The following is a 57,671-nucleotide window of genomic DNA, read 5'->3' as shown; positions in this document are numbered from 1 at the left end:
CCTGACGGGAGACGGATGCCTCGCCGAGCGAGGAGGCGTCGATGTGCAGCAGGTAGGACATGGGGAAGTCAGCCTTTCGAAACGATCAAGGGTGGGTCGTGGGGTGGCCGGTGGAGGTCAGCTGCTGGCCGGTACGGCGCAGCCGTCGGGGCCGCAGACCGCAGCGTCGCCGCCGGTGCCGAGGGTGAGCGGGTGGGATGCGTCCCAGGCCGTGCGCAGCACGTCGAGAAGGCCGTCGCTGTCCTGCGCGCCGGGGATGCCGTACCTGCCGTCGACGACGATGAAGGGCGCGCCGGTGGCGCCCAGGCGCTGGGCGCGGGCGGCACCGGCGACCACCTGGCGCTGGTAGCGGTGCTCGGTGAGCGCCCGGCGGGTGCCCTCGCGGTCCAGAGCGATCTCCTGGCCCAGGTCGAGCAGGTCGTCCATGCTGAAGACAGGGCGGGCCTGGCCGAAGTAGGCGCGGAAGATCGCGTCCCAGGCTTCGCGGTTCTTGCCCTCGGCGGAGGCGTGGGCGAGGAACTCGTGCGCCAGGTCGGTGTTGCCGACCAGGTTGTCCAGCACCTTGTAGGGGCGGAGTCCCTCGGCCTCGGCCAGCGCCTCGATCCGGCGGGCGGACGCCTCGGCCTGGGAGCCGCCGATGCCGTGCCGTCGCAGCAGCGCGTCACGGACGCTGAACGTCTCCCCCACGGGGAAGGAACTGCCCAGCGGGAACGAGTGGTGGACAACCTCGACCTCATTGCCGTGCTCGAACCGCTCCACGGCCCGGTCCAGACGGTGGCTGCCCAGTCCGCACCAGGGACACGTGACCTCGGCCCAGATCTCGATCTTCATGACGCGACTCCCGTGCCTGCGCTTGATTCCTACGTTTTGTTCGTAGCGCCATGATGGGCCAGTATGGAAGTCGATACAAAAGGCACATCGGTGTTCGTGCCGGAGAGGAATGTGCGTCATGGAGGTCACCGGCAGTTCGGGCGGCGCGGCGGCGGTGGGGCCCTGTGCCGCCATCCCCGCCGAGCACATGGAGTTCATCCGGCAGGTCCTCGACCGCGTCGGCGACAAGTGGAGCCTGCTGCTCATCGCGGTGGTGGAGGCCGGCCCGCTGCGCTACACCGACCTACAGCGCCAGGTCCCCGGAATCTCCCAGCGGATGCTCACCCTCACGCTCCGCCAGCTCCGGGAGGACGGTCTGATCACCCGCACCGCATACGCGGAGGTTCCGCCGCGTGTCGAGTACTCCCTCACCCCGCTGGGGCGCGGCCTCCACGAGATCGTGACATCCCTGATCGGCTGGGCCGCCGACCACCATGACGAGATCCGCGAACACCGGGCCCGCGCCGCGGCACCAGCAGCCCGGTCCTGACCGCAGGATCAGCCCCGTCCGTACGTTCTCCCGCGGCCGTCGCACCAACGGGCCCGAGTTCGCGACCGATCCGGACGCCGACTGGTACGTACGCGAGGGCGACCACCGCGATCCGGACGCGCTGGTGCCCGACGCCATGCGCCGGCCGCCGCCGCCCGCCAGGAAGGGCAAAGCCAAGCCGCCTCCGGGCAAGAAGAAGACCTCGCTCAAGTAGAAGTACCGTCCTGCCCGTCGTCGCCCTCGACAAGCCCGGCCGGCGCGCCGCTTACAACGGTCTGAAGCTCCTCGACCGGCTCCAGGAACGGGGATACAAACCCGGCTGCCTTGCCAGGGCGCCATCCTCGTCGAGGGCCGCCGGTGCTGCCCGTCCATGCCGAAGCACCTCATCAACGCCACCATCGACCTGCATGCCGAGCGCATCGACCGGGAGACGTGGGTCCGGCTGATCGCCGCACGCCGTGGCTACCGGCTCATGCCGAAACAGCACGCCGACGCCGACGGCTACCAGCGGATGACGTGCCCCGCCGAAGCGGGCAGGCCCAGTGCTCTCTCAAGCCCCACACCATGGGCGGCGGCATCCAACTCCCCCTCGTCGACCCGGAACCCAGCCCAATGGGACCGGCCAAGGGCTGCCGTCTGAACACCATCACCGTCGGCCCGGAAGCCGGCGCCAAGCAGTGGCAGGCCCTGGAGTACGGCGGCCCGGAATGGCAGAAGATCTGCTCCGAGGGCATCGAAGCCGCCGGCTCCCGACGCATCCGCGGCATCGCGGCCCAGACGATCCTTCTGGCCTTCCAGCTCGCCCACGCGAACCGTCGCAAGATCGCCAAGTGGCTTGAGACCCTCGCGCTCGGGGGCGAGCGTCCCCGCCGCCGCACCCACCACAGGCGGAAGATCAAAAAACGCGGGGCCTGGACACCGACCGGCCATCTGCCGTCGGCCGCCTGAGCCGACCGACCCCCAGCACCACCCGGAGAAACAACCACCACAAAAAGCAGGGCCCCGGCCGTGAGATACCTCACCGCCGGGGCCCTGCCACGTCCCTGTCCGGGCCAGGTGCGACCCGACAACGAGGAACGGGCCCCCACCGGTGACTTCCGTCACTGGTGAAGACCCGTTCCGTCGGTTCTTCGTGGTGCGCGAGGGGGGAGTTGAACCCCCACGCCCTTGCGGGCACTGGAACCTGAATCCAGCGCGTCTGCCTATTCCGCCACCCGCGCATTGGGTGTGTCCTCTGGCCCCTCGCCTTGCGGTCCGGCGCCTTCCGACACGCAGAACATTAGCACGCTGGAGGGGGTGGGTTCACATCGCTTTCCCGCGGGCAGCCGCCCACCAGCGGGTACGCACGCAGCCGCCGGACCCGGGGTGCCGACGGCCACGTAACAACCCGCGCCGGATCACGTACCAACCTCGTACCGGAGGCCCCGTCCGGCCAGGAGCCGGTCGGGGTCCACAGTCAGGTGCGGGACACTTGTCTGCGGCCGCCTCTACGATCCTTGACGAAGGAGTTCGACAGCGGAGTTCGAAGGGGAGCTCCACAGGGAACTTCGGAGGCGTCGACACCCGTCGACCGTGCCGACAGGGGGAACCAGCCGATTCACCGGCGCGTGGATACGATCAGTAAGCAGTACCAGCCAAGCAGCCGGCGCAGTACCCAGGACGGCAAGGACGGAGGAGGTGCCTCATGGGAGTCCTGAAGAAGTTCGAGCAGCGCCTCGAAGGTCTGGTCAACGGCACCTTCGCCAAGGTGTTCAAGTCCGAGGTCCAGCCCGTGGAGATCGCGGGAGCACTCCAGCGGGAGTGCGACAACAACGCCACCATCTGGAACCGCGACCGCACGGTCGTCCCCAACGACTTCATCGTGGAACTGAGCACGCCCGACTTCGAGCGGCTCAGCCCCTACTCGGGCCAGCTCGGCGACGAGCTCGCCGGCATGGTCCGCGACTACGCCAAGCAGCAGCGCTACACCTTCATGGGCCCGATCAAGGTCAACCTGGAGAAGGCGGACGACCTCGACACCGGCCTGTACCGGGTGCGCAGCCGCACGCTCGCCGGATCCACCGACCAGCAGGCCCCCGGCACCGCCGCCCCGGCCGGCCGCCCCGGAGCCGGCGGCTACGGCTACCCGCCGCCCGCCCCGGCCGGCGCCCCGCCCATGCCCGCCGCCCCGCCGCCCGGCGGCCGCGGCGGCTACGGCTACCCGCCGGCCGCCCAGGCCCAGCGCCCCGGCGCCGGCGGCCCGGTCGGCGCACCCGCCCCCGGGTCCCGCACCCGCCACTGGATCGAGATCAACGGCACCCGCCACCAGATCTCCCGCGCCACGCTGGTGCTGGGCCGCAGCACCGAAGCCGACGTGCGGATCGACGACCCCGGCGTCTCCCGCCGGCACTGCGAGATCCGGACCGGAACGCCCTCGACGATCCAGGATCTCGGATCCACCAACGGCATCGTGGTGGACGGGCAGCACACCACCCGCGCTACGCTCCGCGACGGCTCGCGGATCGTCGTGGGCAGCACCACCATCATTTACCGGCAAGCCGAAGGGTGAAGCGGGGGCAATGTCAGAGCTGACCCTCACGGTCATGCGGCTGGGTTTCCTGGCCGTACTGTGGCTGTTCGTGATCGTGGCCGTGCAGGTCATCCGCAGCGACCTGTTCGGTACGCGCGTCACCCAGCGCGGCTCGCGCCGGGAAGCCGGCCGGGCCCAGCAGGCCCAGCGCCAGGCGCCCCCGCAGCAGCGCCAGCAGCCGGCCTCCGGGGGCCGCCAGCGCCGTAACGCCCCCACCAAGCTCGTCGTGTCCGAGGGCACCCTCACGGGCACCACCGTCGCGCTCCAGGGCCAGACCATCACCCTGGGCCGGGCGCACGACAGCACCATCGTGCTGGACGACGACTACGCCTCCAGCCGGCATGCCAGGATCTACCCGGACCGCGACGGCAACTGGATCGTCGAGGACCTGGGCTCGACCAACGGCACGTACCTCGACCGGAGCCGGCTGACGACTCCCACACCGATTCCGCTGGGCGCGCCGATCCGTATCGGCAAGACCGTCATCGAGCTGCGGAAGTAGTGCTACATCATGAATAGGCGCGAGCGGAGCGAGCACGCGGCGTGGGCCCCCACCCCGGGCCCCGGCGCGCTCCCGACCGGAGGGTGGGCACCGTGCGGATGTATCCGGAGCCGACGGGCGAGGTGCGCATGAGTCTGTCACTGCGCTTCGCCGCCGGATCGCACAAAGGCATGATCCGGGAGGGCAACGAGGACTCCGGATACGCCGGGCCCCGCCTGCTCGCGATCGCGGACGGCATGGGCGGCGCCGCCGCCGGCGAGGTCGCCTCCTCCGAGGCCATCTCCACTATCGTCGCCCTCGACGACGACGTCCCCGGCTCCGACGTCCTCACCTCCCTCGGCCACGCCGTCCAGCGCGCCAACGACCAGCTGCGCTCCATGGTCGAGGAGGACCCCCAGCTCGAAGGCATGGGCACCACGCTCACCGCCCTGCTGTGGACCGGCCAGCGCCTCGGCCTCGTCCATGTCGGCGACTCGCGCGCCTACCTGCTGCGCGACGGCGTCCTCACCCAGATCACCCAGGACCACACCTGGGTGCAGCGTCTGGTCGACGAGGGCCGCATCACCGAGGAAGAAGCCACCACCCACCCCCAACGCTCCCTGCTGATGCGGGCGTTGGGCAGCGGTGAACACGTCGAGCCCGACCTGTCCATCCGCGAGGTCCGGGCCGGCGACCGCTACCTCATCTGCTCCGACGGCCTGTCCGGCGTGGTCTCCCACCAGACCCTCGAGGACACCCTCGCCAGCTACCAGGGCCCCCAGGAGACCGTGCAGCAGCTCATCGAGCTCGCACTGCGCGGCGGCGGCCCCGACAACATCACCGTCATCGTCGCCGACGTGCTCGACCTCGACACCGGTGACACCCTCGCCGGGCAGCTCTCCGACCAGCCCGTCGTGGTCGGCGCGGTCGCCGAGAACCAGAACCACCTGCACGACAACGGCATCATGCAGACCCCCGCCGGCCGCGCCTCCGGCCTCGGCCGCCAGGTGCCCGGACAGGGCGGCGGCGGATACGGCGGCCATCCCGACTCCGGCGACACCACCGGCTACGTCCAGGCTGGCAGCTTCGGCGACTACGGCGACGACGACTTCGTCAAGCCCCGCAAGGGCGGCCGCTGGCTGAAGAGATCCTTCTACACCGTCCTCGCGCTCGCCGTCATCGGCGGTGGCCTGTACGGCGGCTGGCGCTGGACCCAGACCCAGTACTACGTCGGCGTCAACGGCGAACACGTGGCGCTGTACCGGGGCATCAGCCAGGACCTGGCATGGGTGTCGCTCTCGAAGGTGTCCAAGGACCACCCCGAGATCGAACTCAAGTACCTGCCCCCGTACCAGCAGAAGTCCGTCCAGGGCACCATCGCCGAGGGCGACCTGAAGACCGCCCAGAAGAAGATCGACGAACTGGGCGTCCAGGCCTCCGCGTGCAAGAAGGAAGCCGCGGCCGAGGCCACGGAGCGCGGGAAGAACTCCAAGGCAGGTCAGGGCCAGGCCGGCGGCACGACGGGAACCACTCGGTCCTCCCTGACGTCAAAGGCCACACCGACCCCGACGACCACGTCCTCCCCGTCCCCCAACGCTTCCGCATCCCCGACCTCGCCCACTCCCACCCCCGGCCCCACCCTCTCGGACGAGGAGAAGCAGGTCGTCGGGAACTGCGGTACGCAGTAGGCAAGCCGTGAGAGGCCCTGTTACACGATGAGCGGTACTTCAGCCACGAACACGTCGACGCACCACACGTCCACGATCGGCGCGATCGGCGCACCGAGCCGCCGCAACACCGAACTGGCACTGCTGGTGTTCGCCGTGCTCATCCCGGTCTTCGCGTACGCCAACGTGGGCCTGGCCATCAACGACCAGGTCCCGGCCGGGCTGCTGAGCTACGGCCTGGGCCTCGGTCTGCTGGCCGGCGTCGCCCACCTCGTCGTGCGCAAGTTCGCCCCCTACGCGGACCCGCTGATGCTGCCCCTGGCCACCCTGCTCAACGGCCTCGGGCTCGTCGCGATCTGGCGCCTCGACCAGTCCAAACTGCTCCAGTCCATCGGCCAGGCCGGCGGCAAGGCGACCAACCAGCTGATCTACACCGCGATGGGCATCGCCCTCTTCGCGGTCGTCCTGATCTTCCTCAAGGACCACCGCACGCTCCAGCGCTACACCTACATCTCCATGGCCGGCGCGCTGGTCCTGCTGCTTCTCCCGCTCGTCCCCGGTCTCGGCGCCGAACTCACGTACGGAGCCAAGATCTGGATCCAGGTCGGCAGCTTCACCATCCAGCCCGGCGAGTTCGCCAAGATCGTCCTCGCGGTGTTCTTCGCCGGCTACCTCATGGTCAAGCGCGACGCCCTCGCCCTCGCCAGCCGCCGCTTCATGGGCCTGTACCTGCCGCGCGGCCGCGACCTCGGGCCGATCATCGTCGTCTGGATGATCTCGATCCTCATCCTGGTCTTCGAGACCGACCTCGGTACCTCGCTGCTGTTCTTCGGAATGTTCGTCATCATGCTGTACGTCGCCACCGAGCGGACCAGCTGGATCGTCTTCGGTCTGCTGATGTCCGGGGCCGGCGCCGTCGGCGTGGCCAGCTTCGAACCGCACGTCCAGACGCGTGTCCAGGCCTGGCTCAACCCGATGCACGAGTACACGCTCAGCCGCACCCCGGGCGCCACGGGCGTGCACTCCGAGCAGGCCATGCAGGCTCTGTGGGCCTTCGGCTCCGGCGGCACGCTCGGCACCGGCTGGGGCCAGGGCCACTCCGAGCTGATCCGCTTCGCCGCCAACTCCGACTTCATCTTCGCCACCTTCGGCGAGGAACTGGGCCTCGCCGGCATCATGGCCATCCTGCTGATCTACGGCCTGGTCGTGGAACGCGGCGTGCGCACCGCCCTCGCCGCCCGCGACCCGTTCGGCAAGCTCCTCGCCGTCGGCCTGTCCGGCGCCTTCGCGCTCCAGGTCTTCGTCGTCGCCGGCGGTGTGATGGGCCTCATCCCGCTCACCGGTATGACGATGCCCTTCCTGGCCTACGGCGGTTCCTCCGTCATCGCCAACTGGGCCCTGATCGGCATCCTGATCAGAATCAGCGACACCGCACGCCGCCCGGCGCCCGCCCCCGCCCCCAGCCCCGACGCCGAGATGACCCAGGTGGTCCGCCCGTCATGAACAAGCCCCTGCGCCGGATCGCGATCTTCTGTGGCCTCCTGGTCCTCGCCCTGCTCATCCGCGACAACTGGCTCCAGTACGTCAAGGCCGACGCGCTCCGTGAGGACCCGGACAACCGCCGGGTGCTGATCGCCCGGTACGCGACCCCCCGCGGCGACATCATCGTCGACGGCAAGTCCATCACCGGGCACGCCGAGACCACCTCCGGCGACTTCAAGTTCAAGCGCACCTACAAGGACGGCGCCATGTGGGCGCCGGTCACCGGCTTCGTGTCGCAGTCCTACGGCGCCACCCAGCTGGAGTCCATCGAGGACGGCATCCTCACCGGCAACGACGACCGGCTCTTCTTCCGCAACACCCTCGACATGCTCACCGGCAAGCCGAAGGAGGGCGGCAACGTCGTCACCACCCTCAACGCCGCCGCTCAGAAGGCCGCCTACGACGGTCTGAAGAAGCAGGGCGGCAAGGGTGCCGTCGCCGCCATCGAGCCGTCCACCGGCAAGATCCTCGCGCTCGCCTCCTACCCGTCGTACGACCCCTCGACGATCGCCGGCGGCAGCAACGCCGACGCCGAGGCCTGGAAGAAGATCGACAAGAAGAACAACCCCGACGACCCCGCCCTCAACCGGGCCCTGCGCGAGGTCTACCCGCCCGGCTCCACCTTCAAGGTCGTCACCGCGGCTGCCGCCCTGGAGAACGGCCTCTACACCGACGCGGACGAGAAGACCGACTCGCCCCTGCCGTGGACCATGCCGGGCACCACGACCCAGCTGAAGAACGAGGGCAACATCCCCTGCAAGAACGCCACCATGCGCGTCGCCCTCCAGTACTCCTGCAACACCGTCTTCGGCAAGATCGGCTCCCAGCTCGGCAACGACAAGATGCTGGAGGAAGCCAAGAAGTTCGGCTTCGACGAGCAGCAGTTCGTGCCCGTCCGCTCCAGCGCCTCCGTCTTCTCCGACGACATGAACCCCTCGGAGACCGCGCTGTCCTCGATCGGCCAGTTCAACACCGCCGCGACCCCGCTCCAGATGGCCATGGTCGCCTCGGCCGTCGCCAACAACGGCACCCTGATGAAGCCGTACATGGTCGACTCCCTCCAGGCCCCGAACCTCGACACCCTCGAGAAGACCGAGCCGGAGAAGATGAGCGAGCCGCTGTCCGCCGAGAACGCGCAGATCCTCCAGTCGATGATGGAGACCGTCGTCAAGGACGGCACCGGCAAGACCGCCCAGATCCAGGGCGTCACCGTCGGCGGCAAGACCGGTACCGCCCAGCACGGCGAGAACAACAGCAAGAACCCGTACGCCTGGTTCATCTCGTACGCCAAGGTCGGGGACAGCGCGCCGGTCGCCGTGGCCGTGGTCGTCCAGGACGACAACGCGGTCCGCGAGAACATCTCCGGCAGCGGTCTCGCGGCCCCCATCGCCAAGAGCGTCATGGAGGCGGTCATCGACTCCAAGAAGTGACCCCGCTCACGTCCCCTTCACATCGGTGCACGTTGCGATACCGGTCCTGTATCGGGTGACGCACTTGGCCAGGTCACACAAAGCAAGCCGGGTACGGTAGGCCCGGAGTGCAGCCTCCGACGGCACACACGTGCCGGTCGGGACCGACGGAGAGGGCTGGTAGGAAGCTATGGAAGAGCCGCGTCGCCTCGGCGGCCGGTACGAGCTGGGCCAGGTGCTCGGCCGTGGTGGCATGGCGGAGGTCTACCTCGCCATGGACACGCGCCTCGGCCGCACGGTGGCGGTGAAGACGCTGCGCGCGGACCTCGCGCGCGACCCGTCCTTCCAGGCCCGGTTCCGCCGGGAGGCCCAGTCGGCCGCCTCGCTCAACCATCCCGCGATCGTGGCGGTCTACGACACGGGCGAGGACTACATCGACGGGGTCTCGATCCCGTACATCGTCATGGAGTACGTCGACGGCTCCACGCTCCGTGAGCTGCTGCACTCCGGCCGCAAGCTGCTGCCGGAGCGCTCCCTGGAGATGACCATCGGGATCCTCCAGGCGCTGGAGTACTCGCACCGCAGCGGGATCGTCCACCGGGACATCAAGCCCGCCAACGTGATGCTCACGCGCAACGGCCAGGTCAAGGTCATGGACTTCGGCATCGCCCGCGCCATGGGCGACTCCGGCATGACCATGACGCAGACCTCCGCGGTCATCGGCACCGCCCAGTACCTCTCCCCGGAGCAGGCCAAGGGCGAACAGGTCGACGCACGGTCCGACCTCTACTCCACCGGCTGTCTCCTCTACGAGCTGCTGACGGTACGGCCGCCCTTCGTGGGCGACTCCCCGGTGGCCGTCGCGTACCAGCACGTACGCGAGGAGGCCCAGCCGCCGTCGGTCTTCGACCCCGAGATCACGCCCGAGATGGACGCGATCGTGCTGCGGGCCCTGGTCAAGGACCCCAACTACCGCTACCAGTCCGCCGACGAGATGCGCCTCGACATCGAGGCCTGCCTCGACGGCCAGCCGGTCGCGGCCACCGCGGCCATGGGCTCGGTGGGCTACGGCGGCTACCCCGACGACCAGGCGACCACCGCCCTGCGCTCCGACGCGGGCGCGACGACCATGCTGCCGCCGATGAATCCGGACGACGGCGGCTACGGCTACGACGACCGCCCCGACCGGCGCCGCCAGAAGAAGTCGAACACCTCGACGATCCTGCTGGTCGTGGCGGGCATCCTGGTGCTCGTCGGCGCGATCCTGATCGGCAAGTGGATCTTCAGCGGCGGCGGGGGCGCCGGCAACGACCAGGTGGACGTGCCCAACATCGTCAACCAGTCGCAGAGCGATGCCACCAGACAGCTGTCCAACGTCGACCTGAAGATCGGCCAGGTCACGGAGAAGCCCTGCGAGAACACGTCCAAGGGCAACATCTGCCAGCAGGACCCGACGGCCGGCACCAAGGTCGACAAGAACACCGCCGTCAACATCGTGGTGTCCACCGGGGCCCCGAAGGTGGCCGTCCCCAGCGTCCTCGGCCTGGACGTCGACAAGGCCACGGAAACGCTGGAGGACGACAAGTACGGGTTCGTCGTCAAGACCAAGCAGCAGGAGTCCGCCGAGAAGCCGGGCACCGTCCTGGCCCAGGACCCGAAACTGGGCGCAGAGGTGGAGAAGGGCTCCACCGTCACCCTCACCATCGCCAAGGCCGAGGAGAAGTCCACGGTCCCGGACGTGACAGGCCAGTCCTGTGACGACGCCAAGGCGCAGATGCAGGCGAACAACCTCGTCGGCAACTGCACCGAGGTCGAGACCGAGGACACCAACCAGATCGGCAAGGTCATCTCGACCGCCCCGCAGGCCGGCACCCAGGCCGACAAGGGCTCGTCGGTCAACATCCAGATCGGCAAGGCGGCGGAGAAGACCGAGGTCCCGCAGGTCGTCGGCCAGACGGTCGGTCAGGCCAAGCAGACCCTCAAGAACGCCGGCTTCAACAACATCCAGTTCGCGAACGGCAGCGACCAGAGCGACAACGCCTTCGTCGTCCAGCAGAACCCGGGCGGCGGCACCGAGGTCAACGACCCGGGAAGCACCCAGATCACCCTGGCCACCGTGGGCGCCGGAGGCGGCAACAACGGCGGCAACAACGGCGGCGGAGGCTTCTTCGGAGGCGGCAACGGCTAGCCGTACGGCACTGAACGGAAGAGCCCCCGCCCCCTCAGAGGGGGCGGGGGCTCTTCCGTTCAGTGGTTACCGCAGTTCCTTCGGCAGCGTCCGCTCGCTGTCCACCTTCTGCGTCCGCACCAGTTCCCCCCACACCACGTACCGGTACCGCGACGTGTACACCGGCGTGCACGTCGTCAGGGTGATGTAGTGGCCGGCCTTCTTCTTGCCGGACTCCTTGGGGATCTGGCCGAGGACGTCGACGTTGTACTTCGAGGTCTCCGAGAGGATGGCGTAGACCTTGTAGACGTACCACTCGTCCTTGGTCTCGAAGACGACCGGATCGCCTTCTTTGAGCTTGTCGATGTTGTGGAACTTCGCCCCGTGACCGTCCCGGTGCGCGGCGAGGGAGAAGTTGCCGGTCTTGCCGGTGGTGGGCAGCGTGGCCTTCACCGGGTCGGTGTAGTAGCCGGCCACACCGTCGTTGAGGATCTTCGTCGAGGTGCCCTTCTCGACCAGGACCTCGCCGTTCCTCATCGCGGGCACATGCAGGAACCCGATGCCGTTCTTGGTGTCCAGCGCGCCCGGACCCGTGTCCCGGCCCTCCATCCAGCTGTCGCGCACCTTGTCGGCCTGTTTGTCGGCCTGCCGGTCGGCGACGACGTTCGTCCACCACAGCGAGTAGACGACGAACAGACCCAGCACCAGGCCCGCCGTGATGAGGAGTTCACCGAAGAAGCTCACCGCCATGGCGATCCGCCCGGTGCCACGACGGCGCGGCGCGGACGGGCCGGTGTGCTGGTCTTGCTGCTCCGTGGTCGCTGCCACTAGTCATCTGCCCTTACTGGACGAGCGCATTCGGCTTGCCCTTGCTGCGCGGCCGTTCCTCGACCATCTTGCCCCAGACGATCAACCGGTACTTGCTGGTGAACTCCGGCGTGCACGTGGTGAGGGTGATGTACCGGCCGGGCTCGGTGAAGCCGGACCCCTTCGGGACGGGATCGATCACGCTCGTGTTGCTCGGCGACGTCACCGGCAGCGTCGACGTCATCTTGTAGACGTAGTACTCGTCCTGCGTCTCGACGATGATCGGGTCGCCGGGGCTGAGCCTGTTGATGTAACGGAAGGGCTCACCATGCGTGTTGCGGTGCCCGGCGAGCGCGAAGTTGCCGGTCTTGGCGTCCGGCATCGCCGTCTTCAGCTGACCCTCGCCGTAATGCCCGACCATGCCCTTGTCGAGCACTTTCTTGTTGCTGACGCCCTCCGCGATCGGCACGACCACGTCCAGCTTGGGGATGTGCAGCAGGGCGAAGCCCTGACCCGGCTCGAACGTGCCCGGGGCACCCTTCCCGCTCGCCCAGTCGTTCTGGAGGCTGCTCGCCTCCTTGTCCGCCGCTGCGTGCGCCCGCACGTTCGTCCACCACAACTGGTAGCTGACGAACAGCAGCATCAGCACACCGGTGGTGATGAACACCTCGCCGATCGCCCGGCTCGCGACGACCGCCGCGCCCGGTTTGCGCGCCTTCGCCTGCCGACGGGCCTCCACTCGTGAGAGCGGTCTCCCGCCCGAAGCCTCGGGCTCCGGCTGCACATCGGAGGCAGCGACCCCGCCATGACGCCCACGACGGCCCTTGGCGGCCTTTCTGCGGGCCGCACGGCCGCCCTGTGGGGATCCAGTGGCGGATGTGACGGAAGAGGCCCCAGAAGCGGGTATGGGAGGCGGCGGATCCGGTATCCGCAACGCCACCGTCTCGTCGTCAGCCGGCGGCACATACGGCAACGGGTCACTCTCGTAGGCATCACCGCCGTAGGACGTGTACGACGCGTCGCCGTACACGTCCTCGCGCTCGGGGCGCAGCGCCGTCACGCCGTGGCCCTGCCCACCACCGGGGCGAGCCCCGCCGACCTCGCCACCGCGCCCTGATCCCCGCACTCCACCAGCCAGTTGGCCAGCATCAGATGCCCGTGCTCCGTCAGCACCGACTCCGGGTGGAACTGCACACCCTCGACCGCCAGTTCACGGTGCCGCAGCCCCATGACGATCCCGTCCTGCGTCCGCGCGGTGACCTCCAGCTCGGCCGGCACCGTCGTCGGCTCAGCCGCCAGCGAGTGGTACCGGGTCGCCGTGAACGGGGTCGGAAGGCCCGCGAAGACCCCCCGCCCCTCGTGCTCGACCAGAGACGTCTTGCCGTGCAGCAGCTCGGGGGCACGGTTCACGACCCCGCCGTACGCCACCTGCATCGACTGCATGCCCAGACACACACCGAACACCGGCACCCCCGTCGAGGCGCAGTGACGGACCATGTCCACGCACACGCCCGCCTCCTCCGGCGTCCCGGGCCCCGGCGACAGCAGCACTCCGTCGAACCCGTCCTGGGCGTGCGCCGTCGACACCTCGTCGTTGCGCAGCACCTCACACTCGGCGCCCAGCTGGTACAGGTACTGGACCAGATTGAAGACAAAGCTGTCGTAGTTGTCGACGACGAGAATGCGCGCGCTCACTGGTTGTCCACCGTCACATCGTTGAAGGGCAGCAGCGGTTCGGCCCACGGAAAGACGTACTGGAACAGGACATAGACCACAGCAACGACCAGCACGAGTGAGAGCAGCGCCTTCACCCATGCGTTCCCCGGCAGATGCCGCCAGATCCAGCCGTACATGCCGTCCCTTCCGTCGCACCACGGCACCACACTCACGCCGTACCGCACCAGACTAACGGCGCAGGGCAACAGGCTTGCCGTCCTCCACAGGCTGTGTGGAGTCCAGATGTGCCCAGACGATCAGCCGGTGACTGTGTCCCCATTCCGGATCGCACGTGGTCAGCGTGAGATAGCGGCCGGGCCGCGTGTACCCGGAAGTACGTGGCACAGGATCGATCACCTCAATGTCAGTGGGAACTGTTTTGTAAGGCCCTTTGTCGATCCGATACGTGAACCAGGTCGTCCCGTCCGTCAGCACGACGGCGTCCCCGCGCCGCAGCCTCGGGAAGTCCTTGAACGGATCCCCGTACGTCCGCCGATGCCCGGCAACCGCGAAGTTGCCCTCCTGGCCCAGCCGCGCGGTGTTCGCGTAGTGCCCCAGCCCCTTCTTCAGGGTGCCGACCTCGGTGCCCTCGAGCACGGGCTTGTTCCACGTGAAACCAAGCCGCGGGATGTACATGATCGCGAAAGGCCGGCCCTTGCGATACGGCGCCGGCTCGGCCGGGGCCGCGGACGCACCGGCCGTCACCTGCGGCTGCCGCACGCTCCCCTTGGACCACTGACTCTGCAACTGGTCGATCTGGCGATCCATCACGGTGTCGGCCTTCACACCGGTCCAGAACAGCACATAGGCGACGAACAACACGATCAGGGCACCGACAGTGAGACACAACTCGCTGACGGCCCTGACGAAGACTCGCACCGACAGCCCCCCGGGCACCTACTCCACTGGCTTGGCGTACCGCAGATCCACTGTGCCCGAATAGCCGGGAAGAGTCACCGTGCCGTCGTCCTCGACCTTCCAGCCCAGGCCGTAGACATTGACGTAGACCATGTAGTTCTGGATCGCCTTGGAATCCGCGAGCGCCTGCTTCAGCTTCCCGGGATCACCCACCGCCTGGATCCTGTACGGCGGCGAGTACACCCGCCCCTGAAGGATCAGGGTGTTGCCGACACAGCGCACCGCACTCGTCGAGATCAGCCGCTGGTCCATGACCTTGATCCCCTGGGCGCCCCCCTTCCACAGGGCGTTGACCACGGCCTGAAGGTCCTGCTGGTGGATGACCAGGTAGTCCGGCTGCGGCTCGGGATAACCCGGCAGCTTCGCAGTGGCGTTCGGCGGGGCGTCGTCGAGCGTGACCGTGACCGCCTTGCCCTTGATCCGCTGGGTGCCCGCCCTGTGCTCCAGAGCCGTCAGCTTCTCGTCCTCGGCCTTCGTGCTGCCGTCGTCCCGCTCCGCCAGCGATTCGACGTCCCGGCGCAGCGAGCCGTTGGCCTCGTCCAGCAGACCGTTCTTGTGACTGCGCTCCTGGATCAGGTCCGACAGCTTCAGCAAGGAGGCGTCCGTACGGATGTCGGTGCCCTTGGCCGTATTGAAACTCGTGAAGAAGATCAGCCCCGCGAGAGCGAAGACGGCCACCGTGAGCACTCTCACCGGCCGGAAACCCCGCCTGCGGACAGGACTGGATCCGGACTGGGGGGAGTCGGCAGAATTGCTCAACGTACCCTTATCTCCTTCGGCGCCGCGGAAGCACTACGCTAACGGACGCCCGGGGGAGCGCTAAGAGTCCCCTTGTACGCTGCCCGGAGCCCGACCAGTTACCTGCGCGGCCACGCAGCGCATCGACAGGAGAGACCCTCGTGCCGAAGTCACGTATCCGCAAGAAGGCCGACTACACGCCGCCCCCGGCGAAGCAGGCGACCGCCATCAAGCTGAACAGCCGCGCCTGGGTCGCCCCCGTGATGCTGGCCATGTTCCTCATCGGGCTTGCGTGGATCGTCGTCTTCTATGTGACCGACGGCTCGCTGCCCATCGACGCCCTGGACAACTGGAACATCGTCGTGGGCTTCGGCTTCATCGCCGCCGGATTCGCCGTCTCCACCCAGTGGAAGTAGCTCTGCCCACGGGTATCCGCTGAGTTATCCACAGACTGGAGCACTTTCCACAGGGCCTGGGGAAAAGACTACGATCTGTGGATAACTCATCGGGCGTTGACGCCGGTGCGACCATCACACCAGCCCCCGCAAGACCCCTCGCCCCCTGCCTGACCTGCGGAAACACGGGTCAGCGACAGGGGGCACAGCTGTTCCCGCACTGTATGCACAAGATCCGCCACTCGCTGTGGACAACGTGCAGCTCAGGTCAGCTGCGCGGTCCTCACCAGGACCATGACCACGAGGACCAGCAGAACCACCGCGCAGGTGCCGTACTGCACCAGCGCCCGCCGTTCGCGCGGGGCGTGGACCATGCCGTAGCCCGTGACGAGCCCGGCGACGAGGCCGCCGATATGGGCCTGCCAGGAGATGCTGCTCCAGCCGAAGGTGAAGATCAGGTTGATCACCAGGAGCGCGATGATCGGCCGCAGGTCGTAGTTGAGCTTGCGCATCAGGACGGCGGTCGCGCCGAAGAGGCCGAAGATGGCTCCGGAGGCGCCGAGGGTCGCTGTGGCCGGGGCGGCCAGCAGGTAGGCGAGGGCGCTGCCCGCGAGCCCTGAGACGAAGTAGACGGCGAGGTACCGGGCGCGGCCGAGGGCGGCTTCGAGGGGACCGCCGAGCCACCAGAGGCTCAGCATGTTGAAGCCGATGTGCCAGATCTCCTGGTGCGCGAACATCGAGGTGACCAGGCGGTAGTACTGTCCGTCGGCGACGCCCTCGCGGAGCGGGAAGGGCGGCGGCGGATAGGCGCCCACGAGGCTGAGGTCGGCCGCGAGGGACGGGTTGGCCTGGATGGCGATGAAGACCGCGAGGTTGATCCCGATGAGGATCTTGGTGAACAGCCTGGGGTCGGCGGTGACGCTGCCGCCGGCGATGGTGCGGGGTCTGGCCGCGGCGGGTGCGGGTCCGGTGCCGCCCCCGTCGCGTACGCACTCGGGGCACTGGAAGCCGACGGAGGCACTGACCATGCATTCGGGGCAGATGGGGCGTTCGCAGCGGGTGCAGCGGATGCCGGTCTCGCGGCCCGGGTGCCGGTAGCAGCTGGGCAGGCTGTGGGCCTGCGGTGAGCTGTCCGCCTCCTGGTTCATGACATCCCCTCGTCGCCCTGTGCGGTCGTGGCGCGTGCGCCGCCCCGCTCGTCCTTACGGTTGAGCGGGGCGTTTGGTTCCCTGCGCTGGGGTACTCCGGTGGCTCAGCGGGTTTCGACGACGACCGATTCGATGACGACGTCGTCGACCGGCCGGTCGTTGGGGCGGCTGGTCTTGACGGCGGCGATGGCGTCGACGACCTTCTGGCTGGCGGGGTCGGTGACCTCGCCGAAGATGGTGTGCTTGCGGTTCAGCCAGGCCGTCGGGGAGACGGTGATGAAGAACTGCGAGCCGTTGGTGCCGGGACCCGCGTTCGCCATGGCGAGGAGGTAGGGCTTGTTGAAGCCGAGGTCGGGGTGGAACTCGTCCTCGAACTCGTAGCCGGGGCCGCCGATGCCGGTGCCGAGGGGGTCGCCGCCCTGAATCATGAAGCCGCTGATGACACGGTGGAAGATCGTGCCGTCGTACAGCTTCTTGGTGGACTTCTCGCCGGTGCCGGGGTGCGTCCACTCGCGCTCGCCCTGGGCGAGTTCGACGAAGTTCTTGACGGTCTTCGGGGCGTGGTTCGGCAGGAGCCGGACTTCGATGTCGCCGTGGTTCGTCTTGAGGGTGGCGTAGAGCTGCTCGGCCACGATCTGCCTTCCGTTGTCTTCCTGTGCCCGACCGATCCTCGCACGGATCCGGTCGAGGAGGGTCCGGGCGGGGGCGCTGGGCGGCGATCCGTGGCATTGTCGTCGACAAGCTCCTGTTGCCACGTATTCATCCGCTATTGATCCGGATGCCCGCCCTCAGGTGCCGGGCTGAGTTCCGGCAGGCATGATCCGTAAAAGGGTGGAAAGTCGAATTACCGTACGCCACCGAGGAGGAGGATCCCGTGACCCGCATCGACAGCGTGCGCGCCGCGACCGGCTCGGCGAAGGACAGCGTGCTGCACGCCGCGGAAGTGGTGGCGCCCTACGCCGACACGGCCAAGGACAAGGCTTCGCAGTATGCGACCGAGGCGCGTGTACGGCTCGCGCCGAAGGTCTCCCAGGCCGCCGAGCAGGCTCGTGTCCAGTACGGCGCCCATGTCGCGCCACGTCTGGAGCAGGCCCGTACGCATGTTCCACCGAAGGTCGACCAGGCGGCCCACGAGGCTGCCGTTCGTACGCGTAAGGCGGCTCGTCAGGCCGCCGACTATTCCCGTCCGAAGATCGAGCAGGCCGTCGCGGTGGCCGTTCCGGTCGCCGGTGAGGCCACGGCACGGAGTGCGGCGGCGCTGGCCGCTCTGCGTGGCCAGGTCTCGCCCAAGGAGGTCCGCAAGCTGGTCCGCAAGCACGAGCGGCGGGCTCGCGCCGGCCGGCTCGCCAAGGCGCTTGCGGTCGCGGGCCTGGTGGCGGGGGGTGCTTACGCCGCGTGGAAGTGGTGGGACAAGCAGGCCAATCCTGACTGGCTGGTCGAGCCTCCCGCTGCGACCGAGGTGCCCGAGTCGGGTCGGCTGACGTCCGTCGACGGCACCGGCCAGTCGGTTCTGGACCCGGAGGTCCAGGCGAAGGAGGCCGAGGAGGACGCGGCGAAGAAGGACGAGCGCTGACGAACGGCGAAGGGCGCTGAGGAACGAGGAAGGGCGCTGACGCCGTTTCGGCGGCGTGTATCAGGGGTGGGGCGGAGAGTTCTCCGCCCCACCCTCATGTTCACCCGACGGGGTGGCGGGAGCGGTGGGGTGGCTCCGGCGGTGCCGGGGTGCGCCACAGTCGCGGGGTCATGTCCTGCGACCGTCTCGTGGCGGTCTCCCGACCGGATGGACCGCCGCCGTCATGAAGTCCGCCGCTGTGCCGAAGTCCGCGCGTCGCGGGCTGCTCGCCCTGGCCGTCGTTTTGCTGCTTCTGGTGTCGGCGTGCACCGAGCGCGCCCCGGCCCCTGAGCCCGCCGCCGTCCCGGCGTACGGCGCGTACGTCGGTTACGAGCCTTCGGACACGGCGCGACTGATGGCGCTCGGTGCCTGGCTGGGCGGGCCCGCGCCCCGGGTGGGGCATGTGTACCTGCCTGGTGACCGCTGGAGCAACATCGAGGGCGCTCCGGGTTATCTGGAGTCCTGGGCGACGTGGCGGCGGGCTGATCCGCGGCGGATGTTCGTCCTGAACGTGCCGATGCTGGAGCGCAGCGAGGCTCATCTCCCGGACAGCACGGTCGCGGCTGAGCTCCGGCGTGGGGCGAGGGGCGCGTACGACGCGCATTTCCGTGTCCTGGCCGGCCGGCTGGTGGCGTTGGGTGTCCCGGACACGGTGGTCGTGCTGGGCTGGGAGATGAACGGCACGACCTATACGCATCGCTGCGGGCCGGACCCGGCGGCGTGGAGGGCGTACTGGGCGCGGATCTCACGGGTGATGCGGTCGGTGCCCGGTCAGCACTTCCGTTTCGAGTTCACGCCGACCCGGGGCCGCGACGCGATCCCGTGGCCGCGCTGTTATCCGGGCGACGAGGTCGTGGACATCGTCGGCATGGACGCCTACGACGCCCCGCGGGGCCTGGGTTTCTCCGGCCAGCTGGACGAGCCGTACGGTTTGCGAGCGCATGTCCGTTTCGCCCGTGCTCATGGGAAGCCGTTCTCGTATCAGGAGTGGGGCCTGTTCGAGAACGGGGACAACCCGGCGTACATGCGCGGCATGCTCACGTGGTTCGCGGAGCAGCGCCCTCTGTACCAGTCGATCAGCGACTACTGCCCGCACGGCGTGTGGTCCTGCCGGTCCCATCCGAGGTCGACGGCGGTGTACCGCGCGTTGATGGGCGCGCAGGGGTCGTAGGTGCCCTGCGGGAACGCAAATCCCCTCCGCCCGCGTTTCCGCAGGTCGGAGGGGATTTGGGGAGTGGAGCCTAGGGGAGTCGAACCCCTGACATCTGCCATGCAAAGACAGCGCTCTACCAACTGAGCTAAGGCCCCGGGAAGAGGGACGTCCGCCGGATGTACCGCTGCCGGTGGGCGCCGCAGACCAGAGTACCGGGTCATCCCCGGTATTCCGCAAAAAGATTGGGGGTCCCCGCGAACGACCACTCTCCGTAAGATGCTCGGCGTGGTTCGCTGTCGCGAACCGCGGTTTTTTGGGGAAGCGATGGGGAGACGCACATGGACGCCGCACAGCAGGAAGCGACCGCAAGAGCGCGGGAGCTTCAGCGGAACTGGTACGGGGAGCCGCTGGGGGCGCTGTTCCGTAAGCTCATAGAGGACTTGGGCCTCAACCAGGCTCGTCTCGCGGGGGTACTGGGACTGTCCGCGCCGATGCTGTCCCAGCTGATGAGCGGTCAGCGGGCGAAGATCGGGAATCCCGCCGTGGTCCAGCGGGTGCAGTTGCTCCAGGACCTGGCGGGGCAGGTCGCCGACGGCAGCGTGAGCGCGGCCGAGGCGACCGAGCGGATGGACGAGATCAAGAAGTCGCAGGGGGGCTCGGTGCTCAGCAACACCACGACCACGACCAGCAGTTCGGGTGCGCCGACGGTCAAGCGGGTGGTCCGTGAGATCCAGTCGCTGCTGCGCTCGGTGGCCGCGGCCGGAGACATTATCGATGCGGCCGACACTCTCGCCCCGACCCACCCGGAGCTGGCAGAGTTCCTCCGGGTCTACGGTGCCGGCCGTACCTCGGACGCCGTCACGCACTATCAGTCCCACCAGAACTGAGCCGTCCGCCCGGCCGTCGAAGGGGGTTCGGCAGCCGGGCGAGGGGCCGTGCTGGTGTGACGGGGGGCGCGAGGGGGTCGCGCTCCTCACCGGGGGTGACACACGGGGGTGTGTCGGCCGCCGGGGAGACGAGGGACACGGGGCCGTATCTCTCATCGGGGAGGCCACGAGGGGTCGATTCACTCATCGAGGGGCAGGCAAGGGGGACAGCCGCAGGGGGAGGAGCGACGCGCAGTCATGGGTGAGGTGTTCGCGGGCCGGTACGAACTGGCCGATCCGATCGGACGTGGAGGCGTGGGCGCCGTCTGGCGTGCCTGGGACCATCGGCGCCGCCGCTATGTGGCTGCGAAGGTTCTGCTCCAGAGCGACGCGCACTCCCTGCTGCGCTTCGTCCGCGAGCAGGCTCTGCGGATCGATCACCCCCATGTTCTCGCGCCGGCCAGCTGGGCCGCGGACGACGACAAGGTCCTGTTCACCATGGATCTGGTCTCCGGCGGCTCACTGGTCCATCTGATCGGGGACTACGGCCCGCTGCCGCCGGTGTTCGTCTGCACGCTGCTCGACCAGCTCCTCGCCGGGCTGGCCGCGGTGCATGCCGAGGGCGTGGTCCACCGGGACATCAAGCCGGCCAACATCCTGCTCGAGGCGACCGGTACCGGGCGGCCCCGGCTGCGGCTGTCCGACTTCGGCATCGCGATGCGGCTGGGCGAGCCGCGGCTGACCGAGACCAACCTGGTCGTGGGCACGCCGGGCTATCTCGCCCCCGAGCAGCTGCTCGGCGCCGAACCGGACTTCCCCGCCGACCTGTTCGCCGTCGGCCTGGTCGCGCTGTACCTCCTGGAGGGCGCCAAGCCCGACGCCAAGGCACTCACCCAGTACTTCGCCGCCCACGGCACTCCGAGCGCGCCCCAGAGCGTTCCCGAACCGCTCTGGCAGGTCGTGGCCTCCCTCCTCCAACCGGACCCTCAGGCCCGCTTCCGCACCGCCACCGGGGCCCGCAAAGCCCTCGCCGCCGCCTGTGAACTCCTCCCGGAACCCGGCCCCGAGGACGACCCGATCGAGATCTTCGACCAACTCGGCCCCCTGCCACCTGGTTTCGCCCCCGAGGGCCCCCTGAAGCAGGCACCGGGTGTGGACCCGAGCAGGACGAGGACCGGGGGGGCCGGGTCCGGTTCTTGGTCCGGCCCCGGACACGGCCCCGGCTCGGGGTCGGGGTCGGGGTCGGGGTCGGGGTCGGGGGGAGGAACAGGGCTCCGGACGGGTGACGGAGGCGAGGGCCGGGGGGCGGTCGGGGGTGGGCCGCCCTACGGCACTGGGAGATCTGACGGGGACGGGCCCCCCTACGGCAGTGGGGGGCCGTCGGAGAACTGGTCGGCGGCTGGGGGGTCTTACGGAGGCGGGGGGTCCTCCGGGGACGAGGACGGAGTGTCGTCCGGGGGTGTTCGCGAAGGCGCGGAGGCCTTCGGCAGCGGTGGAGGAGAAGGGGGCACGGGGGAGGCGTGGAGCCCTTCCTGGCGGGGACACAGCGCCGGCGCCGATCCCGGAGCTGCGAATCGAGCAACTCCCTGGCACGGCCAGTGGAGCGAGGCAGGTTCCCGGCCCGGCCAGTGGAGCGGGCCGGGTTCTCTGCCAGGCGAGCCGAACGGGGCGGGTTCCTGGCCAGGCGAGCCGAACGCGGCGGCTTCCCGGCCCGGCGAGCCGAATGGCGCGGGTTCCTGGCCAGGCGAGCCGAACGCGGCGGCTTCCCTGCCCGCCGAGTCGAATGGGGCGTCCTCCTGGTTCGGGGAGGGCAGCGGCGGGTCCTCGCAGCCACGCGGAGCGGCGGACAACGCCTCCTCGTGGCCCAGCGGAGGGAACCGGCAGGCCTCCTTCCAGCCCGGTGAGATGGGCGGGGCAGCATCCCGACCCGCTGAGAGAAGCAACTCGTCCTGGCCTGGTACGGCAGACCCGCAATCCGACTCCGGAGCAGCGAACCCGGAGCCCAGGCCCGGAGAAACGAACCCGTGGACCCATCCCGGGCAAGCCGACCCCGTGCCCCGGGCCGAGCAAGCCAACCCGCCCTTCTGGCCCGGAGAATCGAAGCCAACGCCCTCTCCGAGGACCCCTTCCGCTGAACCCGGCGCGGACTCCGGGGCCTACTGGTCCATGCACACCACCCCACCCGCCCCCCCGGGGCCGCCCTCGGTGTCGAGGACCGGCAGCTTCCATCAGCCATCGCCCCAGTCCCCGACCTCGCCCCCGCCAGAGCAGCGGCAGGAGCAGGAGCACCAACAGCCACCCCACCCCCAGCGTCACCCCGCCTACATCTCCCCCCATGACCCGACGCCCCCCACTCACGTCCTGCCCTCCCCCAACCCTCACCCTCACGCCCCACGTTTCCCCCCGCACCAGCCCCTCGCTGATGTCTCTACTGCTTCGTACACCGCTCAGACCCCGCAGGTTCCGCCTCCGGCCAGGGCAATTTCCCGCGCACGCCGAAGCGGCCCACCCGCCAAGGTGGCGATCCCCCTGCTGCTTCTGGCCCTGGCCTGCTACGCCGTGGGTTTCTGGGCCCTGGCTCAGATCTGAGAACCCGGCACGCCACGAAGAGACCCGAGTACCGAACGGCCCACGGCCCACGGCCCGCACCGCACGCAGGCGGGCGGGCGGGCAGGCAGGCGGGCAGGCGGGCGGGCAGGCGGCCGGTACGGCTCCGCGCACACTCCGGCCCGACCTGTGGCCACACCTCCCAGTGAGTCATCCTCACCAGCGAGCGTGCGCCCCCAGCCGCACCCGCCCCGCCAACTCCTCAGCGGCCCTCCGCCTATACCCCCGCAGCCCTCAGCGCCCTCCGCCTATACCCCCGCAGCCCTCAGCGGCCCCCGCCTACACCCCCGCAGCCCTCCGCCGCCCCACCACAACCCACACCCCGAGAAACCCCAACACCAAGGTCCCCGCCCCGATCCCCCCAAAGGCGGCCACCTTCATGCCGACGCTCCCGTGCCCGCTCCCGCTCACACCGTCGCCGCCTTCGCCCGGGTCGCCCGCAGCCGCACCATCCCCCGACGAGGACCCGGGCCCCGCCTGGAAAAGCCCCGCCGGCTCGGACTCCCCCGCATAGCCCGGCCCGCCCTCCGGCTCCCCCTTCACCCGTACTCGCAGCGTCAGCCCGAGCGGCCCGTCGCCGAACTCCTCGCCCACCCGTGCGGCGAGATGCACCACGAGGTAGTAGGCCCCGGCGAACCGCATCCCGCTCACCCGCCCCGAGACGGCGTACCGGTTGTCGTATCCCACCGGCGGCACGGCGGGGAGCGCGCCGGACCTCTGGCTGCCGCTGTAGCTGATGCTGGTGTCGTCGACGAGGCCGCGCACGGGGTTGTAGAGCGCGAGGTTCACAGCCCCCGGCACCAGGCCCTTCCCGCTCACCCCGCCGGCACCCGCCTCCGCGCTGCTGATCTCAGCGGTGGCGTACACCTGCTGGCCCCAGCCGACCGGCACCTCGTAGAAGAGCGTCTGTCCGGGCCGTACGTCGTCCCGCCAGACCCCTTGCTCCAGCGCGGTGGCCGAGCCGAACCCCCCGCCGCCCCGCACCGGCACGGCACCGCCTCCGGGAGGCGAGGGCGTGGCGGAGTCCCAGGACTCGGGCGCCTCGGTGGTCGAACCGGTCTGCCGCAGCCGCGGTTCCAGTACCGGTGCCAGTTCCAGGTCCCAGTCGCCCGGCACGGACTCGGTGCGCAGGACCCGCTCGACGGCGACGTAGTACGTCCCGGCGCCCCGGCACAGCGACCGTTTCGACGGGAGCGTCCGCGCGCCCCATGCGGTGAGGGGGCGTGGGCTGCGGCCTGCGCCGATGGTGGCGGTGTCCGGCGCGGAGCAGAAACGGCCGTCGGCGTCCTGCACGGTCACCCTGACGCCTTCCGTAGCGGTGACCGGGGCGTCCGCCGGGGGTATGGCGGTGGCGGCGACGTACACGCTGGACGTGCTGTCGAGGTCGAGTCGGTAGTAGACCTTGCCCTCGCTCGGGAGCGAACTCCGGTACGTCGTGCCGGGTTCGAGGAGTTCGGCGTCCCCGGTGCTCACGGTGCCCGTGACCGACGGGGCGCCCGCGGCGAAGACGTACGAGGGGGCCGTAGCGGAGGAGGGAGAAGAAGCAGAGGGGGAGGGGGACGCAGCGAGGGCCGGAGCCCCGGGCACCCCGGCCACGGCACCCAGCACCGCTCCCACCACGGCCACCCGCCACCACGCCGTACGCCGCCCCATGCCGCGCCACCCCTCCGTACCCGCGCCCGAGCTCCCACGACCGGCCCAGCACCCGCCCGTACGCCCTGCCGAGCGAGCCAAGCACCGATCTACGTACCGATCCGCGCACCGACCGTGGCCCATCCTGCCCCGCAGCGCAGCCGCCCACCCCCGCAATCCGTACGGCCGTCCGAAACCCCCCCTGCAACCGGCCCCGGCGCCCCGCATGAAGACCGCGCATCCGGCGGCGGCCGACCGACTCCGGACAACACAAAACCCCGACCGCAACACGGCCGGGGTCTGCTCAGAATCGAATCTCGGTACTCACGAACCCGTGGGCACGGAGTCAGTCGCCTCCGTCCACAGATCCTGCTCGGCGCGATCCGCCTGGATCTGGCGGTACACGAGGAGCCCGCCGATGGCGGCCAGTGCGACCAGGAGAAGCTTCTTCACCGCGCGACCTCGTCTTTCGTTGACGTAGGGGACCTCTGGCGCCCGACTATACACACCGACCGATACCGATCGGTGACCTGCGTCGGGGCCTCAACTGCCGCCCGGGCGAGCCCAGTACAAGCGGAGCAGGCACCTCCGATCAGAGGGTGATCACATCTCCACGCAGGGTCACTTCAGCCCTCTTAATGCCGATTCTCCCCTTTTTCGACCTGCTTGCACCCATCCGTGTGGTGTTCATCTGAAGATCGACGCGCCACAGGCTCCGGTCCGTGCTTTCGCGGCGCCCATACACATCATGAGGAAAGTACGCAAATCGCCTCAGCCCGAAAGTGAGGGACCATGGCCCAGAACAAGGTCATGAACCTGTGGACCGCCGTCATCACCGCCTTCCTCGCGCTGTTCACGGCGCTCGGACTCATCACGACGACCGCCGCCGCGGCCGTACCGCAGACCCAGCCGGCCCGCAACAGCGCCGGGGTGGCGCACCCGGAGCCCCTGGCGGCGGCCCACGGGAACGGACTCTGGCCGTACGTCAAGGCCCTGCCACCCACGATGAAGCAGCGCATCCGCGCCGAGGCCCACGGCAAGACCCCCAGCTGCCGCCACCGCTCCCCCGCGGACACGGAGACGTCGGCAGACACGGAGACGGCCGCGGACGCGCAGACGATCGCACAGGCGGCCAGGGCCGCCGAACCGGCTTCGGTCGGCTGTGCCTGACACCACACGCCGACCCCGCAGTACCGACGTACCGCAAGTACCGATGTACCGGAGTGCACCCCCAAACGCCGAAGACCCCCAACCGGATCCGGCTGAAGGTCTTCGAGTCTGGTGGGGCTAACAGGATTTGAACCTGTGGCCTCATCCTTATCAGGGATGCGCTCTAACCAACTGAGCTATAGCCCCGCCGCGCTTTGCGGGGTGTGTCCCGCGCGCTGACTCCTGAAGATTAGCGCACGACGTGGGCAGTCCCAAAATCGGTTCCTTCAGGACCGCCCCCACAGGTTTGAAGCCAGGTAGGAAGACGGGTCACTCGTCCTCGGCCAGCGTCAGCTCGACGCCGCCGACGAAGCCCGCGGAGAGGTTGTAGATGAACGCGCCGAGGGTCGCGAGAGCCGTCGCGAGGACGACGTCGATGACCGCGATGATCGACGTGAACATCAGGACGTTCGGCAGGGAGAGAAATGCCTGGAGGTCGAATCCGTTCGACTCGTTCGAGCCGGTCGCCTCGGAGATCGTCCCGCCGACCGTCGAGAAGACGCCCATCGCGTCCATGACCATCCACAGCACGGCGGCTGCGACGATCGTGCAGATGCCGAGTGCGATGGAGAGCAGGAAGCTGACTTTCATGACGGACCACGGGTCGGCCTTGGCCACCCGCAGACGTGCTTTGCGTGTACGGGGCACGGTGCGCGCCCCGGTCCGCGGGCGCCGTACGGCACCGGCCGGGGCGGCCTGTGTCGGGTAGGCCTGCGGCGGGTGATACGGGCCGGACTGCTGCTGCGGCTGCCGTTCCCCCGGCAGCGGAGAAGGCGAAGCCTGAGCCGCGGGCTGCGGCTGGGGCGGTGCGGCGGGCGCCGTCGGCCGGGCCGGCGGCTGGGTGTCCGTCACAGGTCCCCCCTGGGATCCATGAGTCTCGGGCGAGCGCGGCGGAGTCGCGGGCGGCTTGATCGCCTTGAGCTGAGTCGTGTGCGTGTCCACGGTGTGCGGTTCTGTCGGATGCGGGGCCGTGCCGCGCGGGTCTGTTCCGCGCGCCTCCGGGCCCCGGGCGTCCGCCGCACGCGCGGCGGAGCCACGGCCGCCGCCGTCGGCCTCCGTGCCGGGGGTGGACCCCGTAGAGGTTCCGGTCGATCCGGCGCCCGTGGCTCCGCTCACGATGACTCTCTCCTCGTGCTACTCGGCCGAGGGCGACTCACCCTCGTCCGTGCCGATGGTCTCGGCGGCACCCTCGGCGGTCTCGTCGTCGGCCACATCGCCGTCGACCTCCTCCGCCTCGCGTCCCGCCTCGGCGTTACGAGCGATGCCGACGACGGCATCGCGCTTGCCCAGGTTGATCAGTTGGACGCCCATGGTGTCACGGCCCGTCTCCCTGACTCCGCTGACTCGCGTACGAATCACACCGCCGGACAGCGTGATGGCGAGGATCTCGTCGGTCTCCTCGACCACCAGCGCTCCGACGAGCGATCCGCGGTCCTCCACGATCTTGGCAGCCTTGATGCCGAGGCCGCCGCGACCCTGGACGCGGTACTCGTCGACAGGGGTGCGCTTCGCGTACCCGCCGTCCGTAGCAGTGAACACGAACGTACCGGGTCGAACAACATTCATCGAGAGCAGCTCGTCGCCCTCACGGAAGCTCATACCCTTCACACCCGAGGTCGCACGGCCCATGGGACGCAGGGTGTCGTCCGAGGCGGTGAACCTGATCGATTGGGCTTTCTTGCTGATCAGAAGCAGATCGCTGTCGGCCGAGACCAGTTCGGCGCCGATCAGTTCGTCGTCCGAACCGTCCTCGCGCTCCCGCAGGTTGATGGCGATGACGCCACCGGAACGCGGAGAGTCGTAATCCTTCAGTGACGTCTTCTTGACCAGACCCGCCTTGGTGGCGAGCACCAGGTAGGGCGCCGCGTCGTAGTCGCGGATCGCGAGGATCTCGGCGATCGCCTCGTCCGGCTGGAAGGCCAGCAGGTTGGCGACGTGCTGTCCGCGCGCGTCCCGGCCGGCGTCCGGCAGCTCGTACGCCTTCGCCCGGTAGACGCGGCCCTTGTTGGTGAAGAACAGCAGCCAGTGGTGGGTGGTGGACACGAAGAAGTGGTCGACGATGTCGTCTTCCTTGAGCTTCGTGCCGCGCACGCCCTTGCCGCCGCGCTTCTGGGCGCGGTAGTCGACGGTCTTGGTGCGCTTGACGTAACCGCCGCGCGTGACCGTGACGACGATGTCCTCCTCGGCGATGAGGTCCTCGATGGACATGTCGCCGTCGTAGGGCACCAGCATGGTCTTGCGGTCGTCGCCGTACTTCTCGACGATCGCGGCGAGTTCGGCGCTCACGATGCCGCGCTGGCGGACCGGCGAGGCCAGGATCTCGTTGTACTCGGTGATCTTCGCCTGGAGTTCGTCGTGCTCCTGGATGATCTTCTGGCGCTCCAGGGCGGCGAGGCGGCGCAGCTGCATCTCGAGGATGGCGTTGGCCTGGATCTCGTCGATCCGGAGGAGGTCCATCAGGCCCGTACGCGCGATGTCGACCGTGTCGCTGGCCCGGATCAGCGCGATGACCTCGTCGATGGCGTCCAGGGCCTTCAGGAGGCCGCGCAGGATGTGCGCCCGCTCCTCGGCCTTGCGCAACCTGAAGCGCGTACGGCGGACGATGACCTCGATCTGGTGCGCCACCCAGTGCCGGATGAACGCGTCCAGGGAGAGGGTCCTCGGCACGCCGTCGACGAGCGCCAGCATGTTGGCGCCGAAGTTCGACTGGAGGTCCGTGTGCTTGTAGAGGTTGTTGAGGACGACCTTGGCGACCGCGTCGCGCTTGAGCACGATCACGAGCCGCTGGCCCGTGCGCGACGACGTCTCGTCGCGGACGTCCGCGATGCCGCCGACCTTGCCGTCCTTCACCAGGTCGGCGATCTTCTGCGCGAGGTTGTCGGGGTTGGTCTGGTACGGCAGTTCCGTGACCACCAGGCACTGGCGGTTCTGGATCTCCTCGACCTCGACGACCGCGCGCATGGTGATCGAGCCGCGGCCGGTGCGGTACGCCTCCTCGATGCCCTTGCGGCCGACCACCAGGGCGCCGGTCGGGAAGTCGGGGCCCTTGATGCGCTCCATGAGAGCGTCAAGGAGCTCCTCGTGGGAGGCCTCGGGGTTCTCCAGGTACCACTGGGCGCCGGCCGCGACCTCGCGCAGGTTGTGCGGCGGGATGTTGGTGGCCATGCCGACCGCGATACCGGCCGAGCCGTTGATCAGCAGGTTCGGGAAGCGGGCCGGCAGGACGGTCGGCTCCTGGGAGCGGCCGTCGTAGTTGTCCGTGAAGTCGACGGTCTCCTCGTCGATGTCCCGGACCATCTCCATGGACAGCGGCGCCATCTTGCACTCGGTGTACCGCATGGCGGCCGCGGGGTCGTTGCCCGGGGAGCCGAAGTTGCCGTTGGAGTCCACCAGTGGCATCCGCATCGACCACGGCTGGGCGAGGCGCACCAGGGCGTCGTAGATCGAGGAGTCGCCGTGCGGGTGGTAGTTGCCCATGACGTCGCCGACCACACGCGCGCACTTGTAGAAGCCGCGCTCGGGGCGGTAGCCGCCGTCGTACATGGCGTACAGCACGCGGCGGTGGACGGGCTTGAGTCCGTCCCGGACGTCGGGCAGCGCGCGGGACACGATGACGGACATCGCGTAGTCGAGATACGAGCGCTGCATCTCCGTCTCGAGCCCGACGGGCTCGACACGCTGGGCGATGACGCCGCCCTCTTCAGAGGTGACAGGAGTGTTCTCGTCGGCCATTGCGGGTGAAGATCCTTCCTGGTGCGGTCAGCTGAGACCGACTCAGATGTCGAGGAAGCGGACGTCCTTGGCGTTGCGCTGGATGAACTGCCGACGCGCCTCGACGTCCTCGCCCATCAGGACGGAGAACAGGTCGTCCGCCTGGGCGGCGTCATCGAGGGTGACCTGGCCGAGGACGCGGTGCTCCTGGTCCATGGTCGTCACGCGCAGCTCCTCGGCGTTCATCTCGCCGAGGCCCTTGAAGCGCTGGATGGAGTCCTCGCGGACCCGCTTGCCACGCTGGCGGCCCATCTCGATCAGTGCGTCGCGCTCACGGTCGGAGTACGCGTACTCGACGTCGTCCCGGCCCCACTTGATCTTGTAGAGCGGGGGGCGGGACAGGTACACGTGCCCGGCCTCGACCAGCGGCCGCATGAAGCGGAACAGGAAGGTCAGCAGCAGGGTGGAGATGTGCTGGCCGTCGACGTCGGCGTCCGCCATCAGGATGATCTTGTGATAGCGCAGCTTCTCGATGTCGAAGTCCTCGTGGACCCCGGTGCCGAAGGCCGAGATCAGCGCCTGGATCTCCTGGTTCTGGAGGATCTTGTCGATCCGCGCCTTCTCGACGTTCAGGATCTTGCCGCGGATCGGGAGGATCGCCTGGTACTCCGGGTTGCGGCCGGACTTGGCGGAGCCGCCGGCGGAGTCACCCTCGACGATGAAGATCTCGCACTTGGTGGGGTCGTTCGACTGGCAGTCGGAGAGCTTGCCCGGCAGGGACGCGGTCTCCAGCAGACCCTTGCGGCGGGTCAGGTCACGCGCCTTGCGGGCCGCCACGCGCGCGGTGGCCGCCTGGATCGACTTGCGGATGATGTCCGCGGCCTCGACGGGGTTGCGGTCCAGCCAGTCGGTGAGGTGCTCGTAGACGACCTTCTGGACGAAGGTCTTCACCTCGGTGTTGCCCAGCTTGGTCTTGGTCTGGCCCTCGAACTGCGGCTCGCCCAGCTTCACCGAGATGATCGCGGTCAGACCCTCGCGGATGTCGTCACCCGTGAGGTTGTCGTCCTTGTCGCGCAGCAGCTTCTTGTCGCGCGCGTACTTGTTGATCAGCGAGGTGAGCGCCGCGCGGAAGCCCTCCTCGTGGGTGCCGCCCTCGTGCGTGTGGATGATGTTGGCGAAGGAGTAGACGCCCTCGCTGTAACTGCTGTTCCACTGCATGGCGAGCTCGACGGACAGGTTCTTGTCCTTGTCCTCGGCCTCGAGGTCCACGATGGTCGGGTGCACCACGTCTCCCTTGCGGGAGTTGAGGTACTTCACGAAGTCGACGATGCCGCCCTCGTAGTGGTAGTCGACCGACTTGACCTCGGCGCTCTCGTCCGCGCCCGCCTCGTCCGCGCCGGACGTCGCCTTGGCCGACTCGCGCTCGTCAGTGAGTTTGATCCTCAAACCCTTGTTGAGGAACGCCATCTCCTGGAAGCGCCGCGAGAGCGTCTCGAAGGAGTAGTCGGTGGTCTCGAAGATGTCCGGGTCCGCCCAGAAGGTCACCGAGGTGCCGTGCTCGTCCGTGGCCTCGTGCTGGGCCAGCGGGGCCGTCGGCACACCCAGCTTGTAGTCCTGCGTCCAGCGGTATCCGTCGGTCTTGATCTCGACGGCCACCTTGGTCGACAGGGCGTTCACCACGGACACGCCCACGCCGTGCAGACCGCCGGAGACCGCGTAGCCGCCGCCGCCGAACTTGCCGCCCGCGTGCAGCACGGTGAGCACGACCTCGACGGCCGGCTTGCCCTCGGACGGAACGATGCCGACCGGGATGCCGCGGCCGTTGTCGACGACCCGGACGCCGCCGTCGGGGAGGATCGTCACGTCGATGGTGTCCGCGTGACCCGCCAGCGCCTCGTCGACGGAGTTGTCGACGACCTCCTGCACCAGGTGGTGCAGGCCGCGCTCGCCGGTCGAGCCGATGTACATACCGGGTCGCTTGCGGACCGCGTCCAGACCCTCGAGGACGGTGATGGCACTGGCGTCGTACGAGGCGGTTACCTCGCCGTTCGACGAACTCGCCTCGGCGTCGGTGGACGGAATGTTCTCGTTGGGGTTGCCGGAATCGGCCACGAAGCGCCCTTTCTGGCACAGCACGAGCCGGGCTCGTCGGCGGGTTGCCGGAGCGGCTGCGGCATGTTGCGTTGGTAAGCCTTGATCAGCGTTGCTCAGCGTTTCCCGGGCGGTCCCCACGTGCGGGGCGGGATTGGCTTCCAGTCTACCGGTAGCGCCGACAGTGATGGGGGTTTGCCGGTACCTGAGTCCTCATGTGCCGCCCTCAACCGGCGTCTTCCAGGTCCCCATATACGGAGCGGGGCTCCAAGAGGCTCACAGCGGCACTCAGCGCTTTCGGCCGTCAACCCTTTGCTACTTGGGAGTCAGGTCGTCGTTCGCATCCGCGTGCGGTGCCACGACGACACCGATCACGCAGACACCACGTGACGTAAGTCACCTGTAGGGATCGCCGGGCCGGCTGCTGCCCGGGGCCCGCAGAGGGCCGTAACTGCGCGCCGGACCACCGGGACCGAGCACCTTGATCAGCCGCACCGTGCCGTGCCCCAGATCCTCGTTGAGCCGCGCGACCAGGCTCGGCGCGAGCCGCCGCACCTCGGTCGCCCACACCGGCGAATCGCACTGCACGACCAGGACCCGCTCGTCCTCGTCGTACCGCTGGGGCGTGCAGTGGTAGGCGAGCTTCTCCCCGACGAGCTGCGGCCACCGCCCCATCACACCGCCCACCGCGGCGGGCGCCTCCCAGCCCCGCTCGGTGATCAACCGGTTGATGGCAGCACCGAACGCCATGGGATCGCGGCCGTCGGCGTGCGCGCCGGAGCGCAGCCCGCCCCCCCGCCGCGCCTGCCGCTTCTGCTGCGCCGCGTCCCCTCGCGCGCGTGCCTGCTCCTTCGCGGCCCGCAGCGCCACGCGCGCGAGGTCGACGCCGGAGGGCTCGGCGGGCTTGGGGCGCTCGGCGTTCGTGCTGTTCCCGACGCTTCCGGTGCTTCCGGCGCCCTCGGCACTGCCGGAGTGCCCGGCTTCACCGGCGTTCCCGGGGAGAGGCCGTTCGTCGCTCATACGCGCTCCACCGACCCCTCCGACACGGCGTACCGCGTCCCCGCCAGCACGTGCGGCACGTCGTCGTCGACCGCCGCCGTCACCAGCACCTGCTCACCCGGCGCGACCAGCTCGGCCAGCCGCTCCCGGCGCCGGGCGTCCAGTTCGGCGAACACGTCGTCGAGGATCAGCACCGGCTCGTTCCCCTCCGCGCGGAGCAGGTCGTACGACGCGAGACGCAGCGCCAGCGCGTACGACCAGGACTCGCCGTGAGAGGCGTATCCCTTGGCGGGCAGCTGACCGAGTTTGAGATTCACATCGTCCCGATGGGGGCCCACCAGCGTCACGCCCCGCTCGATCTCCTGCTTGCGCACCTCCGCCAGGGCGGCCATCAGCTGCTCGTAGAGATCCTCACGCGTGTGTGCCTCACCCGGCGCGGACGGCTTGTACTCCAGGGCGACCGGGCCGCCGCCGGGAGCCAGCTGCTCGTACGCCTTGTCGGCCAGCGGTTGCAGCGCGGCGATCAGGTCGAGGCGCCGGTCGAGCAGCTCGGCGCCCGCTCGCGCGAGGTGCTGGTCCCATACGTCGAGAGTGGACAGGTCCATCGAACGCCCCCCGTGCCGCCGCGCGAGGGCCGCCGACTTCAGCAGGGTGTTGCGCTGCTTGAGGACGCGCTCGTAGTCGGAGCGCACCCCGGCCATGCGCGGGGAGCGTGCGGTGATCAGCTCGTCGAGGAAGCGGCGCCGCTCACCGGGGTCACCCTTGACGAGCGCGAGGTCCTCCGGCGCGAACAGCACGGTCCGTACGATCCCCAGCACGTCACGCGGCCTGACCTGCGACGATCTGTTGATCCGGGCCCGGTTCGCCTTGCCCGGGTTCAGCTCCAGCTCGACCAGCTGCTGCCGATCACCCTGTCTGACCTGCGCCCGGACGATCGCGCGCTCGGCCCCCATACGGACCAGAGGCGCGTCGGAGGCGACCCGGTGGCTGCCGAGAGTGGCGAGATAGCCGATCGCCTCCACCAGGTTCGTCTTGCCCTGCCCATTGGGGCCCACGAACGCGGTGACGCCCGGGTCGAGCGGAACCTCGACCCGGGCGTACGAGCGGAAGTCGGCCAGCGACAGATGCGTGACGTGCATGGTCGGGCGCCGACCTCCCCCAGCTTGTGGACTATCAACAGCCCTCTTGTGGACCGTGCCTCTTGTGGACTGTGCGAACAGCCCTGTGGATTACTTCGTCTCGACCGCGTGGCCGCCGAACTGGTTGCGCAGCGCCGCGATCATCTTCATCTGCGGCGAGTCGTCCTGGCGGGACGCGAACCGCGCGAACAGGGACGCGGTGATCGCCGGCAGCGGCACCGCGTGGTCGATGGCGGCCTCCACGGTCCACCGGCCCTCGCCGGAGTCCTGTGCGAAACCGCGCAGCTTGTCCAGGTGCTCGTCCTCGTCGAGGGCGTTGACCGCGAGGTCGAGGAGCCAGGAACGGATGACCGTGCCCTCCTGCCAGGAGCGGAACACCTCCCGGACGTCGGTCACGGAGTCCACCTTCTCCAGGAGCTCCCAGCCCTCGGCGTAGGCCTGCATCATCGCGTACTCGATGCCGTTGTGGACCATCTTCGCGAAGTGGCCCGCGCCGACCTTGCCGGCGTGCACCGCACCCGCGTCGCCCTTGGGCTTGAGGGCGTCGAAGACCGGCTGCACCTTGGCGACGTTCTCCGCGTCGCCGCCGTACATCAGCGCATAGCCGTTCTCCAGGCCCCACACACCGCCGGAGACACCGCAGTCGACGAAACCTATGCCCTTGGCCGCCAGCTCCTCGGCGTGCTTCTCGTCGTCCGTCCAGCGGGAGTTCCCGCCGTCCACCACGACGTCACCGGGCTGGAGGAGCTCGGCCAGCTCGTCGATGGTCGCCTGCGTCGGCGCCCCGGCCGGGACCATCACCCACACGACCCGCGGGCCCTGCAACGCGTCCACAAGCTCCTTCAGGCTGTGGACGTCCGCGAGGTCCGGGTTGCGGTCGTATCCGATCACGGTGTGGCCTGCGCGGCGGATCCGCTCGCGCATGTTGCCGCCCATCTTGCCGAGGCCGACGAGACCGAGCTCCATCAGTGGTTCCTTAGGTAGCTGTGACGTGTGGGGCACTTTGGTACCCACGTACGAGCCTAAACCCGGACGCTCACGCACACCTGTGGGCATACGCGCTCAAACGTATGCCCTCACCTGGGGCTTTCCGACGACGGCTGCTCAGCCGCTCAGCCGCACCGGCATGATCAGGTACTTGTAGGCCTCGTCCGCCTCAGCGTCCAGGGCCGGCTTGCCGCTCAGCAGTGCCGGCTTGGTGGACGTCGTGAAGGACAGCTGGGCCACCGGGGAGTCGATGGCGCTCAGCCCGTCCAGCAGGAAGGTCGGGTTGAAGGCGATCGAGATGTCGTCGCCCTCCAGCTGGGCGTCCACCCTTTCCACAGCCTGTGCGTCGTCGCTGGAACCGGCCTCCAGGATCAGCACGCCCTGCTCGAAGCTCAGCCGCACCGGGGTGTTGCGCTCGGCGACCAGGGCCACACGCTTGACGGCCTCCACGAAGGGGGCGGTCTCGATCACCGCGACGGAGTTGAACTCCGTCGGGAACAGCGTGCGGTACTTCGGCAGGTCGCCCTCGAGCAGACGGGTCGTCGTACGGCGGCCCGCGCCCTCGAAACCGATCAGGCCCTCGCCGGCACCGGAGCCGGAGAGCGCCAGGATGACGCTGTCGCCGCTCGTGAGCGCCTTGGCGGTGTCCAGGAGCGTCTTGGCGGGCACCAGGGCCACCGCGGACGCCTCGGGGTTCTCCGGCTTCCACAGGAACTCACGGACCGCGAAGCGGTAGCGGTCTGTGGACGCGAGGGTGACGGTGTCGCCCTCGATCTCGATGCGCACACCGGTCAGCACCGGCAGCGTGTCGTCGCGGCCAGCAGCGATGGCCACCTGCGAGGCAGCGGAGGCGAAGACCTCACCGGGCACGGTGCCCGTCGCGCTCGGCATCTGCGGCAGCGACGGGTACTCCTCCACAGGCAGGGTGTGGAGTGTGAACCGCGAGGAGCCGCAGACCACGGTCGCCCGTACACCGTCTGTGGAAATCTCCACCGGACGGTTGGGCAGGGCGCGGCAGATGTCGGCGAGCAGGCGGCCGGAGACCAGAACCGTGCCCTCCTCCTCGACCTCGGCCTCCACCGAGACCCGCGCGGAGACCTCGTAGTCGAAGCTGGACAGGCTCAGCTGGCCTTCCTCGGCCTTCAGGAGAAGGCCGGCGAGGACCGGCGCCGGCGGACGGGCCGGGAGGCTGCGCGCCGCCCAGGCCACTGCCTCCGCGAGTACGTCGCGTTCCACCCGGATCTTCACTGTTGCCGCCTCCTGCTGTTGCCGGCGCTGCTCTGCCTGCCTGGCTTCGTCGTCTGTCTCGGTGTCGTCGGCCCCGGTGACGGGAAGGACACCGGGAACAGTCTGACGCACCCCACTGACAGTAGGTGCCTCTCGGGGTCAAGTCGTGACGAGGGGCAGCCGGGCACCGGAGAGCGAGTTGTGCACAGGGCCTCCTTCGAAACGGATTCCCAGCTCTCTCTAGTTGTCAGTAGTAGTAGGGGCTGTGGATACCGTGGATAACCCCGTTTTCCCAGCTCAGAGGGGAAATTTTGTCCACGGACCCTGTGGGCGACACCGGTGGACAACTGGGCGTCTCTGTGGAGAACAGAAAGTTCTGCACACTCCGTGCACAGCCTGAGGCGACTTCTCCCCAACGCCGTCCCCAGCTTTACCCACGTTTCCCACAGCCCAACCCGGCACCTTCGTGTGACGCCTTTCACTCGCCCCGGTGATCAGGCGCGTCGCGTTGCCGAACAGTGGACAGGCATGTGGAGAAGCCGGCGATCTCTGGGGACAACCGGCCTCCGCCTGTGGGTTGCCGGTGGACAACTTGATGCACAGCCTGTGGATCTTCTGACTGTCCACAGTCTGTGGAGATCGTTCGTCCACGAATCCACAAGGGGGTGACCTGGGGTGATGGTCTTTCAGGAGGGCCCCTGTGGACGCCGATCTGGACAACTTCGCGGTCCCCAGGATGTGGAGGGAAAAAAGTCACCGGATCTGTGGAGTAAGGCCGTAACCCGGCAGGGAATCGAACACCGGGCTACGGCGTCGTGACCTGTGGAACGGCGAGGATGCCTGCCGGGGAACCACGGAGGGGGTGTGCGGGGGAACGACGAAGGCGCCCCGGGAACCTCGTCCCCAGGGCGCCCTCAGCTGTCGGAGCCGCCGTGACTCCGCTGCTGTCAGCCGTTCTTGATGCGGTTCGTCAGCTCGGTGACCTGGTTGTAGATGGAGCGCCGCTCGGCCATCAGATTGCGGATCTTGCGGTCCGCGTGCATGACGGTCGTGTGGTCGCGGCCGCCGAAGAGTGCGCCGATCTTGGGCAGCGAGAGGTCGGTGAGCTCGCGGCAGAGGTACATGGCGATCTGGCGGGCCGTGACGAGCGCGCGGCCGCGCGAGGTGCCGCACAGGTCCTCGACAGTCAGGCCGAAGTAGTCGGCCGTGGCGCTCATGATCGCCGTGGAGGTGATCTCCGGGGCCGAGTCCTCGCCGCCGGGGATCAGGTCCTTGAGGACGATCTCCGTCAGGCCCAGGTCGACCGGCTGCCGGTTGAGCGAGGCGAACGCCGTCACGCGGATCAGCGCGCCCTCCAGCTCGCGGATGTTGCGCGAGATGCGGGAGGCGATGAACTCCAGGACCTCCGGCGGGGCGTTGAGCTGCTCCTGGACCGCCTTCTTGCGCAGGATCGCGATCCGGGTCTCCAGCTCGGGCGGCTGGACGTCGGTGATCAAGCCCCACTCGAAACGGTTCCGCAGCCGGTCCTCCAGGGTGACCAGCTGCTTGGGCGGCCGGTCGCTGGAGAGCACGATCTGCTTGTTGGCGTTGTGGAGGGTGTTGAAGGTGTGGAAGAACTCCTCCTGCGTCGACTCCTTGTCCGCGAGGAACTGGATGTCGTCGACGAGCAGGATGTCCATCTCGCGGTAGCGCTTGCGGAAGCTGTCGCCCTTGCCGTCGCGGATGGAGTTGATGAACTCGTTGGTGAACTCCTCCGAGCTCACGTACCGCACGCGTGTGCCGGGGTAGAGGCTGCGCGCGTAGTGCCCGATGGCGTGCAGCAGGTGCGTCTTTCCGAGGCCCGACTCGCCGTAGATGAAGAGGGGGTTGTAGGCCTTGGCCGGCGCTTCGGCGACGGCGACGGCGGCCGCGTGCGCGAAGCGGTTGGAGGCGCCGATGACGAAGGTGTCGAAGAGGTACTTCGGGTTCAGCCGCGCGGTGGGTTCGCCGGGTCCGGTCGCCGGTGCGGGCTGTGCGGCCAGCGGGCCGGGGGCGCCGGTGGTGGGCAGGTTGGAGCCGACCGGGCCGCCGCGGTGCACGTGCCCGCTGGCCGACGGGGGCTCGGGCAGGTCCCGGCGGGCGTCCCGCTGGTCGTAGTCGGAGCGGGGCTTGTCGTAGTCCGGCCGCTGGTCGTAGTCGGGGCGCGGGTTGTCGTAGGAGGGGCGCTCCATGGACTGGGGGCGGTAGTCCTGGGAGGGGGAGCCGTAGGGGTCCTGTGCGTACGGCTCTTGCTTGTACGGCTCCTGGGGGTACGACTCCTGCTGGTACGGCTCCTGCGACGGAGTTGCGTACGGGTCGCGCTCCGGGAAGCCGAGCCGTGGCTGCTGCCAGCTGTACTCGTCCTGCGCGGGCCGCGGCCAGGCGCCGGGCTCGGGGCGCTGGTACTCGGAGGGGTACGCGGGCCGGGCGGTCGGGAGCTGGTCCGGACGGGGATTGTGGTCACCCTGGGGGCCGGGGCGCTGCTCGGGGCGGCCCGAGGGGGAGTCGTCGGCGCGTTTACGGTCGTCGCGTTGGCGGTCGTCGGCGCGGTGGCGGCCGTAGCTCTCGTACGGGTTGTCGTACTGCTTGTCGTACTGCTTGTCGTACTGGTTGTCGTAGGGCCCGTCGTACTGGCCGGAGGGGAGCTCGGGCTCCTCGTAGCGGGGCTGGGAGCGGGGGGCCGGGGGTGCGGGCGGCGAGGGGGGCTCGCCGGCGGAGTCGTCGACAGTGATGGCGATACGGATCGGGCGGCCGCATTCGCGGCTCAGCGTCTCGCTGACGGCCGGGGCGAGCCGGCCCTCCAGTACGCCTTTCGCAAATTCGTTCGGTACGGCGAGCAGGGCGGTGTCGGCGACCAGCGCGAGGGGCTGGCAGCGGCGGATCCAGTGCTCGTCCTTCGCCTCCACACCCTGGACGCGGCCCTCACCGAGGAGTTGCTCGAGTACACGTGGCCACACTGCGGCAAGATCGGCAGGTACGTCAGCCACAGGGCACGCTCTCTCACGGGTCCCACGAACGTGTGGTTGTGGGACGAGTCGGGATTCAAATGGGGTGGAGCCGAAACACAGGGGTCAAGGGAACGAATCGGAGTTCAGCCACGGTAGTCAGGGCGACGGGTGCGGTTCAAGTTGTTGTCCCCAGCCTGTGGACAGTGTCTCCCTGTGGCCTCTGGTTTGACCGGATGGCGTAGCCCCGCGTACCGTAACCAGGTCGAGTTGTCGATGGCTGCTGCCGCCTGCCTCCGATGGGCACAGATCACGTCAGGTGATCGGGAAGCGGTGCACACGGGCGTAACTGCGAGCTACTCGTGGGCGCACGGTGACAGCCAGGACGGCACCCGCCACCACCGATTGATTTCTGGAGCCCCCGAGTGAGCAAGCGCACCTTCCAGCCGAACAACCGTCGTCGCGCCAAGACCCACGGCTTCCGTCTGCGGATGCGTACCCGTGCCGGCCGCGCGATTCTGGCGAACCGCCGCAGCAAGGGTCGCGCCAGCCTGTCCGCCTGATCCCGGTCAGGTCATGCCGTCGTGCTGCCCACCGAGAACCGGCTGAGGCGGCGCGAGGACTTCGCGACCGCGGTACGACGAGGGCGCCGGGCCGGACGCCCGTCCCTCGTCGTCCATCTTCGTAGCGGTGCCACGAACCCGCACGCGCCTGGGGAGAGCGCTCCCCCGACGCGTGCGGGTTTCGTCGTGAGCAAGGCCGTGGGTGGTGCCGTGGTGCGCAACAAGGTGAAGCGCAGGCTTCGCCATCTGATGCGCGACAGGGTGGACCTGTTTCCCCCCGGTAGCCTGGTAGTCGTACGAGCGCTGCCCGAGGCGGTCGACGCCGATCATGAACAACTGGCCCGAGACCTGGATGCCGCTGTTCAGCGGCTGCTGGGAGGGGGCGCGCGATGAAGTACCCGCTGCTGGCGCTGATCAAGCTGTACCAGTGGACCATCAGTCCGCTGCTGGGGCCGGTCTGCAAGTACTACCCGTCGTGTTCCCACTACGGCTTCCAGGCCATCGACCGCCACGGTGCGATCAAGGGAACGGCACTCACCGCCTGGCGCATCCTGCGGTGCAATCCGTGGTCGCTGGGTGGTGTGGACCATGTCCCGCCGCGCAAGCGTCCGCGGTGGCACGAAATGCTGCGTAACGCCTGGCGTGCACGCAGGGGCGGGCCCTCCGCCGCCGACTCGGCCACCGAGGGACATACTCCTTCGAGCCCGGCCGCAGAGACTCCGTCCCATGCCCAAGGAGCATGATTAGTGGACACGATTGCCAGTCTTTTCAGCTTCATCACGACACCCGTCTCCTGGGTCATCGTCCAGTTCCACACGGTGTACGGCAAGATCTTCGGCCCTGACACCGGGTGGGCCTGGGGCCTGTCGATCGTGTCCCTCGTGATCCTCATCCGTATCTGCCTGATCCCGCTCTTCGTGAAGCAGATCAAGTCGACGCGGGCCATGCAGACGCTCCAGCCCGAGATGAAGAAGATCCAGGAGCGCTACAAGAACGACAAGCAGCGTCAGTCCGAAGAGATGATGAAGCTGTACAAGGAGACGGGCACCAACCCGCTCTCCTCGTGCCTTCCCATCCTGGCGCAGTCGCCGTTCTTCTTCGCCCTGTACCACGTGCTCAACGGCATCGCGACGGGCGACACCATCGGTGTCATCAACGAGTCGCTGCTGGCCAGCGCCCGAAAGGCGCACATCTTCGGGGCTCCGCTCGCCGCGAAGTTCAAGGACGGTTCGGCCACCGTCCAGGCGCTGGGCGCCACGGTCACCGATGTCCGGGTCGTCACCGCGATCATGATCATCATGATGTCGGCGTCGCAGTTCTACACCCAGCGCCAGCTGATGACGAAGAACGTCGACACCACGGTCAAGACGCCGTTCATGCAGCAGCAGAAGATGCTGATGTACGTCTTCCCGGTCATGTTCGCCGTCTTCGGCATCAACTTCCCGGTCGGTGTCCTCGTCTACTGGCTGACCACCAACGTGTGGACCATGGGCCAGCAGATGTACGTCATCCACAACAACCCGACCCCGGGTTCCAAGGCCCAGGCCGCCTACCTGGAGCGCCTCACCAAGCACGTCATGAACCACGGCAAGGCCCGCAAGCGCAGTGAGCGCACCATCATCAAGGCCATCGTCGCCAAGGGCCGGGACCGCAACGAGTTCGAGCGCAAGTTCATCAACGGTCTGAACAAGGCCGGTCTGGCGGCTCAGGCCGACGGCACTGTGATCCAGAGCGAGTCCCAGGCCGCGGTCCAGACCGAGGACGGTTCGCCGGCGAGCGGGGCCACGCCCAAGCGTCAGCAGCCCAAGCGGCAGAGCAAGTCCCAGCGCCAGTCGGGCGGCCCCAAGGCCGCCGGTGAGACCGAGGCGTCGGAGCCGACCTCGCTCAGCAAGTCCGACGAGCCCGAGGCCGCCAAGCCCGCGGCCAAGAACCAGCCCGGCAGCGCCAACCGCAGCAAGGCCCAGTCAGGACAGCGCAAGGGCCCGCAGCGGCCCAAGTCCCCGTCCAAGAAGTAACGAAGGAGTCCATCCCGTGACGGAAGGCACCACCTCCGCCGCTGCCGAGGGTGCAGACACCCTGACTCGCCTGGAGCAGGAGGGCGAGATCGCGGCGGACTACCTCGAGGGTCTGCTCGACATCGCCGATCTCGACGGCGACATCGACATGGACGTCGAGGCCGATCGCGCCGCTGTCTCGATCATCAGCGACGCGGGCGGCCGCGATCTGCAGAAGCTGGTCGGTCGTGACGGCGAGGTGCTGGAAGCCCTTCAGGAGCTCACCCGCTTGGCCGTGCACCGGGAGACCGGGGATCGCAGTCGTCTCATGCTGGACATCGCCGGTTACCGGGCCAAGAAGCGTGCCGAGCTCTCCGAGCTGGGTTCCAAGGCGGCGGCCGAGGTCAAGAGCACCGGCGAGTCCGTGAAGCTCCAGCCGATGACGCCGTTCGAGCGCAAGGTCGTGCACGACGCGGTCAAGGCCGCCGGCCTGCGCAGCGAGTCGGAGGGCGAGGAGCCGCAGCGCTTCGTCGTCGTGCTTCCCGCCTGATCGGTTCCTAGGTTTCTCCGGCCCCGTCTGTAGAGCAGGCGGGGCCGGACTTTGTCAGCCTGATAGTTCTGGTGGTCGGCGCCGGGTGCGTCGATGCGGTACGGAAGGACGGTTCCCCGTGACGGAGGCAGCGGAGCTTCCCCCCGCGCCCGAGCAGGCGCGTGAGGTGTTCGGCGATCGCTTCGCGGACGCGGTCCGCTATGCCGAGCTGCTTGCCGAGGCGGGTGTGCAGCGCGGTCTCATCGGGCCGCGTGAAGTGCCCCGCCTGTGGGAGCGGCATCTGCTGAACTGCGCGGTGCTCTCGGAGGTCGTTCCCGAGGGTGTGACCGTGTGCGACGTCGGCTCCGGAGCCGGGCTACCCGGCATCCCCCTGGCTCTCGTCCGCGAGGATCTGAAGATCACGCTTCTTGAGCCTCTGCTGCGGCGTACGACCTTCCTGACGGAGGTCGTGGAGTTGCTGGGCCTGAACCACGTGACGGTGGTCCGTGGTCGGGCCGAGGAGGTCATGGGCAAGCTCACTCCCGTCCATGTCGTGACGGCGCGGGCTGTTGCTCCGCTGGACCGGTTGGCGACCTGGGGCATCCCGCTGCTGCGTCCCTACGGGGAAATGCTGGCCCTCAAGGGCGACACCGCTGAGGAGGAGCTCAAGGCCGCGTCCACGGCGTTGAGCAAGCTCGGTGCCGTGGAGACCTCCGTCCTGCACGTGGGTGAAGGAGTGGTTGATCCGCTGTCCACCGTGGTGCGCGTCGAGGTCGGGGAGAGCCCGGGCGGTGTGCGGTTCGCTGCCAAGCGTGCCAAGGCGGCCCGGACCGGGCGGACCCGCCGACGGCGCTGATCCGTCCTGACGACGAGACGTACTCCACACAAGCTGCCAAACCTACGCATGCCGGAGTGTCGCGGCGGAACGGCCACCGCTGCTGTGCATCGTGTTTCACGTGAAACGTCGCTCACTGCTGCACGGCATCATCAGCCGGGGCCGCGCCGCGGCCGAACCCCGCGACCGAAAGCCTCTCGGGTCGCTCGGAGAGGTAACGGAGTTGTCCACAGAGGTGGATTTCTCCACAGAACAACAGGCCTCACTGGTTCACACCCCCGAAGACATGGGAGGCTCTGTTCATTGCGAGCCTGAAGTCGAGGAGAGTGAATCCTTGCGGTCCAACGCCAACATCGCGGGACCGATGACCGATCCGGTCCCCGGTCCCCGAACCGAGTCGATGGGGGAGGATGTTTCACGTGAAACACCGCCGCCTATGGACGACACTCCGATCGGTCGTGCTGCCCAACTGGCGGTAGAGGCTCTGGGCCGCGCCGGCGAGGGCCTGCCCCGGCCCGAGCAGACCCGGATCATGGTCGTCGCCAACCAGAAGGGTGGAGTGGGCAAGACGACGACGACCGTCAATCTTGCCGCTTCGCTGGCTCTGCACGGTGGCCGTGTCCTGGTGATCGACCTCGACCCCCAGGGCAACGCGTCCACTGCGCTGGGCATCGACCATCACGCCGAAGTCCCTTCCATCTACGACGTCCTGGTGGACAGCAGGCCCTTGTCCGAGGTCGTCCAGCCGGTGCCTGACGTCGAAGGTCTCTTCTGTGCTCCCGCCACGATCGATCTCGCCGGTGCGGAGATCGAGCTGGTGTCCCTGGTGGCACGTGAGAGCCGGCTTCAGCGAGCGATCCAGGCGTACGAGCAGCCCTTGGACTACATCCTCATCGACTGCCCGCCCTCGCTCGGCCTGCTGACGGTCAACGCGCTGGTGGCCGGTGCGGAGGTCCTCATCCCGATCCAGTGCGAGTACTACGCGCTGGAAGGGTTGGGTCAGTTGCTGCGCAACGTCGACCTGGTGCGGGGCCACCTCAACCCCACCTTGCACGTATCGACGATCCTGCTCACCATGTACGACGGCCGGACGCGCCTCGCGTCCCAGGTCGCGGACGAGGTGCGCACCCACTTCGGTGACGAGGTGCTGCGGACGAGCATTCCCCGCTCGGTCCGTATCTCCGAGGCGCCGAGTTATGGACAGACGGTGCTGACGTACGATCCCGGATCGAGCGGCGCCCTGTCCTACCTTGAGGCAGCACGAGAGATCGCGCTGAAGGGTGTCGGTGTCAGCTATGACCCGACGCAGGCGCACATCGGCGCACAGAGCAACCCGAGCATGGTGGAGGGGATCCAGTGAGCGAGCGACGGAGGGGTTTGGGCCGTGGGCTCGGCGCATTGATCCCTGCTGCCCCGACGGAGAAGACGCCGACGCCGGCGGCGATGGGAGGCGCCGGTTCCGCGTCCCCGTCGGCCGTGCCGGTGCTGACGAGCGATCGTGGTGTGGCCGCGGCGAAGGTGGCCACACTGCCGCCTGTTTCATCTGAGGCCGAGGAGCCGTCGGTCAATGGCTATGCGGAGACTCCTGCGCCTCCCATGGGTGCTCACTTCGCTGAGCTTCCGCTCGACTCCATCACGCCGAACCCGCGCCAGCCGCGTGAGGTCTTCGACGAGGACGCGCTGCAAGAACTGGTCACCTCCATCCAGGAGGTGGGCCTGCTCCAGCCGGTCGTCGTACGACAGGTCGGTCCCGCGCGCTACGAGCTCATCATGGGCGAGCGGCGCTGGAGGGCCAGCCGTGAGGCCGGCTTGGACGCGATCCCGGCGATCGTGCGGGCCACGGAGGACGACAAGCTCCTTCTGGACGCTCTCCTGGAGAACCTGCACCGCGCCCAGCTGAACCCGCTGGAAGAGGCTGCGGCCTACGACCAGTTGCTGAAGGACTTCAACTGCACACACGACCAGCTGGCGGACCGCATCGGCCGGTCTCGTCCGCAGGTCTCCAACACGCTGCGTCTGCTGAAGCTCTCTCCGGCGGTCCAGCGTCGGGTGGCTGCCGGGGTCCTCTCCGCCGGACACGCACGTGCGCTGCTCTCCGTCGAGGACTCCGAGGAGCAGGACCGGCTGGCTCACCGGATCGTGGCCGAGGGGCTCTCGGTGCGTGCCGTCGAGGAGATCGTGACTCTCATGGGGTCCCGTCCGCAGACCGCCCAGCGCCCCAAGGGGCCGCGCGCCGGTGCCCGCGTCTCCCCGGCGCTGAGCGACCTCGCGACCCGTCTCTCGGACCGTTTCGAGACGCGGGTCAAGGTCGATCTGGGGCAGAAGAAGGGCAAGATCACAGTCGAGTTCGCCTCCATGGAGGACCTCGAGCGCATCCTCAGCAGCCTCGCTCCCGGCGAGGGGCCCGTGCTCCAGAAGAGCCTGCTGGACGATGATGCCGAGGAGACGGAAGCCTGAGCCAGGCTTCGCCGAGTGAGGATGCTCAGCAACACAAAGAGCGGGCCGTGTCCGGTGCCCACCGGACACGGCCCGCTCTTTGCTTTCAGGCGGTATCGATGGAATCGGTGGGTGGATACGATGCGACTGGGTGCGGCACATCCACCCGGCAGTACCTCTGAGGGGAGGCAGGGGCCATGCGAACGATGAGCCGAAGCGGACTGGTGAGCGCGGGCCTGGGACTGGGGGCGGTCGGCGGATTCGTCGGCAGCCTGCTCAGGGAACGGAGCGCTCTGACGGCCGCCCGCAGCGCGGCGGGCGAAGGAAGCGAGGATCAGCCTTCATGGGGCGTCGGCTCGTACCGCTCACGCTGGACAATCTTCAGGACCTCCCCACACGCTGCCGGTCCTGCGTCTTCTGGGAGTTGGACCCCGTCAGCGGAGAAGCCGCGGTAAAGGCCGGCACACCGGCCGTGGAGAAGGAGGCATGGATCTCCGCCGTCCTGCTGGACTGGGGATCATGCGGGCGCGTCGTCTACATCGACGACGTGCCGGTCGGCTTCGTCCTCTACGCGCCTCCGGCGTACGTACCCCGCTCGACGGCTTTCCCGACGAGCCCTGTCTCCCCGGATGCCGTCCAGCTGATCACGTCGTTCATCATGCCGGGCTACCAGGGACAGGGGCTGGGCCGGGTGATGGTGCAGACGGTCGCCAAAGATCTGCTGCGGCGGGGCTTCAAGGCGATCGAGGCCTTCGGTGACGCCCGTTGGAAGGAGCCCGCGTGTCTGCTTCCAGCAGATCATCTCCTGGCGGTGGGCTTCAAGACAGTCCGGCCGCACCCCACGTATCCGAGGCTGAGGCTGGAACTGCGTACCACGCTCTCCTGGAAGGAAGACGTGGAGATGGCGCTTGACCGGCTTCTGGGGGCGGTTCAGAAGGAGCCGGCGCTGCGACCGCTGTGACGGGAACACAAGGAAGGGGCCGGTCCGTGAGGACCGGCCCCTTCGTGTTTCACGTGAAACGTCACTCAGCGATGAACGCCTCGAGGTCGCGGACGATCGCGGCCTTGGGCTTGGCGCCGACGATGGTCTTGGCGACCTCGCCGTCCTGGTAGACGTTCAGCGTCGGGATGGACATGACGCCGTACTTGGCGGCCGTACCCGGGTTCTCGTCGATGTTGAGCTTGACGATCTCGATCTTGTCGCCGTACTCGGCGGCGATCGCCTCAAGGGACGGCGCGATCTGGCGGCACGGACCGCACCAGGCGGCCCAGAAGTCCACCAGGACGGGCTTGTCGCTCTTCAGGACGTCCTGCTCGAAGGAATCGTCGGTCACATTCTTCAGGGTGCCGGCCACGGCGGGCTCCTTAACTGGTTGGTGCGGTGGGGCGGGGCGGGATGCAGGTAGATCAGACAGCGGTCTTCTCGGGCTCGGCCTTCTCCTCGTCCGCGAGGGCGGCGAGGAAGCGCTCGGCGTCGAGCGCGGCGGAGCATCCGGTACCGGCCGCGGTGATCGCCTGGCGGTAGGTGTGGTCGACCACGTCACCGGCGCCGAAGACGCCCGTCACGTTGGTGCGGGTCGAGGGCGCCTCCACCTTGAGGTAGCCCTCTCCGTCCAGGTCGAGCTGACCCTTGAAGAGCTCGGTGCGCGGGTCGTGCCCGATCGCGATGAACAGGCCGGTGACCGCCAGGTCCGAGAGCTCGCCGGTCTTGAGGTTGCGCAGCTTCAGGCCCGACAGCTTCGGGTCACCCTGGATCTCCGCGACCTCGCTGTCCCAGACGAACTTGATCTTCGGGTCGGCGAAGGCACGCTCCTGCATCGCCTTGGAGGCGCGCAGGGTGTCACGGCGGTGGACGATCGTCACGGACTTGGCGAAGCGGGAGAGGAAGGTCGCTTCCTCCATCGCGGTGTCGCCGCCACCGATCACGGCGATGTCCTGGTCCTTGAAGAAGAAGCCGTCACAGGTGGCACACCACGAGACGCCGCGGCCGGAGAGGGCGTCCTCGTTCGGCAGGCCGAGCTTGCGGTGCTGCGATCCGGTGGTGACGATCACGGCCTTCGCCCGGTGGACCGTGCCCGAGGTATCGGTGACGGTCTTGATCTCGCCGGTCAGGTCGACACTGACGATGTCGTCCGGGACGAGCTCGGCGCCGAAACGCTCGGCCTGGGCGCGCATGTTGTCCATGAGCTCGGGGCCCATGATGCCGTCCTGGAAGCCGGGGAAGTTCTCCACCTCGGTGGTGTTCATCAGGGCGCCACCGGCGGTGACGGCGCCCTCGAACACCAGCGGCTTCAGCGACGCGCGCGCGGTGTAGAGCGCCGCCGTGTAGCCGGCGGGCCCGGAGCCGATGATGATCACGTTACGGACGTCGCTCACGGCTTGGTTCCTCGTCTCTGGACTGCGTCGTCGGACCGGTGGAGCCCCTCTCAGAACTCTCACCCCACCCAACGGATCCTAAGGGGCGCGCATTCCCGGTGTGTCCGGGCACACGGAGAGGCCACACCGTACGAATTACCACGCAGGCGGGAGACGAAGCGTCAGCGTTCAGGAGCGGGCGAAGGACTGCTTCAGCAGAACCTTCGCGGTGCTGGTGGGCGCAGTCTTCATGCAGGACGCGTCCATGATGAAGGCGGTGACCCGGTTGCTGTCGGAGGGGTCGGGCAGCACCACGAGAAGCGCGTCCTTGCCCTTGTAGACGCCGTCCTTGGTCACGAGGACTGTGCCCTGGGTGGGGATGCCCTTCTGGACACACGCCGGGACGAAGGCGAGCTTCTTGGTGAAGGGCTGCTTGTTGCCAGGTTCGGTTGCCACGCCCATGTCTTGCGGGGATCGAGAGCCGCCGGTGGCGGACCCGAGGAGTTGGGAGACCTGCTTCTCGAGGGCGCCGGCGGAGAAGGTGTCGGACGGGGCGGCCTGACCTTCGTCTGACGTCTTGCCGTCGTTCAGCGATGTGATGAGTACAGAACCCAATCCCAGAGCGGCGACCGCGAAGGCGGCACCCAGGACAGCAGTCCTGCGTCGGCTGCCCTTCTTCCTCTCCTTGCGGCCGGGACCGGTTGAGGCGGACCGGGCATGTCCCGAGGGTCGGTCGGCGGAGAGCGCGCATGTTTCACGTGAAACATGCGCGCTCTCCACCGGCGCCGGGGCGTTCACCGCGTCGGGTGCCGTGGCGTGGAGCAGGGCTTCGGCGGCGAGAGCGGCGTCGATCCTGCCGGCCACATCGGCGGGCATGCGGGTCGGCCCTGGTGCCGTTCCGAGCAGTCCGCGGATCTCCTCCAGCGACGCGTGCACGTCGGCGCAGAGTTCACAGTCGTCCAGATGCCGACGTACGTCCGCGGTCCTGGAATCGGGGAGGAGGCCCTCGGTGAGGTCGGAGATCTCGGCGACATCCGGGTGCCCGGCTGTGTCCGTCGAGGAAGTCACGCTCGCCCACCTCCGCCCTTCACTACGGCTGAATCGCTTGGTCCCGACTTGGGCGGGCCTTCTGGAGAAGGGTCCGCTGCGGGTGGGACGGATGTCCCCTGCGTGCGGTTCCGTCCGGCGTTCCCTTCTCTGTCGTCTCCGGCCTTTTCCGGCCGCAGATGGGTGAGAAGGGGGAGGAGTCTGGCTCTGCCCCGGGCGCAGCGGCTCTTCACTGTGCCGGTGGGCACGTCGAGCATGCGGGCGGCTTCGGCGACGGGGTAGCCCTGCATGTCCACCAGGACGAGGGCGGCGCGCTGGTCGGGCGGGAGGGTGCCGAGCGCTTCCAGGAGTTGGCGGTGCAGGTCGTTGCGCTCCGCGGGCGCCGAGGCGGACTCGTGCGGCTCCAGGAGCTGCTCCAGGCGCTCGGTGTCGTCCACCGGGGACGTCTTGCGGGAGGCGGCCTTTCGGGCCCGGTCCAGGCACGCGTTCACCGTGATCCGGTGCAGCCAGGTGGTGACGGCCGACTGACCCCGGAAGGTGTGGGCGGCCCGGTAGGCGGACACGAGCGCGTCCTGAACGGCGTCAGCGGCTTCCTCGCGGTCGCCGAGCGTTCGGAGGGCTACCGCCCAGAGCCGGTCCCGGTGACGCCGTACGAGTTCACCGAAGGCATCAGGGTCGCCGTCCACGTGAAGGGCCAGGAGGTCCTGATCGCTGGTGTCGCCATACCCGCTGTCATCTGCCATCGGACCCCCTTCCCCCTCGGCTTCAGCTGGCGATCTTGATGTCTGCCACCCGACCGCGGTAAGTGCCTTCGTCCGTCAGCGGCAGCTTGGTCAGCCAGACCAGAAGGTAGCGGGTCTTCACTGCCTTGTCCGGGGTGAGCGGAACACCCGTGCCGGAGCCGGACGCGACCTTCGAGTAGGAGTCGAAGCTCGTCGGCCTGGAAGCCGCGTCGCTGGAGGCGGCGCGCAGTTCGACGGACGTGTTGCCTACGAAGGTGACAGTGACCTTCCCGACGTCCTGAACCTTGCCGAGGTCGAGGATTATCCCGAGACCCGGCTTGAGGTTGCCGAATTCGGCGCCCTGGTAGTAGTCCGTCTGCCAGTACGACGAGGGATCGTTGTCGAAGGCCTTCTTTATGTCGGCCGGCTTCTCGGAGCCGTCGCCGAACGGGTCGAAGTCGTACCCCTTGGAGATGGTGATCGGCTTGCTGGCCCTCTTCGTCGGGCCCTTGTCACCATCGTCGGTCGTCTGGGTCTGGTTCTCGTCCGACTTGCCGCCCCGATCCATCAGCGCGTCCGCCAGCTGCCAACTGCCCAGACCCAGCGCGGCGATGAGGAGGGCCGACACGGCCCACTTCAGGGCTCGGCCGGTGCGGCTCTGGAGGGGTGGCGGCGGGGGCACGACCGGCTGGGTGACACCGGGATGCGGTGCCGGACGGCCGTACGTGCCCTGCTGGTACGTCGTGCGCTGGTACTCCGGCGGCGGCGTGAACGCCGGCTCCGGCGGGCGGATGCGGGGCATCTCCCCGATCGCCTTGACCAGTTCCTCGGGTGTCGTGCACGCCGACTCGTGCCGGGAGGCGGTGGCACCGTCGTTGGCGAGTGCCCGCATCGACAGCTCGGACAGTCCCCGGTGGACCCCTGCCCGTACCTGGTCGGGTGCGATCAGACCGACGTCCTTGGGCAGACCGGCCAAGCCGTACGCGTCGGTCTCGTACGGCCAGCGCTGGGTCAGCGCCGCGTACAGAAGGGCGCCGATCGCCTCGGTGTCCGCGCGCTGCGGGGTGTCCGAACTCGCACCGCGCAGCGCAGCGTTCACGGCCAGGCCGCGGATGCGCCACTGGCCGCTCGACGTACGAAGCACGGCGTTCGGGTTCAGCCGCAGGTGTGCGAGGCCCTCACGGTGGGCCGCGGCCATCGCGGAGGCCACCTGACTGACCATCTGGTAGCAGTCGTACGGCTCCAGCGGGCCGGAGGCGAGGAGCGTGGTCAGCTCGGTCGCGTCGGGCAGCCACTCGTGGACGACGTAGACGAGGTCGTTCTCCTCGACGGCGTCCAGGACCTGGACGAACCGCGGGTCGCCGAGGAGCGCGGAGGAACGGGCCGCGGCAAGGACAGAACGCGCCCGCGCATGGTCCGCGGGCAGGATGTGCACGCCCACGGCCCGACGGAGTTTCTCGTCGACGGCACGCCAACTGCTGAACCCGTCCAGACGGGTGACGCACTCCTCGAGACGGTAGCGTCTGGCGAGTTTGTGACCGCTGTGCAGCTCCGGCGGTGACGCCTTGCCAGGACTCTCGGTCCCGCCACTCCCCTGTGCCTCGACGTCTTCCGTGTCCCGCTCCCGGTTCTTGGCCACGCCGTCGGCCGTGGACTGGTCCGCCTTGGCGGTCAGCGGTTGGTCACCGCTGGTGTCTGCCACGTCGACGGCAGCCGTGCTCCGTTCCGCCACCGTCGTTCCCTGCCTCCCCATTCATTGCGCGCCGTGCGACGCAGAATCCAATTGTGCCCACAGTCCGCCGCTATGCACGACACACGGTGGCGGACGATGGTTGTGCGCGTACCCCCGGCTCAGCGCCCCAGACGCCCCCGGACCATGCCGACCAGGGAGTTCAACTCCTCGATGCGCATCTTGCGTGCCGCGACGAAGAAGATCCCGAGCAGGACCGCCCCGCCCACGACCAGCGCGGCGAACGAACCGACCACGCCCTGACCGAGGGTGTGGGCGATGCCGTAACAGGCCGCGCCGCTGAGCAGTGCGGCAGGGACGGAGGCGATGCAGAGCCTGGCGTAGGTCCGCAGGACCCGCTTGCCGTCCAGGTCGCCGCCGAGGCGCTTGCGCAGGCGGTTCCAGGCGACGCCGACACCGATCGCGTACGCGAGACCGTACGAGGCCGCCATGCCCGCCACGGCCCAGCGCGGCGGCAGCACCACGTAACACAGCGCCGAGGCACCCGCGTTGACCGCTGCCACGATGACCGTGTTGTAGAAGGGGGTGCGGGTGTCCTCGTAGGCGTAGAAGGCGCGCAGCACGACGTACTGCACGGAGTACGGGATCAGGCCCAGGGCGAAGGCCATCAGCATGAAGCCCATGTTGGTGGCTTCGCTGGTGCCGGAGGAGCCGAAGATCAGCGTGCACATGGGGACGCCGAGCGCGAGGAAGCCGAAGGCGATCGGCACGATCGCGACCGCTGTCGTGCGCAGGCCCTGGGAGATGTCGTCGCGGACGGCACCGCCGTCGTTCTCGGCCGCCGACCGGGCCAGCCGTGGCAGCAGGGCCGCCATGAGGGAGACGGTGATGATGGCCTGCGGGAGGCCCCAGATCAGCTGGGCGTTGGCGTAGGCGGCGAAGCCGGTGCCGTCCACGGGCGAGGCCTTGCCGGACGCGGTGGACAGCTGGGTGACGACGAGCGCACCGGCCTGGTTGGCCAGGACGAACAGGACGGTCCACTTGGCGAGCGTGACGGCCTTGCCGAGGCCGTGGCCCCTCCAGTCGAAGCGCAGCCGCATCCGGAAGCCGGTCTCGCGCAGATACGGGATCATCGCCAGCGCCTGGACCACGAGGCCGAGCAGCACACCGATGCCGAGCAGCCTCTGCCCCTCCGGCGGAATGTTCGTGACCTTCATTCCGGAGTCGGCCGCGGTGCCGTAGACCCACATGAACATGCCGAGGGTCACGATGATGACGATGTTGTTCAGGACCGGGGTCCACATCATCGCGCCGAACTTCCCGCGCGCGTTGAGGATCTGGCCCATCACCACGTGGATGCCCATGAAGAAGATCGAGGGCAGGAAGTAGCGGACGAAGGTGATGCCGACCTCGTTGGCCGCCGGGTCGCTGGCCACCGAGTCGGACAGCAGGCGGATCAGGAAGGGGGCACCGAGGATCGCGAGCCCGGTCAGCACTCCGAGCGCCACCATGACCAGCGTCAGCAGCCGGTTGGCGTACGCCTCGCCGCCGTCCTCGTCCTCCTTCATGGCGCGCACGAGCTGCGGCACGAAGACGGAGTTGAGACCACCGCCCACGGTCAGGATGTAGATCATCGTCGGCAGCTGGTAGGCGACCTGGAAGGTGTCACCGAGCAGACCGACACCGAGCGCCGACACGATCAGCGCCGAGCGTACGAAGCCGGTGAGCCGGGAGACCATCGTGCCGGCCGCCATCACGGCGCTCGACTTGAGCAGGCCCGTGGCCTTCCCGCCCTTCTTGGCGGGAGCGGCAGGAGCGGCTGGAGCCATCGTCGCGGCGGAGGCCGTCTCGGCCAAGGCCGGAGCGGTACCGAGGTTCATGGTCTCCTCGGCCGCGGGTCCGGGCGCGGCAGACGCCTGGAACTGCGGGGCCTGTGACGGCCCGCCGGGAGCAGGCGCCGGCCCGGGCACCGACGGGGGATCCGTCGGGCGGCCGCTGCCCTGCTGTTGGTCGCGGAAGAGGTGCGCGAAGGCGTCCGGCTCGTGCCGTTCTTCGCCGGCCTCGGTGACCAGGTCGTCGACGCCCACGAACTGGGTCGTGCGCGGGTTGTCGCCGTACGGCAGGAACTGCGTCGGCCCCTCCGGCTCGGGCGCCGGGGTCTGCGCCCAGACCTGCGGGTCGGGGGCGTAGGGGGACTGGGGCGGCTGCGCGTACAGGGGTTGCTGAGGAGGGTAGGTACCGGGCGGCGGCGGGGGATGCGCGGCACGGTCGTAGAGAGCCTCGGCTACCGGGTCCTGGGCGTGGAGGTCCTGGCCCCGGTAGGGGTCCTGGTCGTAGGCGTCCTGGACGTACATGTCCGCGGGCGACTGCGGCGGCACCTGGCCGTGCTCGGGCGGCGGGCCCTCGGGGCGACCCGAGCTGCCCGCGCCCTGGCTGTCACCCTCGTACGGCGCGTTCATGGTTACCCCACCTCATCGTCCCGGGCCCACCGGCCACGACATCCTCAACGGTCCACTCTCTCACCCGTGCCGGACGGGTCGGCGCTTTCCGCTGCGGTGTCCGCTGTCAGGTCACTCGGCTGCTCGGGGCTGTCCGCCCCGGGCCCGGCGGTGCCGGACTCCTTGGTGAGACGGTCCTCGGGGCCCTCGGGGTTCTCCGGCCCGTCGGCGGCCTCGCCCGTCTCGCCGTCGGGGCCGTTCTGCTCGGCCTCACGGGCGGCCGCCCGCTTGCGCTGGGTGTACATGCGGAATCCTGCCAGTACCAGCAGCAGGACTCCGCCGCCGATGACCAGCATCACGGTGGCGGTGAACTCCGTGACCCGCACGTCGAACCGGACCGCGTTGCCGTACGGCTGACCGTCCTCGGTGTACAGCTGGGCGATCACCGAGGACTGGCCGTTGGCGTTGGCCGTGGTGGTGAACTTCACCGTCTGGCTGTGGCCGCCGGAGACCTCGACGGGCTGCTCGTCGTAGGAGGAGCCGCCGATCTCGAGCCTGTTCGGGCTCAGGGAGGTCAGCCGAAGCCTCAGGTGCTCGACGCCCTGGACCAGGTTGTTCTGGACGGTCACGGGGATGGTGGCGCTGCGGCCGGAGAGCTTGGTCTCCGACTTGTCGATCAGGCTGACCTGGGAGGTCAGCCTGTCGAGGTAGGACTCGACGTCGTTGCGGAAACTGCTTGCCTCGTCGGCGCGGCCCCGCCATGACGTGGACATCTCGCGGTTCATGGCCCGCCCGAAGGGCGTCACGACGCGGGACTGGTCGGAGAGGATGACCCTGAGGTTGTCGAGCTTGCCCTGGGTGCCGGCGATCTGCTGGAAGGCCGCCTTCGAGAGCTCTTGCTTGCGCAGCGAGCGGGGATAGGCGGACGCCGAGGGCACCTTGGTGGTGGCGCCGGGGTCGGGCTTGGCCGCGGCCGCCGCGGTGAGCTTCTGGGGCTCGGACCAGTTCCCGCTCTGGAGCGCGCTGATCGCCTCGGCCATGGCGGCGGCCTGGCTCGCCGTGGGCATGCGCTGCGGTGCGACGACGACGCTGCGCTGCTTGTTCGTCTGGAGTCCGAGAGTGAGGCTCTGAGCGAGGAACCGCTGGACGGCCAGCGTCGCGGCGGAAGCTCTCGTCAGATCACCCTGGAACGCCGTCGACAGCCGTGCGTCCGCGACGACCGCCGTGGTGCCGCCACCGATGGGACGGGCGGCGGAGGGCGTGTACGACAGGCCACCGGTCTCCTGGAGACTGTCGCTGCGCGCGATGACCTTGTCGGCGCCGGCGGAGGTGGCGACCTTGACGATCGAGGGGTCGACCGCGCCGTTCACGGGCCAGGCGAAGTCAGTGCTCGGTGTCACGTGGAGCACGGTCTTCACCGTGGTCACCGCTACGTCGGTGGCCTCGTCGAGGTGGCTGAGCGAGCCGGTGACGCTCGTTCCGTTGTGGGCCAGGGAGGCGAGGTCGGGGTCGGCGAAGGGCAGCGCGACGACCTCTTGGCCCTCGACCGCTTTCTGGAGCCTCGCCAGCCACTGCTTGGCAACCGCCTGCTGGGTGCCTGGCGTGGTGGTGTCGCCCGGACCCTGTACCTCGTAACGGCCGGCCATCGCGTCGACGGAGGCCAGGAGATCGGGGTCGATCACCCAGGTGACGTCGAGTTCCTCCCCCAGCGACAGCATCTGGTCCAGCCGGCCGCCGGCCGAGATCTCCTTCGAGAGGTCGTCGTTGAGGAAGACCGGCGTCTGCTGCGCGTTGGCACCGGTCTCCGCCGTCATGTGAGCGCTGGAGATCAGCGGCCACAGGAAGGTCGTCTTCGTCTTCGGGTCCGCCTCGTCGTCCTGCCAGGGCAGGAACGTCCGCTGGACTCCGAGCACACGGTCCCAGGGCTGCGCTGCCGTCTTGCCGGAGAGGGAGACGGCCAGCTGGTAGACGCCGGCATCGCCGAGGTCCAGCTCGTCCACCGGGACGGTGAGGGAGAAGGGCTGGGCGACGCCCGGGGTCAGCTTGGGGAACTTCGCGACGTACTTGCCGCCGACCTCGGATCCCGTCGGGCCCTGGAGGGAGTCGCTGTCCTGAGTGACCTGATCGATCGACGAGCGGGTGGTCAGCTCGGGACCCACCCCCAGGTCCACATGCGCGGAGGTGACGGCCTGCTTGCCGTTGTTCGTCACGGTCCCCGAAACGGTGACGGTGTCACCGTCCGTAGGCGCGCTGGGGCTGAGGGTGTCGATGGCGACGGCCACCGAGCCGGAGTCGTCGGCGGCCTGGGCCGGTGCGGTGGCGGAAAGCTGGCACAGGCCGGCCAGCAGCGGAACCCCTGCCAGCAGGGCCCCGGTGCGCCGCAGCCAGCGGCGGGCAGGTGAGGGACTGGTCCCCTGGAAGTCTGCCGCCTCGGCCACGCGCTCGCCCGTCCCTAGTCGTCGTCAGTGGTCGTCGGAATGTGCGTCCACGCATGGTAACGATGCGCGCTGAGGGGAAGTGCCGCGGACTGCTCCACAAGATCGGGAGACGTGGCCGCCCTGTCCTGAATGTGCACGTATAAAGAGAAGTGCGACCGTGATCTCCGGAGCAGACCTTGTGCAGGTTCGGGTGGCGGGTCTGTGCACGTTTAATGGAGGCGCTCCGGGCCGCCGCGGCCACGTACCCTCTTCTGTTGTGCCGAACGCCGACGAATCCCACCTCAATGTCCTCAGCCAGGAGCATGGCAGCACGGTGAACGAACTGCTGCGATTCCCTCCGGTCGCCGCCGACCTGGCTCGCCGCTTCCAGGACGCCGGGTTCTCCCTGGCGCTGGTCGGAGGGCCGGTCCGGGACGCGTTGCTGGGCCGGCCGGACAACGACCTCGACTTCACGACCGACGCCCGCCCCCAGGACGTACTGAAGATCCTCCGGAAGTGGGCGGACTCCGTGTGGGAGGTCGGCATCGCCTTCGGCACGGTCGGGGCGCAGAAGGACGGCTACCAGGTGGAGGTGACCACCTACCGGTCCGAGGCCTACGACCGGACCTCCCGCAAGCCCGAGGTGGCGTACGGCGACTCCATCGAGCAGGATCTTGTCCGCCGGGACTTCACGGTGAACGCGATGGCGTACGCCCTCGCGGAGGCCAGGTTCATCGACCCGCACGGCGGTCTCGAAGATCTCGCGGCACGGGTACTGCGCACACCGGGCACCCCCGAGGAGTCGTTCTCCGACGATCCGCTGCGGATGATGCGCGCGGCCCGCTTCGCGGCTCAGCTCGACTTCGAGGTGGCCCCCGAGGTCGTGGCCGCCATGAAGGAGATGTCCGGGCGCATCGAGATCGTCTCCGCCGAGCGCGTCCGGGACGAGTTGAACAAGCTCATCCTCTCCGCGAACCCACGCAAGGGCTTGGCGCTGCTCGTCGACACAGGACTGGCCGAGTACGTACTCCCCGAGCTGCCCGCCCTGCGCCTGGAGAGCGACGAGCACCATCGGCACAAGGACGTCTACGAACACACGCTGATCGTTCTTGAGCAGGCCATCGCATTGGAGAAGGAGGGGCCCGACCTCACACTCCGTCTGGCCGCCCTGCTCCATGACATCGGCAAGCCACGCACGCGCCGGTTCGAGAAGGACGGCCGGGTCTCGTTCCACCACCATGAAGTGGTCGGAGCGAAGATGACCAAGAAGCGGATGACGGCCCTCAAGTACTCCAACGAACTGGTAAAGGACGTTTCCCGGCTCGTCGAACTACATCTGCGCTTTCACGGGTACGGCACCGGGGAGTGGACCGACTCGGCGGTTCGCCGCTATGTGCGGGACGCTGGACCGCTGCTCGACCGGCTTCACAAGCTGACCCGTTCGGACTGCACGACCCGTAACAAGCGCAAGGCGGCTGCACTGTCCCGCGCGTATGACGGGCTGGAGGAGCGGATCGCCCAGCTCCAGGAGC

At 68.7% G+C, this 57,671-nt stretch carries 51 protein-coding genes, 3 tRNA genes and 1 pseudogene (2 of these 55 only partly in view); 25 read left to right on the top strand and 30 right to left on the bottom strand.

Translation table 11 applies throughout. From position 1 onward, the window contains the following. Together IF54_RS0117685 and IF54_RS0117680 are read right to left on the bottom strand one after the other, a co-directional pair. Positions 1–61, bottom strand: the 5' end (the start) of a protein-coding gene (locus tag IF54_RS0117685; protein ID WP_030319624.1) for an FMN-dependent NADH-azoreductase. The gene continues 584 nt to the left of window position 1, outside the view; the window shows 61 of its 645 coding nt (coding positions 1–61); its start codon is at positions 59–61; the stop codon falls past the left edge of the window. 56 nt (positions 62–117) lie between these two features. After that, entirely contained in the window at positions 118–831 is a 714-nt protein-coding gene (locus tag IF54_RS0117680; protein ID WP_030319623.1) for a DsbA family oxidoreductase, read from the bottom strand. 118 nt (positions 832–949) lie between these two features. Here IF54_RS0117680 and IF54_RS0117675 point away from each other — a divergent pair, with 118 nt between their 5' ends. The 3 genes from IF54_RS0117675 to IF54_RS43405 all read left to right on the top strand — a co-directional run bounded on the left by IF54_RS0117675 (position 950) and on the right by IF54_RS43405 (position 2,308). Next, positions 950–1,360, top strand: a complete 411-nt coding sequence (locus IF54_RS0117675; protein WP_030319621.1) for a winged helix-turn-helix transcriptional regulator — start codon at positions 950–952, stop codon at positions 1,358–1,360. Beyond that, a complete protein-coding gene (locus IF54_RS43410; RefSeq protein ID WP_051735463.1) occupies positions 1,305–1,574 on the top strand; it encodes a hypothetical protein in 270 nt (89 codons plus the stop codon). Before IF54_RS0117675 ends, IF54_RS43410 begins: the two co-directional genes overlap by 56 nt. A 302-nt stretch (positions 1,575–1,876) precedes the next feature. Next, on the top strand, positions 1,877–2,308 hold the full coding sequence (locus IF54_RS43405) for a hypothetical protein (protein ID WP_234438997.1): 432 nt from the start codon (positions 1,877–1,879) through the stop codon (positions 2,306–2,308). Positions 2,309–2,493: 185 nt separating this feature from the next. On the opposite strand, the gene IF54_RS0117665 is transcribed toward IF54_RS43405, so the two are convergent. Beyond that, positions 2,494–2,580: transfer RNA gene (locus tag IF54_RS0117665), tRNA-Leu, on the bottom strand. A gap of 464 nt (positions 2,581–3,044) precedes the next feature. Here IF54_RS0117665 and IF54_RS0117660 point away from each other — a divergent pair. The 6 genes from IF54_RS0117660 to pknB all read left to right on the top strand — a co-directional run bounded on the left by IF54_RS0117660 (position 3,045) and on the right by pknB (position 11,216). Then, complete coding sequence (locus IF54_RS0117660; RefSeq protein WP_020134184.1) at positions 3,045–3,908, top strand: FhaA domain-containing protein; 864 nt, start codon at positions 3,045–3,047, stop codon at positions 3,906–3,908. A gap of 10 nt (positions 3,909–3,918) precedes the next feature. Continuing rightward, the gene (locus tag IF54_RS0117655) at positions 3,919–4,431 is read left to right on the top strand and encodes an FHA domain-containing protein FhaB/FipA (protein ID WP_030319619.1); all 513 of its coding nucleotides are present in this window, start codon (positions 3,919–3,921) and stop codon (positions 4,429–4,431) included. A 98-nt stretch (positions 4,432–4,529) separates the two neighbouring features. Then, positions 4,530–6,098, top strand: a complete 1,569-nt coding sequence (locus tag IF54_RS0117650) for a Stp1/IreP family PP2C-type Ser/Thr phosphatase (RefSeq protein ID WP_030319617.1) — start codon at positions 4,530–4,532, stop codon at positions 6,096–6,098. 27 nt (positions 6,099–6,125) lie between these two features. Further along, the gene (locus IF54_RS0117645) at positions 6,126–7,580 is read left to right on the top strand and encodes an FtsW/RodA/SpoVE family cell cycle protein (protein ID WP_030319610.1); all 1,455 of its coding nucleotides are present in this window, start codon (positions 6,126–6,128) and stop codon (positions 7,578–7,580) included. After that, the gene (locus IF54_RS0117640; protein ID WP_030319608.1) at positions 7,577–9,049 is read left to right on the top strand and encodes a peptidoglycan D,D-transpeptidase FtsI family protein; all 1,473 of its coding nucleotides are present in this window, start codon (positions 7,577–7,579) and stop codon (positions 9,047–9,049) included. Before IF54_RS0117645 ends, IF54_RS0117640 begins: the two co-directional genes overlap by 4 nt. A gap of 169 nt (positions 9,050–9,218) precedes the next feature. Beyond that, complete coding sequence (gene pknB / locus IF54_RS0117635) at positions 9,219–11,216, top strand: Stk1 family PASTA domain-containing Ser/Thr kinase (RefSeq protein WP_030319607.1); 1,998 nt, start codon at positions 9,219–9,221, stop codon at positions 11,214–11,216. A 66-nt stretch (positions 11,217–11,282) separates the two neighbouring features. Here pknB and IF54_RS0117630 read toward each other — a convergent pair whose 3' ends face one another. From IF54_RS0117630 to IF54_RS0117605, 6 genes are read right to left on the bottom strand one after another with little or no spacing between them, the layout of a single operon-like run. After that, positions 11,283–12,023, bottom strand: a complete 741-nt coding sequence (locus IF54_RS0117630; RefSeq protein WP_030319606.1) for a class E sortase — start codon at positions 12,021–12,023, stop codon at positions 11,283–11,285. 13 nt (positions 12,024–12,036) lie between these two features. Then, the gene (locus IF54_RS0117625; protein ID WP_030319604.1) at positions 12,037–13,062 is read right to left on the bottom strand and encodes a class E sortase; all 1,026 of its coding nucleotides are present in this window, start codon (positions 13,060–13,062) and stop codon (positions 12,037–12,039) included. Further along, complete coding sequence (locus IF54_RS0117620; protein ID WP_020134176.1) at positions 13,059–13,697, bottom strand: aminodeoxychorismate/anthranilate synthase component II; 639 nt, start codon at positions 13,695–13,697, stop codon at positions 13,059–13,061. The genes IF54_RS0117625 and IF54_RS0117620 overlap by 4 nt, the downstream gene beginning before the upstream one ends. Further along, entirely contained in the window at positions 13,694–13,855 is a 162-nt protein-coding gene (locus IF54_RS41225; protein WP_019324742.1) for a hypothetical protein, read from the bottom strand. Before IF54_RS41225 ends, IF54_RS0117620 begins: the two co-directional genes overlap by 4 nt. Positions 13,856–13,907: 52 nt before the next feature. Further along, complete coding sequence (locus IF54_RS0117610; protein WP_030319601.1) at positions 13,908–14,597, bottom strand: class E sortase; 690 nt, start codon at positions 14,595–14,597, stop codon at positions 13,908–13,910. Between the two features lie 18 nt (positions 14,598–14,615). Then, a complete protein-coding gene (locus IF54_RS0117605; RefSeq protein ID WP_078852012.1) occupies positions 14,616–15,395 on the bottom strand; it encodes a DUF881 domain-containing protein in 780 nt (259 codons plus the stop codon). A gap of 140 nt (positions 15,396–15,535) precedes the next feature. Here IF54_RS0117605 and crgA point away from each other — a divergent pair, with 140 nt between their 5' ends. Continuing rightward, entirely contained in the window at positions 15,536–15,790 is a 255-nt protein-coding gene (crgA, locus tag IF54_RS0117600) for a cell division protein CrgA (protein WP_007383302.1), read from the top strand. 242 nt (positions 15,791–16,032) lie between these two features. Here crgA and IF54_RS0117595 read toward each other — a convergent pair whose 3' ends face one another. Next, positions 16,033–16,917, bottom strand: a complete 885-nt coding sequence (locus tag IF54_RS0117595) for a rhomboid family intramembrane serine protease (protein ID WP_030319591.1) — start codon at positions 16,915–16,917, stop codon at positions 16,033–16,035. A 104-nt stretch (positions 16,918–17,021) separates the two neighbouring features. Next, entirely contained in the window at positions 17,022–17,549 is a 528-nt protein-coding gene (locus tag IF54_RS0117590) for a peptidylprolyl isomerase (RefSeq protein WP_020134172.1), read from the bottom strand. Positions 17,550–17,791: 242 nt separating this feature from the next. Between IF54_RS0117590 and IF54_RS0117585 the strand changes: the two genes are divergently transcribed. Next, the gene (locus IF54_RS0117585) at positions 17,792–18,490 is read left to right on the top strand and encodes a DUF5324 family protein (protein WP_030319588.1); all 699 of its coding nucleotides are present in this window, start codon (positions 17,792–17,794) and stop codon (positions 18,488–18,490) included. Positions 18,491–18,713: 223 nt separating this feature from the next. Next, on the top strand, positions 18,714–19,700 hold the full coding sequence (locus IF54_RS0117580; protein ID WP_037820113.1) for a glycoside hydrolase family 26 protein: 987 nt from the start codon (positions 18,714–18,716) through the stop codon (positions 19,698–19,700). Between the two features lie 64 nt (positions 19,701–19,764). Here IF54_RS0117580 and IF54_RS0117575 read toward each other — a convergent pair. Beyond that, positions 19,765–19,837, bottom strand: a tRNA-Ala gene (locus IF54_RS0117575). Positions 19,838–20,020: 183 nt separating this feature from the next. Between IF54_RS0117575 and IF54_RS0117570 the strand changes: the two genes are divergently transcribed. Continuing rightward, entirely contained in the window at positions 20,021–20,569 is a 549-nt protein-coding gene (locus tag IF54_RS0117570) for a helix-turn-helix domain-containing protein (protein WP_020119478.1), read from the top strand. Positions 20,570–20,806: 237 nt separating this feature from the next. Then, a pseudogene (locus IF54_RS42180) lies at positions 20,807–21,734 on the top strand (serine/threonine-protein kinase); the annotation flags it as partial. 1,700 nt (positions 21,735–23,434) lie between these two features. On the opposite strand, the gene IF54_RS0117555 reads toward IF54_RS42180, so the two are convergent. Then, entirely contained in the window at positions 23,435–24,808 is a 1,374-nt protein-coding gene (locus tag IF54_RS0117555; RefSeq protein ID WP_030319577.1) for a hypothetical protein, read from the bottom strand. Positions 24,809–25,111: 303 nt separating this feature from the next. After that, complete coding sequence (locus IF54_RS41215; RefSeq protein WP_003999697.1) at positions 25,112–25,240, bottom strand: DLW-39 family protein; 129 nt, start codon at positions 25,238–25,240, stop codon at positions 25,112–25,114. 339 nt (positions 25,241–25,579) lie between these two features. Between IF54_RS41215 and IF54_RS39645 the strand changes: the two genes are divergently transcribed. Continuing rightward, entirely contained in the window at positions 25,580–25,957 is a 378-nt protein-coding gene (locus IF54_RS39645; RefSeq protein ID WP_051735461.1) for a DUF6344 domain-containing protein, read from the top strand. A 109-nt stretch (positions 25,958–26,066) separates the two neighbouring features. Here the strand turns inward: IF54_RS39645 and IF54_RS0117540 are convergent. The 9 genes from IF54_RS0117540 to dnaA form a co-directional block, all read right to left on the bottom strand. Then, positions 26,067–26,143 (bottom strand) — tRNA-Ile (locus tag IF54_RS0117540). Positions 26,144–26,266: 123 nt separating this feature from the next. Continuing rightward, positions 26,267–27,112, bottom strand: a complete 846-nt coding sequence (locus IF54_RS41210) for a DUF3566 domain-containing protein (protein ID WP_078852010.1) — start codon at positions 27,110–27,112, stop codon at positions 26,267–26,269. 18 nt (positions 27,113–27,130) lie between these two features. Continuing rightward, complete coding sequence (gene gyrA / locus IF54_RS0117530; protein WP_030319573.1) at positions 27,131–29,728, bottom strand: DNA gyrase subunit A; 2,598 nt, start codon at positions 29,726–29,728, stop codon at positions 27,131–27,133. A 42-nt stretch (positions 29,729–29,770) separates the two neighbouring features. Continuing rightward, positions 29,771–31,843, bottom strand: coding sequence for a DNA topoisomerase (ATP-hydrolyzing) subunit B (gyrB, locus tag IF54_RS0117525; protein ID WP_030319570.1), 2,073 nt, complete (start codon positions 31,841–31,843; stop codon positions 29,771–29,773). A 351-nt stretch (positions 31,844–32,194) separates the two neighbouring features. Then, complete coding sequence (locus IF54_RS0117520; protein WP_030319568.1) at positions 32,195–32,818, bottom strand: DUF721 domain-containing protein; 624 nt, start codon at positions 32,816–32,818, stop codon at positions 32,195–32,197. Beyond that, positions 32,815–33,936, bottom strand: a complete 1,122-nt coding sequence (gene recF, locus IF54_RS0117515; RefSeq protein ID WP_030319566.1) for a DNA replication/repair protein RecF — start codon at positions 33,934–33,936, stop codon at positions 32,815–32,817. Before recF ends, IF54_RS0117520 begins: the two co-directional genes overlap by 4 nt. 90 nt (positions 33,937–34,026) lie before the next feature. Beyond that, positions 34,027–34,902 carry a phosphogluconate dehydrogenase (NAD(+)-dependent, decarboxylating) gene (gene gnd, locus IF54_RS0117510; protein ID WP_020134161.1) on the bottom strand — a complete coding sequence of 292 codons (876 nt, stop codon included), beginning with the start codon at positions 34,900–34,902 and terminating at the stop codon, positions 34,027–34,029. Between the two features lie 138 nt (positions 34,903–35,040). After that, entirely contained in the window at positions 35,041–36,171 is a 1,131-nt protein-coding gene (gene dnaN / locus IF54_RS0117505; RefSeq protein ID WP_030319564.1) for a DNA polymerase III subunit beta, read from the bottom strand. A 926-nt stretch (positions 36,172–37,097) separates the two neighbouring features. Next, the gene (gene dnaA, locus IF54_RS0117500) at positions 37,098–39,155 is read right to left on the bottom strand and encodes a chromosomal replication initiator protein DnaA (protein ID WP_078852008.1); all 2,058 of its coding nucleotides are present in this window, start codon (positions 39,153–39,155) and stop codon (positions 37,098–37,100) included. 383 nt (positions 39,156–39,538) lie between these two features. On the opposite strand from dnaA, the gene rpmH reads away from it, so the two are divergent. The 9 genes from rpmH (at position 39,539) to IF54_RS0117455 (ending at position 46,431) form a co-directional block, all read left to right on the top strand. Next, positions 39,539–39,676: a 50S ribosomal protein L34 gene (rpmH, locus tag IF54_RS0117495; protein WP_005482975.1), complete on the top strand. Its 138-nt coding sequence runs from the start codon at positions 39,539–39,541 to the stop codon at positions 39,674–39,676. 21 nt (positions 39,677–39,697) lie between these two features. Beyond that, on the top strand, positions 39,698–40,069 hold the full coding sequence (gene rnpA / locus IF54_RS41195; RefSeq protein ID WP_078852007.1) for a ribonuclease P protein component: 372 nt from the start codon (positions 39,698–39,700) through the stop codon (positions 40,067–40,069). Then, on the top strand, positions 40,066–40,419 hold the full coding sequence (gene yidD / locus IF54_RS0117485) for a membrane protein insertion efficiency factor YidD (RefSeq protein ID WP_030319557.1): 354 nt from the start codon (positions 40,066–40,068) through the stop codon (positions 40,417–40,419). Before rnpA ends, yidD begins: the two co-directional genes overlap by 4 nt. 3 nt (positions 40,420–40,422) lie before the next feature. After that, complete coding sequence (gene yidC / locus IF54_RS0117480; protein WP_030319556.1) at positions 40,423–41,691, top strand: membrane protein insertase YidC; 1,269 nt, start codon at positions 40,423–40,425, stop codon at positions 41,689–41,691. Between the two features lie 16 nt (positions 41,692–41,707). After that, positions 41,708–42,220: a protein jag gene (locus tag IF54_RS0117475; protein WP_030319552.1), complete on the top strand. Its 513-nt coding sequence runs from the start codon at positions 41,708–41,710 to the stop codon at positions 42,218–42,220. A 118-nt stretch (positions 42,221–42,338) separates the two neighbouring features. Next, positions 42,339–43,055 carry a 16S rRNA (guanine(527)-N(7))-methyltransferase RsmG gene (gene rsmG, locus IF54_RS0117470; protein ID WP_030319550.1) on the top strand — a complete coding sequence of 239 codons (717 nt, stop codon included), beginning with the start codon at positions 42,339–42,341 and terminating at the stop codon, positions 43,053–43,055. 265 nt (positions 43,056–43,320) lie between these two features. After that, positions 43,321–44,394 (top strand): ParA family protein, encoded by a 1,074-nt coding sequence (locus IF54_RS0117465; protein WP_078852017.1) that lies wholly within the window; start codon positions 43,321–43,323, stop codon positions 44,392–44,394. Further along, complete coding sequence (locus IF54_RS0117460; protein WP_030319549.1) at positions 44,391–45,491, top strand: ParB/RepB/Spo0J family partition protein; 1,101 nt, start codon at positions 44,391–44,393, stop codon at positions 45,489–45,491. The genes IF54_RS0117465 and IF54_RS0117460 overlap by 4 nt, the downstream gene beginning before the upstream one ends. Positions 45,492–45,813: 322 nt before the next feature. After that, on the top strand, positions 45,814–46,431 hold the full coding sequence (locus IF54_RS0117455) for a GNAT family N-acetyltransferase (RefSeq protein WP_030319548.1): 618 nt from the start codon (positions 45,814–45,816) through the stop codon (positions 46,429–46,431). A 61-nt stretch (positions 46,432–46,492) separates the two neighbouring features. Here IF54_RS0117455 and trxA read toward each other — a convergent pair whose 3' ends face one another. The 7 genes from trxA to IF54_RS0117420 form a co-directional block, all read right to left on the bottom strand. Further along, the gene (trxA, locus tag IF54_RS0117450; RefSeq protein ID WP_020134150.1) at positions 46,493–46,825 is read right to left on the bottom strand and encodes a thioredoxin; all 333 of its coding nucleotides are present in this window, start codon (positions 46,823–46,825) and stop codon (positions 46,493–46,495) included. A 52-nt stretch (positions 46,826–46,877) separates the two neighbouring features. Beyond that, on the bottom strand, positions 46,878–47,846 hold the full coding sequence (gene trxB / locus IF54_RS0117445; protein WP_020134149.1) for a thioredoxin-disulfide reductase: 969 nt from the start codon (positions 47,844–47,846) through the stop codon (positions 46,878–46,880). A 168-nt stretch (positions 47,847–48,014) separates the two neighbouring features. Then, positions 48,015–48,893 (bottom strand): anti-sigma factor family protein, encoded by an 879-nt coding sequence (locus IF54_RS0117440; protein ID WP_030319546.1) that lies wholly within the window; start codon positions 48,891–48,893, stop codon positions 48,015–48,017. Next, a complete protein-coding gene (sigM, locus tag IF54_RS0117435) occupies positions 48,890–49,615 on the bottom strand; it encodes an RNA polymerase sigma factor SigM (RefSeq protein ID WP_030319544.1) in 726 nt (241 codons plus the stop codon). The genes IF54_RS0117440 and sigM overlap by 4 nt, the downstream gene beginning before the upstream one ends. A 22-nt stretch (positions 49,616–49,637) precedes the next feature. After that, positions 49,638–51,326 carry a protein kinase family protein gene (locus IF54_RS0117430; protein WP_030319543.1) on the bottom strand — a complete coding sequence of 563 codons (1,689 nt, stop codon included), beginning with the start codon at positions 51,324–51,326 and terminating at the stop codon, positions 49,638–49,640. 119 nt (positions 51,327–51,445) lie between these two features. After that, entirely contained in the window at positions 51,446–53,743 is a 2,298-nt protein-coding gene (gene murJ / locus IF54_RS0117425; protein WP_030319541.1) for a murein biosynthesis integral membrane protein MurJ, read from the bottom strand. A gap of 44 nt (positions 53,744–53,787) precedes the next feature. After that, positions 53,788–56,160 carry a DUF6049 family protein gene (locus tag IF54_RS0117420; RefSeq protein WP_030319533.1) on the bottom strand — a complete coding sequence of 791 codons (2,373 nt, stop codon included), beginning with the start codon at positions 56,158–56,160 and terminating at the stop codon, positions 53,788–53,790. A gap of 256 nt (positions 56,161–56,416) precedes the next feature. Here IF54_RS0117420 and IF54_RS0117415 point away from each other — a divergent pair, with 256 nt between their 5' ends. Continuing rightward, a protein-coding gene (locus IF54_RS0117415; RefSeq protein ID WP_030319529.1) for a CCA tRNA nucleotidyltransferase crosses the window boundary here: on the top strand, positions 56,417–57,671 show its 5' portion. Its footprint extends 188 nt past the window's final position; only the first 1,255 of its 1,443 coding nucleotides appear in the window; it begins with the start codon at positions 56,417–56,419; its stop codon lies beyond the right edge, outside the window.

The sequence above is a fragment of the Streptomyces sp. NRRL B-3229 genome (assembly GCF_000719505.1).
GTDB classification, from domain to species: Bacteria; Actinomycetota; Actinomycetes; order Streptomycetales; family Streptomycetaceae; genus Streptomyces; species Streptomyces griseorubiginosus.
The sequence above is the reverse complement of the archived record's forward strand: the minus strand, read 5'-3'. Positions and strand labels throughout refer to the sequence as shown.

Excerpts from the sequence above, each read along its gene's own strand:
- gyrA (WP_030319573.1), bottom strand. The coding sequence starts at position 29,728 with ATGGCCGACGAGAACACTCCTGTCACCTCTGAAGAGGGCGGCGTCATC.
- IF54_RS41225 (WP_019324742.1), bottom strand. The coding sequence starts at position 13,855 with ATGTACGGCTGGATCTGGCGGCATCTGCCGGGGAACGCATGGGTGAAG.
- IF54_RS0117660 (WP_020134184.1), top strand. The coding sequence starts at position 3,045 with ATGGGAGTCCTGAAGAAGTTCGAGCAGCGCCTCGAAGGTCTGGTCAAC.
- IF54_RS0117555 (WP_030319577.1), bottom strand. The coding sequence starts at position 24,808 with ATGGGGCGGCGTACGGCGTGGTGGCGGGTGGCCGTGGTGGGAGCGGTG.
- pknB (WP_030319607.1), top strand. The coding sequence starts at position 9,219 with ATGGAAGAGCCGCGTCGCCTCGGCGGCCGGTACGAGCTGGGCCAGGTG.
- IF54_RS43410 (WP_051735463.1), top strand. The coding sequence starts at position 1,305 with ATGACGAGATCCGCGAACACCGGGCCCGCGCCGCGGCACCAGCAGCCC.
- IF54_RS0117680 (WP_030319623.1), bottom strand. The coding sequence starts at position 831 with ATGAAGATCGAGATCTGGGCCGAGGTCACGTGTCCCTGGTGCGGACTG.
- sigM (WP_030319544.1), bottom strand. The coding sequence starts at position 49,615 with ATGGCAGATGACAGCGGGTATGGCGACACCAGCGATCAGGACCTCCTG.
- IF54_RS0117675 (WP_030319621.1), top strand. The coding sequence starts at position 950 with ATGGAGGTCACCGGCAGTTCGGGCGGCGCGGCGGCGGTGGGGCCCTGT.
- recF (WP_030319566.1), bottom strand. The coding sequence starts at position 33,936 with ATGCACGTCACGCATCTGTCGCTGGCCGACTTCCGCTCGTACGCCCGG.
- IF54_RS39645 (WP_051735461.1), top strand. The coding sequence starts at position 25,580 with ATGGCCCAGAACAAGGTCATGAACCTGTGGACCGCCGTCATCACCGCC.
- murJ (WP_030319541.1), bottom strand. The coding sequence starts at position 53,743 with ATGAACGCGCCGTACGAGGGTGACAGCCAGGGCGCGGGCAGCTCGGGT.
- IF54_RS0117650 (WP_030319617.1), top strand. The coding sequence starts at position 4,530 with ATGTATCCGGAGCCGACGGGCGAGGTGCGCATGAGTCTGTCACTGCGC.
- IF54_RS0117595 (WP_030319591.1), bottom strand. The coding sequence starts at position 16,917 with ATGAACCAGGAGGCGGACAGCTCACCGCAGGCCCACAGCCTGCCCAGC.
- IF54_RS0117655 (WP_030319619.1), top strand. The coding sequence starts at position 3,919 with ATGTCAGAGCTGACCCTCACGGTCATGCGGCTGGGTTTCCTGGCCGTA.
- IF54_RS0117465 (WP_078852017.1), top strand. The coding sequence starts at position 43,321 with ATGGGAGGCTCTGTTCATTGCGAGCCTGAAGTCGAGGAGAGTGAATCC.
- yidD (WP_030319557.1), top strand. The coding sequence starts at position 40,066 with ATGAAGTACCCGCTGCTGGCGCTGATCAAGCTGTACCAGTGGACCATC.
- IF54_RS0117645 (WP_030319610.1), top strand. The coding sequence starts at position 6,126 with ATGAGCGGTACTTCAGCCACGAACACGTCGACGCACCACACGTCCACG.
- IF54_RS0117580 (WP_037820113.1), top strand. The coding sequence starts at position 18,714 with ATGAAGTCCGCCGCTGTGCCGAAGTCCGCGCGTCGCGGGCTGCTCGCC.
- IF54_RS0117640 (WP_030319608.1), top strand. The coding sequence starts at position 7,577 with ATGAACAAGCCCCTGCGCCGGATCGCGATCTTCTGTGGCCTCCTGGTC.
- IF54_RS0117570 (WP_020119478.1), top strand. The coding sequence starts at position 20,021 with ATGGACGCCGCACAGCAGGAAGCGACCGCAAGAGCGCGGGAGCTTCAG.
- IF54_RS0117455 (WP_030319548.1), top strand. The coding sequence starts at position 45,814 with ATGGGGCGTCGGCTCGTACCGCTCACGCTGGACAATCTTCAGGACCTC.
- IF54_RS0117520 (WP_030319568.1), bottom strand. The coding sequence starts at position 32,818 with ATGAGCGACGAACGGCCTCTCCCCGGGAACGCCGGTGAAGCCGGGCAC.
- gnd (WP_020134161.1), bottom strand. The coding sequence starts at position 34,902 with ATGGAGCTCGGTCTCGTCGGCCTCGGCAAGATGGGCGGCAACATGCGC.